Source organism: Nocardia sp. NPDC047654 (assembly GCF_043205035.1).
Taxonomy (GTDB): Bacteria; Actinomycetota; Actinomycetes; order Mycobacteriales; family Mycobacteriaceae; genus Nocardia.
The window spans coordinates 1-57,671 of sequence record NZ_JBIDDF010000005.1 but is presented as its reverse complement, the minus strand read 5'-3'; the positions used below and the strand labels follow the sequence as shown (position 1 = coordinate 57,671).

The 57,671-nt window shown below is 68.8% G+C and carries 47 protein-coding genes and 1 pseudogene (1 of these 48 running past the window's edge); 17 read left to right on the top strand and 31 right to left on the bottom strand.

Annotated elements, in window-relative coordinates; genetic code table 11:
* The 3 genes in view from nbtC to ACGF7Y_RS17395 are tightly spaced (at most 7 nt apart) and all read right to left on the bottom strand, a layout consistent with a single transcriptional unit that may run on beyond the window.
* Positions 1–2,440, bottom strand: the 5' portion of a protein-coding gene (nbtC, locus tag ACGF7Y_RS17405) for a nocobactin polyketide synthase NbtC (protein WP_393234768.1). It extends 605 nt beyond the left edge of the window; the window shows 2,440 of its 3,045 coding nt (coding positions 1–2,440); it begins with the start codon at positions 2,438–2,440; the stop codon falls past the left edge of the window.
* On the bottom strand, positions 2,433–3,761 hold the full coding sequence (locus ACGF7Y_RS17400) for a polyketide synthase (protein ID WP_393234765.1): 1,329 nt from the start codon (positions 3,759–3,761) through the stop codon (positions 2,433–2,435). The genes nbtC and ACGF7Y_RS17400 overlap by 8 nt, the downstream gene beginning before the upstream one ends.
* A 7-nt stretch (positions 3,762–3,768) precedes the next feature.
* Positions 3,769–4,542 carry a thioesterase II family protein gene (locus ACGF7Y_RS17395; protein WP_393234762.1) on the bottom strand — a complete coding sequence of 258 codons (774 nt, stop codon included), beginning with the start codon at positions 4,540–4,542 and terminating at the stop codon, positions 3,769–3,771.
* Between the two features lie 184 nt (positions 4,543–4,726).
* Here ACGF7Y_RS17395 and ACGF7Y_RS17390 point away from each other — a divergent pair, with 184 nt between their 5' ends.
* Entirely contained in the window at positions 4,727–5,389 is a 663-nt protein-coding gene (locus ACGF7Y_RS17390; RefSeq protein WP_393234760.1) for a GNAT family N-acetyltransferase, read from the top strand.
* A gap of 32 nt (positions 5,390–5,421) precedes the next feature.
* Here ACGF7Y_RS17390 and ACGF7Y_RS17385 read toward each other — a convergent pair whose 3' ends face one another.
* A complete protein-coding gene (locus ACGF7Y_RS17385; protein ID WP_393234757.1) occupies positions 5,422–6,708 on the bottom strand; it encodes a SidA/IucD/PvdA family monooxygenase in 1,287 nt (428 codons plus the stop codon).
* Positions 6,709–6,880: 172 nt separating this feature from the next.
* Here ACGF7Y_RS17385 and ACGF7Y_RS17380 point away from each other — a divergent pair, with 172 nt between their 5' ends.
* Positions 6,881–7,351, top strand: coding sequence for a hypothetical protein (locus ACGF7Y_RS17380; RefSeq protein ID WP_393234754.1), 471 nt, complete (start codon positions 6,881–6,883; stop codon positions 7,349–7,351).
* A 105-nt stretch (positions 7,352–7,456) separates the two neighbouring features.
* Positions 7,457–8,164: a siderophore-interacting protein gene (locus tag ACGF7Y_RS17375; RefSeq protein ID WP_393234752.1), complete on the top strand. Its 708-nt coding sequence runs from the start codon at positions 7,457–7,459 to the stop codon at positions 8,162–8,164.
* A gap of 216 nt (positions 8,165–8,380) precedes the next feature.
* Here the strand turns inward: ACGF7Y_RS17375 and ACGF7Y_RS17370 are convergent, their stop codons facing one another.
* Complete coding sequence (locus ACGF7Y_RS17370; RefSeq protein WP_393234749.1) at positions 8,381–10,117, bottom strand: ABC transporter ATP-binding protein; 1,737 nt, start codon at positions 10,115–10,117, stop codon at positions 8,381–8,383.
* Positions 10,114–11,967, bottom strand: a complete 1,854-nt coding sequence (locus ACGF7Y_RS17365; RefSeq protein WP_393234747.1) for an ABC transporter ATP-binding protein — start codon at positions 11,965–11,967, stop codon at positions 10,114–10,116. Before ACGF7Y_RS17365 ends, ACGF7Y_RS17370 begins: the two co-directional genes overlap by 4 nt.
* Before the next feature lie 447 nt (positions 11,968–12,414).
* On the opposite strand from ACGF7Y_RS17365, the gene ACGF7Y_RS17360 reads away from it, so the two are divergent.
* From ACGF7Y_RS17360 to ACGF7Y_RS17330, 7 genes are all read left to right on the top strand, one after another.
* On the top strand, positions 12,415–12,609 hold the full coding sequence (locus tag ACGF7Y_RS17360) for a hypothetical protein (protein ID WP_393234745.1): 195 nt from the start codon (positions 12,415–12,417) through the stop codon (positions 12,607–12,609).
* Between the two features lie 131 nt (positions 12,610–12,740).
* Positions 12,741–13,193, top strand: a complete 453-nt coding sequence (locus tag ACGF7Y_RS17355) for a TIGR03667 family PPOX class F420-dependent oxidoreductase (protein WP_393234743.1) — start codon at positions 12,741–12,743, stop codon at positions 13,191–13,193.
* A gap of 5 nt (positions 13,194–13,198) precedes the next feature.
* Positions 13,199–13,780 carry a putative glycolipid-binding domain-containing protein gene (locus tag ACGF7Y_RS17350; protein WP_393234741.1) on the top strand — a complete coding sequence of 194 codons (582 nt, stop codon included), beginning with the start codon at positions 13,199–13,201 and terminating at the stop codon, positions 13,778–13,780.
* Positions 13,781–13,841: 61 nt separating this feature from the next.
* Positions 13,842–14,771 carry an RluA family pseudouridine synthase gene (locus tag ACGF7Y_RS17345; RefSeq protein ID WP_393234739.1) on the top strand — a complete coding sequence of 310 codons (930 nt, stop codon included), beginning with the start codon at positions 13,842–13,844 and terminating at the stop codon, positions 14,769–14,771.
* Positions 14,772–14,824: 53 nt separating this feature from the next.
* Positions 14,825–15,568 (top strand): CPBP family intramembrane glutamic endopeptidase, encoded by a 744-nt coding sequence (locus ACGF7Y_RS17340; protein WP_393234737.1) that lies wholly within the window; start codon positions 14,825–14,827, stop codon positions 15,566–15,568.
* A gap of 350 nt (positions 15,569–15,918) precedes the next feature.
* A complete protein-coding gene (locus ACGF7Y_RS17335) occupies positions 15,919–18,399 on the top strand; it encodes a hypothetical protein (RefSeq protein ID WP_393234735.1) in 2,481 nt (826 codons plus the stop codon).
* 285 nt (positions 18,400–18,684) lie between these two features.
* On the top strand, positions 18,685–19,134 hold the full coding sequence (locus ACGF7Y_RS17330) for a Zn-ribbon domain-containing OB-fold protein (protein WP_393234734.1): 450 nt from the start codon (positions 18,685–18,687) through the stop codon (positions 19,132–19,134).
* A gap of 191 nt (positions 19,135–19,325) precedes the next feature.
* Here ACGF7Y_RS17330 and ACGF7Y_RS17325 read toward each other — a convergent pair whose 3' ends face one another.
* From ACGF7Y_RS17325 to ACGF7Y_RS17315, 3 genes are all read right to left on the bottom strand, one after another.
* Positions 19,326–21,479, bottom strand: a complete 2,154-nt coding sequence (locus tag ACGF7Y_RS17325; RefSeq protein WP_393234731.1) for an MMPL family transporter — start codon at positions 21,477–21,479, stop codon at positions 19,326–19,328.
* Positions 21,480–21,522: 43 nt separating this feature from the next.
* Complete coding sequence (locus ACGF7Y_RS17320; protein WP_393234728.1) at positions 21,523–22,002, bottom strand: EXLDI protein; 480 nt, start codon at positions 22,000–22,002, stop codon at positions 21,523–21,525.
* A 673-nt stretch (positions 22,003–22,675) separates the two neighbouring features.
* A complete protein-coding gene (locus tag ACGF7Y_RS17315; protein WP_393234725.1) occupies positions 22,676–22,999 on the bottom strand; it encodes a hypothetical protein in 324 nt (107 codons plus the stop codon).
* Between the two features lie 753 nt (positions 23,000–23,752).
* On the opposite strand from ACGF7Y_RS17315, the gene ACGF7Y_RS17310 reads away from it, so the two are divergent.
* Entirely contained in the window at positions 23,753–23,983 is a 231-nt protein-coding gene (locus ACGF7Y_RS17310; RefSeq protein WP_393234722.1) for a hypothetical protein, read from the top strand.
* A 300-nt stretch (positions 23,984–24,283) separates the two neighbouring features.
* Positions 24,284–25,213: an NAD-dependent epimerase/dehydratase family protein gene (locus ACGF7Y_RS17305; RefSeq protein ID WP_393234719.1), complete on the top strand. Its 930-nt coding sequence runs from the start codon at positions 24,284–24,286 to the stop codon at positions 25,211–25,213.
* 2 nt (positions 25,214–25,215) lie between these two features.
* Here ACGF7Y_RS17305 and ACGF7Y_RS17300 read toward each other — a convergent pair whose 3' ends face one another.
* The 12 genes and pseudogenes from ACGF7Y_RS17300 to rpsJ all read right to left on the bottom strand — a co-directional run bounded on the left by ACGF7Y_RS17300 (position 25,216) and on the right by rpsJ (position 31,537).
* Positions 25,216–26,037 carry a phosphatase gene (locus ACGF7Y_RS17300; protein ID WP_393234716.1) on the bottom strand — a complete coding sequence of 274 codons (822 nt, stop codon included), beginning with the start codon at positions 26,035–26,037 and terminating at the stop codon, positions 25,216–25,218.
* A 214-nt stretch (positions 26,038–26,251) separates the two neighbouring features.
* Positions 26,252–26,500, bottom strand: a pseudogene (gene rpsQ / locus ACGF7Y_RS17295) (30S ribosomal protein S17); the annotation flags it as partial.
* A gap of 20 nt (positions 26,501–26,520) precedes the next feature.
* Positions 26,521–26,760, bottom strand: a complete 240-nt coding sequence (gene rpmC, locus ACGF7Y_RS17290; protein ID WP_040864843.1) for a 50S ribosomal protein L29 — start codon at positions 26,758–26,760, stop codon at positions 26,521–26,523.
* On the bottom strand, positions 26,760–27,176 hold the full coding sequence (gene rplP / locus ACGF7Y_RS17285; protein WP_040864842.1) for a 50S ribosomal protein L16: 417 nt from the start codon (positions 27,174–27,176) through the stop codon (positions 26,760–26,762). Before rplP ends, rpmC begins: the two co-directional genes overlap by 1 nt.
* A gap of 3 nt (positions 27,177–27,179) precedes the next feature.
* Positions 27,180–27,974: a 30S ribosomal protein S3 gene (gene rpsC / locus ACGF7Y_RS17280; RefSeq protein ID WP_040774085.1), complete on the bottom strand. Its 795-nt coding sequence runs from the start codon at positions 27,972–27,974 to the stop codon at positions 27,180–27,182.
* Positions 27,975–28,379: a 50S ribosomal protein L22 gene (rplV, locus tag ACGF7Y_RS17275; RefSeq protein WP_040864841.1), complete on the bottom strand. Its 405-nt coding sequence runs from the start codon at positions 28,377–28,379 to the stop codon at positions 27,975–27,977. It abuts the gene before it with no gap.
* Positions 28,376–28,657 carry a 30S ribosomal protein S19 gene (rpsS, locus tag ACGF7Y_RS17270; protein ID WP_039795442.1) on the bottom strand — a complete coding sequence of 94 codons (282 nt, stop codon included), beginning with the start codon at positions 28,655–28,657 and terminating at the stop codon, positions 28,376–28,378. The genes rplV and rpsS overlap by 4 nt, the downstream gene beginning before the upstream one ends.
* A 15-nt stretch (positions 28,658–28,672) precedes the next feature.
* A complete protein-coding gene (gene rplB, locus ACGF7Y_RS17265; protein ID WP_040864840.1) occupies positions 28,673–29,509 on the bottom strand; it encodes a 50S ribosomal protein L2 in 837 nt (278 codons plus the stop codon).
* A gap of 33 nt (positions 29,510–29,542) precedes the next feature.
* Entirely contained in the window at positions 29,543–29,848 is a 306-nt protein-coding gene (rplW, locus tag ACGF7Y_RS17260) for a 50S ribosomal protein L23 (RefSeq protein ID WP_029923608.1), read from the bottom strand.
* Positions 29,845–30,555 (bottom strand): 50S ribosomal protein L4, encoded by a 711-nt coding sequence (gene rplD / locus ACGF7Y_RS17255; protein WP_357044534.1) that lies wholly within the window; start codon positions 30,553–30,555, stop codon positions 29,845–29,847. The genes rplW and rplD overlap by 4 nt, the downstream gene beginning before the upstream one ends.
* Positions 30,552–31,217 (bottom strand): 50S ribosomal protein L3, encoded by a 666-nt coding sequence (gene rplC / locus ACGF7Y_RS17250; RefSeq protein ID WP_393234713.1) that lies wholly within the window; start codon positions 31,215–31,217, stop codon positions 30,552–30,554. Before rplC ends, rplD begins: the two co-directional genes overlap by 4 nt.
* A 14-nt stretch (positions 31,218–31,231) precedes the next feature.
* Positions 31,232–31,537: a 30S ribosomal protein S10 gene (rpsJ, locus tag ACGF7Y_RS17245; protein WP_003938093.1), complete on the bottom strand. Its 306-nt coding sequence runs from the start codon at positions 31,535–31,537 to the stop codon at positions 31,232–31,234.
* 505 nt (positions 31,538–32,042) lie between these two features.
* Here rpsJ and ACGF7Y_RS17240 point away from each other — a divergent pair.
* Positions 32,043–32,519: a hotdog fold domain-containing protein gene (locus tag ACGF7Y_RS17240; protein ID WP_357131276.1), complete on the top strand. Its 477-nt coding sequence runs from the start codon at positions 32,043–32,045 to the stop codon at positions 32,517–32,519.
* 53 nt (positions 32,520–32,572) lie between these two features.
* Here ACGF7Y_RS17240 and ACGF7Y_RS17235 read toward each other — a convergent pair whose 3' ends face one another.
* From ACGF7Y_RS17235 to ACGF7Y_RS17225, 3 genes are read right to left on the bottom strand one after another with little or no spacing between them, the layout of a single operon-like run.
* On the bottom strand, positions 32,573–33,226 hold the full coding sequence (locus ACGF7Y_RS17235) for an ATP-binding cassette domain-containing protein (RefSeq protein WP_393234711.1): 654 nt from the start codon (positions 33,224–33,226) through the stop codon (positions 32,573–32,575).
* 49 nt (positions 33,227–33,275) lie between these two features.
* A complete protein-coding gene (locus ACGF7Y_RS17230; protein ID WP_393234709.1) occupies positions 33,276–34,211 on the bottom strand; it encodes an esterase/lipase family protein in 936 nt (311 codons plus the stop codon).
* 17 nt (positions 34,212–34,228) lie between these two features.
* Positions 34,229–35,233: an alpha/beta hydrolase gene (locus ACGF7Y_RS17225; RefSeq protein WP_393234707.1), complete on the bottom strand. Its 1,005-nt coding sequence runs from the start codon at positions 35,231–35,233 to the stop codon at positions 34,229–34,231.
* A gap of 228 nt (positions 35,234–35,461) precedes the next feature.
* Here ACGF7Y_RS17225 and ACGF7Y_RS17220 point away from each other — a divergent pair, with 228 nt between their 5' ends.
* Positions 35,462–36,658, top strand: coding sequence for a lycopene cyclase family protein (locus ACGF7Y_RS17220; protein ID WP_393234705.1), 1,197 nt, complete (start codon positions 35,462–35,464; stop codon positions 36,656–36,658).
* Positions 36,659–36,685: 27 nt separating this feature from the next.
* Here the strand turns inward: ACGF7Y_RS17220 and ACGF7Y_RS17215 are convergent, their stop codons facing one another.
* Genes ACGF7Y_RS17215 through ACGF7Y_RS17205 form a run of 3 tightly spaced genes read right to left on the bottom strand, consistent with a single transcriptional unit; the run spans position 36,686 to position 39,365 of the window.
* Complete coding sequence (locus ACGF7Y_RS17215) at positions 36,686–37,564, bottom strand: ABC transporter permease (RefSeq protein ID WP_393234702.1); 879 nt, start codon at positions 37,562–37,564, stop codon at positions 36,686–36,688.
* The gene (locus ACGF7Y_RS17210; protein WP_393234699.1) at positions 37,561–38,385 is read right to left on the bottom strand and encodes an ABC transporter permease; all 825 of its coding nucleotides are present in this window, start codon (positions 38,383–38,385) and stop codon (positions 37,561–37,563) included. The genes ACGF7Y_RS17215 and ACGF7Y_RS17210 overlap by 4 nt, the downstream gene beginning before the upstream one ends.
* The gene (locus ACGF7Y_RS17205; RefSeq protein WP_357131259.1) at positions 38,382–39,365 is read right to left on the bottom strand and encodes an ATP-binding cassette domain-containing protein; all 984 of its coding nucleotides are present in this window, start codon (positions 39,363–39,365) and stop codon (positions 38,382–38,384) included. Before ACGF7Y_RS17205 ends, ACGF7Y_RS17210 begins: the two co-directional genes overlap by 4 nt.
* Before the next feature lie 364 nt (positions 39,366–39,729).
* Here ACGF7Y_RS17205 and ACGF7Y_RS17200 point away from each other — a divergent pair, with 364 nt between their 5' ends.
* Positions 39,730–41,256 carry an aldehyde dehydrogenase family protein gene (locus tag ACGF7Y_RS17200; RefSeq protein ID WP_393235151.1) on the top strand — a complete coding sequence of 509 codons (1,527 nt, stop codon included), beginning with the start codon at positions 39,730–39,732 and terminating at the stop codon, positions 41,254–41,256.
* A gap of 9 nt (positions 41,257–41,265) precedes the next feature.
* On the opposite strand, the gene ACGF7Y_RS17195 is transcribed toward ACGF7Y_RS17200, so the two are convergent.
* On the bottom strand, positions 41,266–42,504 hold the full coding sequence (locus ACGF7Y_RS17195) for a TetR/AcrR family transcriptional regulator (protein ID WP_393234697.1): 1,239 nt from the start codon (positions 42,502–42,504) through the stop codon (positions 41,266–41,268).
* Between the two features lie 127 nt (positions 42,505–42,631).
* Here ACGF7Y_RS17195 and ACGF7Y_RS17190 point away from each other — a divergent pair, with 127 nt between their 5' ends.
* On the top strand, positions 42,632–43,438 hold the full coding sequence (locus ACGF7Y_RS17190) for an enoyl-CoA hydratase-related protein (protein WP_393234695.1): 807 nt from the start codon (positions 42,632–42,634) through the stop codon (positions 43,436–43,438).
* Positions 43,439–43,487: 49 nt separating this feature from the next.
* Positions 43,488–44,513, top strand: a complete 1,026-nt coding sequence (locus ACGF7Y_RS17185) for an SDR family oxidoreductase (RefSeq protein WP_393234693.1) — start codon at positions 43,488–43,490, stop codon at positions 44,511–44,513.
* 22 nt (positions 44,514–44,535) lie between these two features.
* Here ACGF7Y_RS17185 and ACGF7Y_RS17180 read toward each other — a convergent pair whose 3' ends face one another.
* The 3 genes from ACGF7Y_RS17180 to ACGF7Y_RS17170 all read right to left on the bottom strand — a co-directional run.
* Positions 44,536–45,789, bottom strand: a complete 1,254-nt coding sequence (locus ACGF7Y_RS17180; protein WP_393235148.1) for an Nramp family divalent metal transporter — start codon at positions 45,787–45,789, stop codon at positions 44,536–44,538.
* 134 nt (positions 45,790–45,923) lie between these two features.
* Entirely contained in the window at positions 45,924–46,913 is a 990-nt protein-coding gene (locus ACGF7Y_RS17175) for an alpha/beta hydrolase (RefSeq protein ID WP_393235145.1), read from the bottom strand.
* Positions 46,914–47,151: 238 nt separating this feature from the next.
* On the bottom strand, positions 47,152–57,671 hold a 10,520-nt coding region (locus ACGF7Y_RS17170), incomplete at its 5' end, for an amino acid adenylation domain-containing protein (protein WP_393234690.1).

The window sequence follows — 57,671 nt, the reverse complement described above, 5'->3', positions numbered from 1 at the left end:
ACGCCTGTTCGCGCCCACCGAGCGTGGCCACGAACGAGGAGCACAACAGGACGGTGCAGTCGGCGGCCGATGGCACCGTGCGCAGCACCCCGGCGAGTCCGAGCACCTTCGCCGCGGCTGCCTCGGCGACCGCGGCCGATTCGAACCGTGACCACGCGTACTGGACCGCTGCGTGCACGACCACGCTCACAGGACGATCGGCGAAACGCCGCGCCAGGTCGGCCACCGCTGCCGCTTTGGTGATATCGCAGGCCACCACGTCGATCTCGGTCCGCCCGAGTTCGCGTATCGCCCGCACCCGCTCGGTGAGCGCGCTCGTCTCCCCGGTGCGGTTCACCAGGGTGATCCGGCGCGCGCCGTCGCGGACGAACTGCGCGCAGAACTCGAGGCCGACGTGTCCGGTCCCACCGAGAATCAAGACCTCGCGCAGATCCGGAGGCGTCGACGCACCGCCCGGCTCGGCGCGGACGAGACGCTTCGCGTGCAATTTTCCGTTCCGCAGCGCGAGTTCGGGCTCGCCCAGCACATGAATGGCTTCGAAGATCTTGTCGGCCACCGTGGTCTGGTTCAGCGACGCGGCGTCCGGCGGCAGGTCGAGGTGCCGGAACGCGATGCCGAGATGGTCCAGGCCCAGGCTGCGATACGCGGCGCTCGCCGCCGAGTGGGCGAGGGACGGGTCGTCTTCCGGCGTCGCGGCCTCCGCACCGGTTGTCACCAGCCAGCATTCGGTGACGCCCGGAGCGATCGTGGTCAACTGTTCGGTGATGCGAGCGAACTCGGCGAGTTCCGCGACCGCGCCTTCTTCGTCCGCGGCCACAGTCGGCGCGAGCAGCAGCACCATGGTATCGGCGGAGGTCTCGGTGTCGCGGATGGCGACGCCGTGGCGCGGGGCCCGCGCGTGCATCGCCGCCGCGAGTTCGTCGGCGCGAGCGTCGTGCTCGGCGAGCAGCACGGTCCGGGGTGCGGCCAGCGCGAACCGGGACAACCTGGTCCACTCCTCGCGCAACCGCACGGGCGGCACGGCGACCGGGGCCGGCGCTTCCGCCCCCGATTGGTACGGCGCCCACAGCCTCTTCTGATTCATCACCGTGGCGGGGAAGTCACGCAACGGCAGCGTCGGGCGCTCCTCCGATCCGGTGCGCAGTGCCTGCCAGTCGTAGTGCAGGTCGTGCACCGCGACCTCGGCCAGATTCCGGGTGAACTCACCGAGCCCGTTCGCGGTGCGCAGGGACGTCCCGGCGATGCGGAACTCACGGGCGGCCCGCCCCGGCTCCGGCGCGACGTGGGCCAGATTCTCCCGCAACGCCGGCTGCAACGTCGGATGCTCGGCGATCTCGATGAAGGTGTCCACGTTCTCGGCCGCCGCCGCGATCGCGCGATCGAAGCGGACCCGGTTGCGCAGGTTCCAGTACCAGTAGTCGTGATGCGTCGACTCGGCGGTGATCGCCGCCCCGAGCGTGCCTCCGTAGCAAGCGATATCGCCGATCGCGAAGGTCTTGCTGCTCAGTTCCTCCAGTCCGGAACGGAATTCGCCGCGCAACCGCGTCATCGCGGAGGTGTGCGACGGGAAGGACATCTGAATCCGCTTGGCGAACAGCCCTTTGTCCGTCGCGGTCGCCACGAGTTCCGCGATGGCGGCCTCGTGGCCGGAGACGCCGATCAGACGAGGCGAGTTGACGATCGAGACCTCCGCCCACCCCGAATTCCGGGCCAGCAGCTCCTCACATTCCTCCCGGTCGGCGCCGAGCACGGCCACCGCGTACCCGTCCGACAGGTCCCGCTCCAGCAGTTCGGCCCGGTGCGTGACTATCGATACCGCATCGCGCAACGTCAGCGCCTCGGCGACCACGCAGGCGGCGAGTTCACCCTGACTGTGTCCGATGGTCGCGGCGGGACGCACGCCCGCCGCCCGCCACATGGCGGCCAAGCCGATCAGGTGGAACATCCTGGCGGGCTGCACTTCCCAGAGCGTTTCGCCGTATTCCTCGTCGGCCGCGAGCAGATAGTGCACCGGCCGCGCATGGCCGTATCGCTCCTCGTGCACCGCCGCGCACTCGTCCACGGCGGCCCGGTACGCGGGCGAGAAGTCGTAGTACGGCTTGCCCATGCCGGGGCGCTGGCTGCCCTGGCCGGGGAAGACGAATCCGACGCGGCGTGCCGCGACGGCGCCGTCGGAGGTCACCACCGCGGGATGCGCGGCATCCGCCGCGACCGACCGCAACGCGTCGAGCAACTCCTCGCGCGTCGTGACCATGGCCAACGCGCGAAACCTGCGGGCGATCCTGGTGCGGAACAGATGGCTCGCCAGTCGGTCGGGGTCCACCCGCGGGTGGGTTTCGGAGTAGGCCAGGATCGCGGCGGCCTCGGCACGCAGCCCTGCGGCGCTGTCCGAGGAGAACAGGACCGGGGTGGTGCCGTCCGGTAGCCGATACTCAGGCATCACTGTCCTCCTCCAGAACGGGCATCCCGACGATCGCGTGCGCGTTGGTCCCCGCCACTCCGAATGCCGACACCGCTCCGTAGCGGACGCCATCGATCGGCTCCCACGGTGCGTATTTCGTGGCCAGCCGCAGGCTCGTGGTCTCCCAGTCGACCGCGTCGGTCGGGTTCTCCGCCCACAGACTCGGCACGACGTGACCGTTCGCGCCGCACAGCAGCATCTTGATCAGGCCGAGCATGCCCGCCGCCGCCTGCGTGTGACCGATGTTCGACTTGACCGATCCCAGCAGCGCGCCCCGCGCGCGCTCGGGCGCGCCGTACATCCGCATGAGCGCGGTCAGTTCGATGGGGTCGCCCACCGACGTGCCGGTGCCGTGCCCCTCGACGAGTCCGATGTGTTCCGGGGCGACGCGGGCCGCGGTGAGCGCCGCGCTGATCAGCCGTTGCTGCGCGTCGGCGCTGGGCACGGCCAGCGGGGCGCCCTTGCCGTTGTGATTGACCCGGGAGCCGAGCAGCCGCGCGTAGATCCGATGACCGAGCCGCCGTGCCCGCGATTCCGTCTCCAGCACAACCACTCCCGCCCCCTCGCCCCACAGGGTCCCGGTGGTGCCCGCGGAGTACGCGCGGCAGTGGCCGTCGGTCGACAGCGCGTTGTTCTTCGCGAACTCGACGAACATGCCGGGTGAACCCATCACGCACACGCCACCGGCCAGGGCCCAGTCGCATTCGCCCGCCCGGATCGCCGCCGCCGCCTGATGCAGGGCGGTCAAACCGGCCGCGCAGGAGGTGTCCACACTGATCGAAGGCCCGATCAGCCCCAGGCTGTGCGAGATCCGGCCCGCCACCGCGCCGAGCGTGGTGCCGGTCATCCGATAGCCGCTGTGCTCGCTGACGCTCGCCATCCGCGGCCCGTACTCCAACGGCGTGACGCCCATCCAGCACCCCGCGTCGGCGCCGTCGACGGCGCCGGGATTCAGTCCGGCGTCCTCGACCGCCCGCCACGCGACGCGCAATCCCACGCGTTGCTGCGGATCCATCGCGACGGCTTCCCGCGGCGTTATTCCGAAGAACGCCGCATCGAATTCCGTTGCTTCGGAGAGAAAACCGCCCGCATCGCGAACATCGGTCCAGCCGTCGTTGCGACCGAGGGTGAGCAGCTGTTCGATCGGCCATTCCCGGTCGCGCGGCAGCGGCCCGATGAGTTCTTTCGAGTCGGTGAGCGCCGACCAGAATTCCTGTGGACTGTTGATTCCGCCGGGGGCCTCGACCCCGATTCCGACGATGACGATATGGTCTTCGTCCCCCGAAGCCGATCCTGACATGCTGAACCTAACTGGAAAGAGCGGACTGTCCGGCGTCGGCGGCCGCGGCGGAGAGCAATTCCGCGATGCCGTCGATGTGGTCGTACAAATAGAAGTGCCCGCCGTCGAAGAGCGTGACCGAGCCGCCCCGAGCGCTGTGCGCGAGCCATGGGCGCAGTTCGGCGACGGTGACGAAGTCGTCGTCGGCGCCGCCGATGACCTCGATCCGCGCGCCGACCCGCACCTCCGGCTCGCACACGTAGGCATCGAAGGCGCGATAGTCGGCCCGCAGCGCGGGCAGTGTCATCCGCATGATGTCGCGATCGGCCAAAACGTCCGCGCCGGTGCCGTTCAGGGCCGCGAGCCGGTCGAGCAGCGCCTCCTCCTCGGTCGGCAGCGGTTCGCTGTCGGCGACCAAGGCGGGCGCCACCGCGCTGGACGCGCCGAGCAGCGCCACCGGCACCCCGGCGGCCTCGGCCTGACGGACGAACTCGAAGGCCACCATCGCGCCGACGCTGTGCCCGAATACCGTGATCGGAATACCGCGGTGGTACGGGGATTCGAGGAATTCCGCGAGCGCGCCCGCCGCGAGTTCGGAAAGACTGGCGGGCATCGGTTCGGCGGCGCGGTCCTGACGTCCCGGATATTGCACGAGGACGACGTCGAAATCCGCACTGAGCCTTTTGGACATGGTGCGGTAGGTCGAGGCTCCACTGCCTGCGTGGGGGAACAGCACCAGGGGCGGCAGCGTTTCCGCGGCGGGCTTGTGGAACTTCCGAATCCACCCGGGTTTTCTCGACATCCAACAGCTCCTACACATAACGCGGCATCAGCGAAAAGACACCGCGGACAAATGGATTCGGCCGCGGCGCGCTGTCCCCCGCCGTCCTCCGGGAACGGCCGGGCCTCGCCGACCACGAGAGGTTAGCATAGGGTAACCTTACATTCATCCAGCAGGGCCACTACCGAACGGAGCTCGACGACCGATGAACCCCACTGAAACGCCCTATGTCATCGCGCGCGAGCTGACCGACATCTCCGACGAACTGCGGGCCGTGCCCGCTCCGCCACTGCCCGCCCTGCCCGCTCCGTTCGACATCCGGACGGTCGACGCGGACGGCGACGACGCCGAGCTGCTCACCGAGTGGATGAACCGGCCGCATCTGATCGAGTCGTGGGAGCAGCCGTGGCCCGTCGAACTGCGCAGGCAGAATCTGCGCGCACAGCTGGCCGGAAGCTATTCCCGCCCCTGCATCGTCGGCTACGACTTCGCCGCCGCGGGCAGGCCGGAACTGGGCCGTCGCGACATCGCCTACCTGGAGTTGTATCGCCCGGCCAAGGACGAGATCGCCAGGATCTACCACGCCGACCCCTATGACGTCGCTTTCCACCTGGCCACCGCCGATTCGGAGGCGATCGGGCGAGGCATCATGTTCGCCTTCGTCAGCGGCCTGCTGGCCGGGATCTTCGCCGAATCGAACTGCCGCCGCATCCTGATCGAACCCGATCACCGCAATGTCGCGGTGCGGCGCATGACCGAGCGGTTCGGCGTCCCCGACCTCGGCGAGTTCGACATCCGGCCGGACCGCCGCATCACGCTCTACTATCTGCCGCGCACCCCGGCCGACATCCCGACCGTGCGGGAGTGAGGCGCGGTGCGCGGCGTCGACAGCGTGGGCACTCATCCGAGCGCCCGCGCGGCGGCGCCCGTGAGGTGCGCACCGGACCGCCGGGTGACCGGTTGCAGCACCCGATCGGAAAGTTCGCCCAGGCAACTCAGATTCGGGAACCCGGGCCCCTGCGCGACCGCCGCCAGGTTGGGCAGGTAGAGCTTGGTCTCCATCCCCGACACGGCGAGGTCGTAGCCGATCGATACCTCGATCCGCTCTTGGGTGGGCCTGCCGCCGACCGCCAGCTCCAGCAGGTCCGCCGCGTCCTGATCGAAAAGGTTCAGGAACCACAGCGGCTGGCCGCCGGTGGCATCGATGACCAGGTCGAAAGTATGCGATTGATCCGGACGCCGCTCGTTGCGCAGCGTCAGCGCCACCCCGTCCCCCTGCTCGGCGACGCGAACCGCACGGCCCTGCAAGTGATGTACCCGGCTGTCGCCGAGCAGGCTCTCCTGCACCCGCACCGAGAAGACGCCGCGGTCGGTCCTGCGGATGACGTCGCGCCGTTCCTGGACGGTCAATGCCGCCCACTTGACCGGATCGCTGAACAGCGAGTTCTCGAAATAGCTTTCGCCACGGGTGTAGATCGTCGCCATCGGCGAGATCACCGAGATCGACAGCATGCCGTGGCGCACCAGCTCGTCCAACGCCGATCCCGCCGTCTCGCCGCCACCGATCACCGCGACCCGGGAGGCGACGGGCAGGCTGCGCCGCCCGGCCAGATCCCAGAATTGCGCGATGCTCAACACTCGCGGATGGTCGGCGAGTGCCTTGGTGCTGACACCAGGACCGGTGATCATCAGCCCGGTCGCGTCCAGCCGGATCGTGCCGCCGTCGGGATCCGTCGCGGTGACGAGCCAGCCGTCGGCGGCGGCGCCGATGGAACGCACCGTGCCGGAGACGAGTTCGAGATCGATCCGGCGCGCCACCCACTGGAGATACTTGGCCCAGACGTGATGGGCCGGATTCGGACGACCTCGATCGATCCATTCCGCGTAGGTGCCCTGCTCGATCAGGAACGACGTCCAGCTGTAAGCCATCATGGCCGCGTTGATCTCCTGGTTGCGCCCGCGCGCCCAGGTCGAGTGATACGGGAAGCCCACGTCCTTCTCCGGGCTCGTGCCCAGCCGATGCCTGCCGTCGGTCCAGCCGCCGCTCGGCAGCCAGTTCCCGCCCACCGCGTGCGCCTCGACGACGACGACCCGCGGCGCGGGCAAGCCGAGTTCACGCATCACGTGCGCTTTCGCGGCCACCGCAAGGGCTTTCGGGCCGGCTCCGATCACCAGAAGCGTTTCCACCGGTTCTCCACTCTCTCCGACGTCCCGCGGCTTCCCGCTGGGTGCGCGGGTTCACTCCCGCGCCGACAATCAGAATCCGTCCGGATTATGTTTGCATAGGCTTACCTTATATTGCACACTCGTACCCGACCAGAGCGGTGACACTCACACCCGCGAACGATTGGATGAACAAATGACCAGGACTTCGAACAAGGCCCTTACCCGGCTCGCCGCAACGACGTTCGCGCTCGCGGCCGCGCTCGCCGGCACGGTGGCTACCGTCGCGCCCGCGGTGGCGGCACCGATGGTCGCGCCCCTGCACGCCCAGGCCCCCGGCGCGGGCGAGCTGACCGCCAAACTGCGCGTGGCGATCAACACCGGGGCCTCGCGCAGCGCGCGGGCGGCGGAGCTGGAATCGGGCGACGCGGGCGTCGCGACGATGGACAAGATCGCGGGCCTGCTCGCGGCCGCTCCGCCGAGCCTGCGCTACAGCGTGGTCAACCCGTCCACCTCCGGCGACCGGATCGATGCGCAATTGCTGGTCACCACCGAGGGTTACCCGGACTTCACCTACGACGTCTCGTGGAAGCAGATCGACGGCCACTGGAAGCTGACCCGCCAGGCGGAGTGCAGCCTCGCCTCGGCGCTGGCGCTGTCCTGCTGATCTCGGACCCTCGCACCCCCGGGCACCGCCCGGGGGTGCGACCCTCCGCGGCGCTACGGAAAGCACCACGCGACATTCAACTTTCGTTAGGCTAACCTTAGTGCCATGGGCAAAGGCTTCAACGGTCTGTTGGTCAAGGCGTGGGGTGGGAACGACTACCGGCTCACCGTCACGTCGACCGAACACGTCACCGACAAGTACGTGCGACTCGGCTTCACCGCCGGCGGGCTACTCGCCGACCACCCGGTTCACCCCACCCAGTGGGTTCGGTGCTGGTTCCCCGACGGGGAGAGCGGCAAGCTGCAACAGCGTGGCTACACCCTGGTCGACCCGGACCCGGACGGTGACCGCTGCGCGATCGAGTTCGCGCTGCACGATGGGCTCGCCGCCCGCTGGGCGCAGAACGCCTCGGTCGGTGACGAACTCGACGTGTCGGTGCTCGGCTCGAATTTCCAACTGCCGGAGTCCACCCCCGGCGAATACCTCATCTTCGGCGACACCGCCTCGCTGCCCGCGATCAACTCGCTGCTGGACGCCATCGGCGACACCCCGGCGCGGGTCTGGCTGGAGTGGCAGCACGAATCCGACACCACGATCCCGCTGCGCAACAAACCGCACCACCAGGTGACGTGGTTGCAGCGCATCGATGACGGCCGATTGCTGCGCGAAGCGGCCCAGGAACTCACCTGCGCGGCAGACGCCTTCGCCTGGGTCGCCTGCGACGGGCACACCACCCGCTCGATCGTGAAGAGCTTCAAGACGACGCACAACCTGCCCAAGACCGCGATCAAATCCCAGGCCTACTGGAAGTAGGGTTTTCGCCCACGCCGCACCGCTCCCACGCGGTGCGGCGTTTCCGCTTGTCGACGAGCCGAACGCGACAGGCAGCCGATTCGTTCACGGCCGCAACGGACGACAACCTCTGCGGTGCTCCTGCACCGAGCACGAGGCGAGCCGGCCGCCACGACCACCGGATGTTCCGGCGCTCACGGCGGCCGGGTCCGCCCGGCCGGCTCGACGTGTGAGCCGCTAAGTGCCGGCAGGTTCCAGATGCCAGCCCGCCGCGCGAGATCGCTCGTTCCAGAACGCGGCGTAGCGGCCGTCGAGGGCGAGCAGTTCCGCGTGCGTACCGCGCTCCACGATCCGTCCACCGTCCACGAACAGGATCTGGTCGGCGTGGGCGATGGTGGCCAGGCGGTGCGCTACGACGATCACCGTCTTGTCCTTGGTGATCTCGTGCATCCCGCGTACCACGACCGCTTCGCTGTGCGGATCCAGCGCACTGGTCACCTCGTCCAACAGCACGATGGGCGCGTCCTTCAGCAGCGCCCTGGCGATCGAGACGCGCTGGCGCTCACCGCCGGACAGCGCCGCGCCGCCCTCGCCGACCCGGGTGTCGAAACCGTCGGGAAGGCGCTCGACGATCTCGTCGACCCTGGCCGCGGCCGCGGCGCGACGCACCTCGGCGTCATCGGCCTCCGGCTTGCCGATCCGGATGTTGTCGGCGACCGACCGATCGAACAGGTACACGTTCTGGAAGACCAGCGACAACTGATCGAGCAGCGTCGCCGACGGCTGATCACGCACGTCGTGCTCGCCCACCACCACCCGGCCCGCATCCACGTCGTAGAAGCGGGCGGCCAACCGCAACAAGGTCGTCTTGCCCGCGCCGCTCGGCCCGACGATGGCCGTGGTGGTGCCCGCGGGCACGCTGAAGGTCACCCCCGACAGCACCGGTTCACCGGGACGGTATCCGAAACTCACGTCGTCGAAGACCACCGACGGCGTTCCCGGCGTGACCGGCGCGTCCGCCTCCGGCAGCACCGGTTCGTCGAGCAGCTCGGTGACGCGGTCGGCGGCCGAACCGGCCGAACGCAGCGCGCCGCCCAGCTGCGCGGCTTGATTGAGCGGTTCGATGAACCGCGAACTCACCGCGATGAGCGCGATCGCGACGGCAGCGGAGATGGCGCCGTCGGTCACCCGCGCCACCGCGACGTACACCAGTACCAGGAAAACCGCCTGCACGAAGAGGGCGAACAGAATCAGCCCCGGCACGCTGGCGAACACCATGCGCGACCCCGCCGAGCGCTGCCCGGCCAGGGCGGCGTCGAGCGCCCGGTTTCCCGAGCCAACCGCGCCGAACGCGCGCAGTACCGGCTGGGCCTGAGCGAATTCGATGACGCGCGAATCGGCTTCGGCCGCCGCCGCGTGCATGCGCTGGTCCGCGCTGGTGTAGGCGCGGTTGGCCAGGCCGTTCACCAGGTAGAGCACCGGCGCGGCGAGCAGCATGGCCAGCGCGATGCGCCAGTCGACCATCAGCATGCCGACCGCGACCGCGAGCGGGACGATGACACCGGTGAGAATCCTGGCCAGCAGATAGGCGACCAAGCCCTGCAGCTCACGCACGTTGTCGACCATCAGCCGCCCCAGCGGTCCGGCGTCATGGGTCTCGAACCAGCCCAGGGGCAGTGCGTTCAGATGGTCGCCGAGCCGAGTCTGCAATCCGCGCTGCATGCCGATGCCGACGCGCAACCCGATCGCCGCCTGCAGGTAGCCGAACACCACCACGCCCGCGACGGCGGCGACCATGCCGAGCGCCCAGAGCCAGGCGCGGCCGAGATCGTCGTCGAAAAGCGCCGTCAGCACCGGGACCAGCAGCAGATACGCCACGGCCTGACTGAGGGCCTGCGCCACGATGACGGCGAACAGCTTCGGGGTGAGGTGGGCGAATTCATCCGGAACCAACCCCAGCACCTTGCGAATCATCGGACACCCTCCGCACTGTCGACGAGGGCGATCCGGCCCAGCGCCGCTTCATTGATCTCCCACAGCCGCTGATAGGCGCCGCCCGCGGTGACGAGACTCGCGTGATCACCCTGCTCGACCAGTCGTCCCCGTTCGAGCACCAGGATTCGATCCACCCCGGTGATGGTGTGCAACCGGTGCGCGATGACCAGCACCGTGCGGCCCGCGACCAGCACCGCCAGCGCGTCCTGCACCGCCGCTTCGGATTCCGGGTCCGCGAAGGCGGTCGCTTCGTCGAGTACGAGGACGGGGGTGTCCGCGAGCAGTGCCCGTGCGATGGAAAGCCGCTGCGCCTCGCCGCCGGACAGGGTCGCGTCGACGCCGAGCTCGGAGTCGTAGCCACGCGGCAGCGCCACGATGCGATCGTGGATCTGCGCGGCGCGAGCAGCCCGCTCCAACGCCGCGTCGTCGGCGTCGGGCCGGGCCAGGCGCAGGTTCTCCCTGATGCTGCCGCGAATCAACCGCACGTCCTGGAAGACGAATCCGACCGTGCGGTAGAGCTCTTCGCTCGGGAAGTCGCGGACGTCGCGGCCACCGATGGTGATCCGGCCCGATCCCACGTCGTAGAAGCGCGGAAGCAGTTTGGCCAGCGTCGACTTGCCCGATCCGCTCGGACCGACCAGCGCGGTGATGGTGCCGGGAGCGAGTTCGAGGTCGATGTCGCGCAGCACGTCGTGGCCGGAGCGATAGCCGAAGCCGACCCCTTCGAACCGGACCAGGCCGGCGGGCGCGGATGCCGGTTCGGCGGCCTCCGCAGCCCCGGTGCTCAGTTCGGGGGTTTGCTGTAGATCGTGCAGGCGCTGAGCGGCCACCGCGGCCGCCCGCAGCGCCTGCGCGCCGTAGCCGAGACTGAGCAACGAGCTGCCCAGCCCCAGGCCGACCAACAGGAACGGCAGCACATCCAGGGGCTCGACCCAGTCCAGGCCGACTGCCGCCAATCCGCCGAAGACCACGACCAGCATCACGAACACCGGGGTGACGACGATGTCGGAGGCCGCCTGCACCTTCAGGATCGGCATCTTCAGCCGGTGGACGCTGCGCGCCTGGTGCTCGACGGCGTCCTGGAACGCGCTGTGCGCCTTGCCCGCCTGGCCGAACGCGCGCACCACCTGGATGCCGTCGACGAATTCGATGGTCGCCTGCTTGGTGGCCTGCTCGGAGCGCGTGTAGACCACGAAACGGTCCCGCCCGTCCCGGTCCATCATCCGGCTGTAGAGCACGGCGTACGCCAGGACCGGCAGCAGCAGGACCACGGCGAGCCGCCATTCGACGGTGAACAGATACCCGAGGGTGATCAGCGGAACGGTGAGCGCGCCGACGAACTCCAGGCGCGCGTGCGCCACCAGGTAGTGCAAGGCCTCCACGTCGTCCTGCAGATACTTCCTCACCTCACCGGACGTGCGCTCGCCGAACCAGCCCAGCGGCACCCGGGTCAGCTTGGCCGCCAGCGCCCGGCGCACGGTGAGCTGATATCCGGCGTCGACCAGATGCGTCCAGGTCAGCGCGGCGGCTTGGAGCAGGGCGCGGGCCACGAGGACCAGCACCGCGATCGTCAGCAGACGCCACACCCGCTCGGTGTCCGCCTGGTCTCGGAGCAGTTCGCGGCAGGCCTCCACGATCAGCACGAAGGGCACGACCGCGCACGCCGACGCGACGGCCATGATGACGCTCGCGACGGTCAACGGGCCACGCACGGGCGCGAGAATCTCCTTGCGGGCCCGCGCCTCTTGCTGCTTGCGTTCTTTCAGCACCGTCTTCGGCGGCCGGTTTCCCGTCTGCGCCGCGGGCAGCGGCGCGACCTCTACCGTCATCTGGACCCTCGTCTCTCACCCTTGCGGCATCCGTCACTGGAATCGCCCCATCCTCACATGGGAACGCCCAGTAAGAAAGGTTAGCCTAAGTTACCTTGCCTCGTCCGGTCCGTCTTCATCGCTTCGCGCTCGATGCGCCGGCCCCTACAGATCCGGCCAGGCGCCCCGCATGCTCGTCCGGCTCGCCGTCTCGTGCGGCAAATTCCGCACCTCGTGTCGCGTCATGTCTCGCAACAGCATTGCGCCGGACACTCGGCGACATACCGGCTGTTGTCCTTGCCGACTTGTTTCGTCAATGTGCGAAAACTGTTCCGGACTCGCGGTTTTCGATCTCGCGACGCGCCGGGGAAACCTCCGTGAACGACGCCGCATCCTGGTCCGATAGCTCGTGCGCATCGCTGATTTCAATTCGAAAGCGAACCCATCCGACGCGCAGGAGCATCGAATATGTATGGCACGGCGAATTGTTCGGTTCTGACCGAATGCGCGAAAGATCCCGGCGAACTGACCGCGGGCCAAGCGCATACGGCCATGCAGGTGCGCCTGGATTGCGGCGTCGAATTGTGCCGGGTCCGGCGGCGCGCACGCAGGACGCTGGTCGAGGCTCGCCCGATGGTGCTCGACGAGCGGGCCACGCCGTAGTGGCGTTCGCGATGGACGCACGGCGCTCGTGCCTCGGCTCGCCGGTGCGGACGGCGATGAACTCGCACGCACCGGAGTGGCTTTTGTGCGTGGAGCGGAATCGTCCCGGCGGCCGAGGCGTTGACCCTGCCATGACCGCAACGGCATCCGATCGATCCGCCGACCCCGTCGTGGATACCGAGACCGAATTCGGCGCGAAAGTCGCCGGACGACTCGACCGCGAGTCCGTTCTCTGGCTGACCACTGTCGGCCCCACCGGCACACCGCAGCCGAACCCCGTCTGGTTCCAGTGGCGCGACGGCGAGTTCCTGATCTTCAGCAAGCCCGGCCAGCCGAAGGTGCGCAACATCCAGCGCAATCCCCGGGTCTCGTTGAACCTCAACAGCACCGAGCACGGCGGCGAGGTCGTCGTGCTCACCGGCACGGCGCGCGTGGTCGACCAACGCCCCGGCGCGGACGAGATCGATGCGTTCACGAAGAAGTACGCCGACGGCCTGCGTTCGATCGACCTGACCGACGAGCAGTTCTATGCCGAGTACTCGGTCGTGCTGCGCGTCACCCCGGACCGGCTGCGCGGATTCTGATCCCCATGATGTTCGAGCCGCCGCCGCCCACCGCCGCGTGGCGACACCGCACCGCCCGCGAGGGATTCGAGGTGGCGTATTTCCGGGTCACCGAACTGGGCGTGCTGATCGACGGCTGCACGACGGCCGTCGAGGACGGCGCGGCATGGGTGGTGGACTACCGGATCGCGCTGGACACCGAATGGCGGACGTGCCGGGCCCAGGTGGGGGTGCGCAAACCGGGCGGCTGGAACACGCTGGTGCTGGAGTCCGACGGTGCGGGGTCCTGGCTGCTGGACGGCATGCCCGCGCCACTGCTCGACGGCTGCCTGGACGTGGACTTGGAATCCTCCGCGCTGACCAACGCCCTCCCGGTGCACCGGTCGGCGTGGGAGATCGGCGACGGCGCGGACGCCCCCGCGGCCTACGTGTACGCCTCCGGCGCCGCGGTGGCCCGGTTGGAACAGCGCTATCTCCGCATCGCCGACGGCGCGCACGGACCGCGGTTCCACTACGAGGCCCCTGAGTTCGACTTCACCTGCGCCCTGGACTACGACAAGTCCGGCTTGGTGCTGGATTACCCGGGTATCGCGGTCCGCGCCCACTGAGCGCCCGACGCGGCACGGCCTCGGTTAGCCCGGATCCGGCCTGCGGTTAGGGTCGATACCGATGAGAAGGCGGCAACAACCGCCGTTGCCCAAGCGGCACGGCTTGGACCCGGCCCGGCTGCGGCTACCGGAGCAGGGTCACTGGGCGACCATCCGGGACCACTTGGTGGAGCGCCTGCCCCGGGTGCCCGCGGCGCGGATCGATGAACTGCTCCACGCGGGCGGCATAGTCGACCTCGACGGCCCGATCTCCCCCGACGCAGCGTACGTGCCCGGCGGCGCGGTCTGGTTCCACCGCGACCTGCCCGAGGAGACGGTGGTCCCGTTCGACATCCCCGTCGTGCATCGCGACGACGACCTGCTGGTGGTGGACAAGCCGCACTTCCTGGCCACGATTCCGCGTGGTCAGCACATCTTGCAGACCGCGCTGGTGCGGCTGCGCCGGGAGCTGGACCTCCCCGACCTGATCCCGGCGCATCGGCTCGACCGCGTGACGGCGGGCCTGCTGCTGTTCGTGATCAACCCGGCCCGCCGCGGCGCGTACCAGACCATGTTCCACAAGCGCACCGTGCGCAAGGAGTACGAAGCGATCGCCCCGTACGATCCCGGCCTCGAGCTGCCCCGCGTGGTGCGCAGCCGGATCATCAAGGAGAAACAGGTGCTCGCCGCCCAGGAGGTGCCGGGCGAACCGAACGCGGAAACCGAGATCGAACTGCTCGAGCACCGCGACGGCCTCGGCCGCTACCGGCTGCGCCCGCGCACCGGCCGGACCCATCAGCTGCGCCTGCACATGAACAGCCTCGGCATCCCCATCCTCGGCGACGACTTCTACCCGGCGCTCACCGACAAGCCCGTCGACGACTTCACCAGGCCGCTGCAATTGCTCGCCGCTTCGCTCGAGTTCACCGACCCGGTCACCCGGAAGCCACGCCGTTTCCAGACCACGCGCACCCTGCAGGCCTGGACCGATCCGCACGGGTGGGCCGGCTGACGGCGCCGGGCCGCGCGCAGTGAACCTGTTTCAGATCCGTACACTGGTCCGGGATGGCTCAACCCGACCTAGCAGCACCCATCCAGCAACGCCAGAGAGCGCGCGCTTACCTCGACGTCGCCGTCGTCGTGCTCGTTCTGGCGGGCACCAATCTGATCGCGCACTTCACCACCGCGTGGGCGAGCATCGTGACGGTGCCGGTCGCGGCGATCGCACTGCTCGCGCTGATGCGCAGGCGCGGCCTCGGCTGGTCGGAGCTGGGCCTTTCGCCCCGGTACTGGCGGCGCGGTTCGCTCTACGCGCTCGGCGCGGCGGCGCTGGTCATCGCGGTGGTGGCGATCGGGGCGGCACTCCCCTTGACCCGGCCGTTCTTCTTGGCCGATCGCTACGCCACCATCTCCGGCGCGATGATCGCCTCGATGATCGTCATCCCGCTGCAAACCGTGATTCCCGAGGAGCTGGCCTTCCGCGGTGTGCTGTACGGCACGCTGGATCGCGTCTACGGTGCGCGCGGCGTCTTCGCGGCAGGCTCGCTCCTCTTCGGTCTCTGGCACATCGCCTCCTCCCTAGGGCTTACCTCCAGCAACCGCGGCCTGAGCGGAGTCGTCGGCGGCGGCGTGGCCGGACAGGTCATCGGAATCCTGCTCGCCGTCTTCGCGACCGCCGCGGCGGGCGTGGTGTTCACCTGGCTGCGCCACCGCAGCGGCAGCCTGCTCGCCCCCATCGCCCTGCACTGGTCGGTCAACGGCGCGGGAGCCCTGGCCGCCGCCATCGTCTGGCACACCACACTGAGCTGACCTGGATTTCGGACGGACGATTGCCTCCGCGTTCTTCCGGGCCGTGGAAACGCCGGCGCGGGGAACCGCCTTGCGCAGTCGATCAACCGACGACCGCCCGGAGTGGCGAAAGTCGGCGCAGGGCGAAATCGAACTCACTTTCGACACGCGGGCACCTCGACAAAAGAGCCGCTCACCCGGATATTCGACGCGCACCACGAATTTCGGCAGCTCGGCGTGTCGCCGCCGGCCCAGTGTGCATCGCATTGACCACGGGCAGAGGTCGGTTTAGTCTCACTCCGATCACACATATGTTCGAGCACTCATGTCTCCACCACCCGACATGACACCTGCTCCCGGGAAGGCTCGCGATGCCCGACGAACCCTCGAACGGTAGTTCCGAGATTGCCGCGCTGGCACAGCAAGTCGAGACCGCGCGTGGCAAATTGCCCCTGCAATTGGATCCGGCCCTGCTGGACGTGCTGTCCGAACGCGAGATCACCGCTGAGCGCGAACTCGCGGAATGGATTCGCGCGCAGCGGCGCAAGCAGCGGCGCCGGGAAATCGAGGCGGAGCTGGCCGCCGAGCGACGCGACCGGAAGTCGGCGACGGCGTTGCGCCGCTCGGAGGAAGCCGACGCCCGCTGGCACCGGCGCGCCCTGGCGGCGCGGCGGCGGGCCTCCAGCGAAGACGCGCGCCTGGCACAGCTCTACCAGCGGGCGGAGTGGTCGTCGCGCGCCCTGATCACCGTCGTCGTCCTCGGCATGGTGTGGGCCGGGGTCAACGTGCAGCACAATCTGGTGCCCAGCGGCGACATGTCCGATCCGCTGTACTGGTTGAGTTACGGCATCGAGGCGATGATCTCGATCCCGATCATCACCATCATGGTCGCGGCGACGACCGCGTCGCGGTGGGGCCGTGAGCTGGCGCGCGGCAAGGTGATCTTCTTCGAAGCGGCGCTGCTCGGCACCACCGTCGCGCTCAACACCGGACCGCATCTGGCCGCGGGCGACCTCGGCCGCGCCGCCGAATACGCGATCGCGCCGGTGATGGTCGGTGTCGTGATCTGGCTGCACGCCTGGGTGTCCGCGCGGTACGCGGTGCTGATCGATGGCGCGCCGGTGATCGAGCGCGACCAGCGGATGATCCACATCGACGCACAACGGATTCCCGGCACGTCGGAAGCCGGTGGATACCACCCTCTCGGAGCAGCGGCGACCAGCGGCCGATTTCCCCGGGAAGGCGAGGCTTACGCCGCACGTGTGACCGATGACCGCGAGGCGAGTTCCGGAACGCGTAATCATCTGGACGACATCCATTGTTCCGGGTATGAAACCGCCGCCCACCGCACCGTCCCGGCCGCGACGACCGACACTCGTCCCGCAGCCCGGCTCGACGAGTGCAGCACGGCAGCAGCGACCGTGCCGGGCCCGGCACGGGTCGACCACGGGAAGTCGTCGCGCAACGGTCACGCGGTCGGATCGCCGATCAACGGTCACCCCATCACGGTCGACCGCACCCCATCCGCCACCGCGGACCCCAGGAACGGCGAAGTGCGCGAGCACTCCACCACCTCGGGTCCCGCCGCCGAGCGCAGCAACGGCCACGCCGCCGAACCCGCTGCCGCGCTCCCGCACACTTCGAACGGCTACCCCGTCGAAACCACTGTCAACGGATACACCCACGGCCTGACCGTGAACGGCCACACCCTCCTGCCTATCGACGGCAGAACCGATCGGACGGCTGCCAACGGAAGCGCACACCCGCACGTCAACGGAAACACGGCGCACCCGGCCATCAACGGCCACACTGTCGAAATCCCCGCCGACGGCGCAGTGCAGCCCTCGCGGGTCGATGAGAAGATCGTCCGCCCCAGCACCAACGGTCACGCCGCCGAGATGCCGACCATCCGAGCGCACGAACTCCCGGTCGACGGGCACACCGATCCCACCGAAGACCACCCGGATAACCTCGCTTCCACCGAAAGCCCGAATCAGCCGGTTGCCGGCTCCGAACTGGCGGCTTCCCCACCGCATGTGATTCCGCCCGCAGCCCGACATGTGCCGGAGACCCGCGCCGACGGACACCGGACTCGACCGGGCCGCCCCGAAGCGGCACAGCCTTCCCCCGCCGGCTTCGAGCAGGGGGCACCGAGCCGAGACGAAGCGCCCGGGCCGGAGATGCGGCAGCCGCGTCTCGAGTCCGCACCACTCGCGGCACAGCAAATTTCGCTCGCCGACCTGCACGAGGACCTCGACTTCGATTACCCCTCATCGACCTCGGCGAACAGTCCTGCTTCGCATGCTCCTACCACTCGAGGCGAACGCTCGGTCGATCGCGTGCATCGCGAAGATGACGCCGCCCGGCGTCCGGGTTCCACCGATCCCAAGCGCACACCGGCCCCCGCGACCGCCGACACTGCCGCACAGGTGCACCCGAACGCCACCGCCCCGCGCGCAGCGAAACGCGGGAAGTCGGTGTCCGCCGAGCAGAACGATCGCTCCGCCGACGCGGAGAGTGAACAACTGGCCCTCGAGGAGACTCCCGAGCCGTCGCACCCCCGCGTCGACGCGATGGCGATTGTCGAGGATAACGACGAGGACGACGAATTCCCCACCGAATCGGACGAAGCCGACACCGACGACGACGAGATCTCCGCGATCGCCCGGGCCATCACCGGCCGCCGCCTCTCCAATCTCCCGATCGAGGAGGTCAGAGAGATCCTGACGCTCGCCGATCAGGGCGGCTCGACCCCGGCCATCGCCAACGAACTCGGCCTCGCCCGCTCCGCGGTCACCCGCGTGCTGGACTCCGCGATCAAAGTCCACCGCCCCTACGCGACCATCGGCTGAGCACCGACCGCACCGAGCACAAGGTCGGGCCGCGCCTGTCGACGAGGTCGTCCGGGGTCCGCTCTCGCCGCAGTCGCGCAGGTAGCGTCACGGGCGTGTCCCGCTGGCTCGGTGTGCCAACCGGAACCGAAGCTCGAGTCCCCGGCGTCGGAGTTCGCCGTGGCAGGCGGCACAGCGCCGAAGAGCGGAAAAACAGGTATGCCCGGGGTCGTTCGGCCGACGCGCGCCGCGGCCTGCCGGGAGAGGCTGGAGCGGAGTTCGCCAGCACCATATCGGGAGCCTCGTATGCACACGAACATCGTGAAGAACACTTCGAATATCGGCGGAGACCGCAGCGCCCTGTGCGTGGATGGCAGGTTGATGATTCACCGTTGCGTGCGGTGCGACAAGCTGCTCGCGCCGATAACGGCCGCGTGCTCGTCCTGCGGATCCAACCAGCTCGAGAGCGTGCCGTCGTCGGGTGCGGGTTTTGTCGTGTCGTGGCGGGTGGTGGAGCGTGCCCCGGTCGACAGGCATGGTGAGCTGGTGCCGCTGACGATCGCCATCGTCGAACTCGACGAAGGCCCGTTGGTCTACACGTCCATCGAGGGGGGATTACCCGCATCGCCGGGCCGGCGGGTGCGCGTCCAATTCCAGCCCCACCCCTGGGAGGACAGATTTCCTGTGTTCTCGCTCAGTAGCGCTCCGCGAGACTCAGGGCATCGACCCCTGTCCCAGGTCTCTTCCGGCGCGTGATCGCTGTGCACTGCGCACAGGATCAATCGGTTTCCCGTGACCACGATCGAAGCACGATGAGCCGTGCCATTTCGTCCGAGCCTGCTGTATGTCACGGATCTCGCTCTCCGGCGAAAAAGCTGTGCACCCGGTAGATCCGGGTGCACAGCTCCGGGCTGATCAGCCGTGGCGATCGCCGATGCGCACAGCCCCTATTCCGATCGGCTCACGCCGACGGCGCTTTCCACGACGCCGCGAGCGTCCGGTCCGGCATCGGGCTTCTCGTCCCCGTGCCCCGGCCACCATGCCTTGTGCCCGATGATCGCCGTGAGCGCGGGCGTGAAGAACATGGCCATGACGAAGGCCGCGATCGCGATGCCCACCGAGATGGCGAAGCCCATCTGCGCGAGGACGTTGTTGCCCGCCAGCATCATCGACGCGAACGTTCCCGCCAGGATCACGCCGGCCGCCGCGATGGTCGGTCCGGTGTGCCGCAGGGCCAGTGCCGCGGCTTGTTTCGGTTCGTTGCCCTCTCGGGCCTCTTCCCGCAGCCGGGCGACCATGAGGATGTTGTAGTCGGTGCCCAGCGCGACCACGAACAGGTACATGATCACCGGCAGCGTGAAGATCAGGCCGGTCTCACCCCGGAAGTGCTGGAAGACCAGCACCGCGGCGCCGAGCGTGGCGGCGAAGCCGAGGAACACCGACGCCATCAGGTACCACGGCGCGACCAGACTGCGCAGCAACAACCCGAGCACGATCATGATCAGGATCGCCGCCACCGGGAAGACGATCGCGTAATCCCGCGCCATCGCGTCCTGGAAGTCGACGAATACCGAGGTCAGCCCGCCAACCGCGGCGGTCGTGCCCGCGGGCGCCGCCGAGTGCGCGGTGTCGCGCAGCGGCCCCTTGACGGTGTCCAGCGCGGCATCCGACTCCGGCGCGGCATTCAGCGTCACCGCGAAGTCGGCGATCGTCTTGTCCGCGGACAACTTCGGCTCGGCCACCTGTCCCACACCGGGCACACCGGCCAACTCGTTGCGGTAGGCGGTGAGCTGCTCGGCGGTCAACGCACCGTCGGATCGCAACAGGACATCCGAAGGCTGGGTGGTCCCGGCGGGCAATCCCTTGACCAGTTCCTTGCTGTACACGACGGATTCCGACGCCTCCGAAGTCGATCCGGAGCTGAGATCGAACGTCGGATGGAAGCCGAAGGCGAAGATCCCCAGCACCACCAGCACACCGCCGGAGGCCACGGCGAATACACCGGGCCGACGGCCGAGCGCGTTGCCCGCCGCGGTGAAGCGCGCGCCCTTCGGTTCGGTGCGCCATGCCTTGGACGGCCAGAACACTTTGGTGCCCAGCAGCGAGACCACCGCGGGAACCAGCGTCAGCCCCGACGCCAGCGCGACCGCCACCGCGATCGCCAGCGCCGGGCCCATGGCACGGAACATGCCGAGCGAGGACAGCACCAGCGCCATGAACGCGATGATCACCGCGCCCGCCGCGGATGTGATCGCCTCACCCACCCGGGTGACGGCGCTGACCATGGCGGTCTTCGGATCCTCGCCCGCACGCAGCCGTTCGCGGTAGCGGAACATCAGGAACAGGATGTAGTCGGTACCGACACCGAACAGCACGACCACCAGGATGGCGCTGATCGATGCGTCGATCTCCAAGTCGAACGCCTTGGCCACCACGGCGATCAATCCGTTGACCATGCTGGAGACCGCTCCGATCACGACGATCGGCAGCAACGCGATCACCGGGCTGCGGAAGATGATCAGCAACAGCACCACGATCAGCACGACGGTGGCGATGCCGATGATGGCCATGCCCTTGTCGCCCGATTCGCGTTGGTCGAGCACCTGCGCCGCCTGGCCGGTGATGCCCGCCTTCAGCTCGGTACCCGCGACGCGTTCCTTCAGCTCCTTGCGCAGCGCCTTGACCGCGTCGCCCTGCGTGGTGTCGTTCGGATTCGTCACCTTGGTCATCTGCACCGCGATGATCTGGATCAGGCGGTTCTCCGACGGCGGCGTCGGTTGCATGCCGATGACGTCCTTGATCTGCGCGTTGCGCAGGTCGTTGCCGATCGACACGACCGAAGCCGCGTCCGCGTCGGTCAACGCCGCACCGTCCTCGCGGGCGAACACGATGATCGCCGCGGGAGCGGAGCTGTCCGGGAAAGCCCTCTGCTGTAGCTCCAGTGCCTGAATCGACTCGTAATGCGAAGGCAGGAAGGCGGATTGGTCTGTCGTTGATTTGAGTTCCGGCGCCGAGGCCACCACCGCGATGGTGAGCAGCAGCCACAGGCCGATCACCTTCCACGGATTGTGGACGACCACGGCCCCCAGTCGTGCGAACATCTGCGAAGAAATCCTTTCCGGATTCGGTGAAAGCGGCGGTATCTCAGATCTGCAAGTCCTGCGAGGCCGGGTTCTCGGCCACATCGACGACCGTCCGGTAGATGTGCTCCGGGATTCGGCCTCGCAGCTCAGCGGGCGAGTCCACGATCTCCACCGTGTAATCACCCCACTCGCGCTCGCCGCTGCCGGGCCGCAGCAGCTCGCGCCAATTCTTCCATTCGGTCCAGTCGATCGCGACGGATATTTCGCGCCAGTCCGATTCCCGTCGGTGCACCACGAACTTGCCTTTGCGGCTCAGGTAGACCCGCACGACGGTTATCCCGACTTTGTTGTATTCGCGGGATTCACCGAGCAGCCTGCCGAAGAACCGCTGCTGACGCCCGCCGCCCGGACCCACGCGCAACACGATCCGGCGCAGATCGTCCGCGTCGACCGGCTCGGTGGATTCCTTCACGATGGTGACGCCGCAAGCCTGCTCCTCGACAGTGCCCGCACCGCCCAGGTTGTTCGGATCGGTGGTCATGATTTCCCCATTTCATAGATCAGTGCGCATGCGGACATGTGCCTATGCCGGTTCGACCCTCCGAATCCGCTTCTCCTGGTGCGCATTCGATGTTCTCAGATCGCTCGGGTCGCCGTCTCACTATAAGTAGATGTATACGTATAGCGCAAGACCTGAGACGCCGCCGATCCCGCGGTTCACCGGGGAGCCGCTCGACTAAACGCCCCGCCCCACCGGGTGTCCGTGTTCGAGATACCGTGAACGGCCGTCGAGGTACGCCAGGTGGGCTCGCCGCACCCGCCGGGCCAACCGCGGGATCACGTAGTCATCCCGGTCGGCGATCGAAATCCACTGCCAGGCATCGAGTTCCGACTCTTGCAATCGGATGGCACGCTCGTCGGCACCGAGGTCACCCGACCTCCACCACCCAGCCGACCACGGAAGATCTCGGTCATGGTTCGCCGCGAACCGGTGCACGGGAACCACCTCGCCGCGCCAGGCGGTAGACGGCTCGTCCAGGCCCTCGTTCGCGCGTCATCGCCGCCAGAAGGCGATCCCGGCGAAGGGAGTGTTCCGCCCGGCAGTAGGCGGCGTCCGAAATAGCCGGTAGCCAACCGGCACTGCCCGCCAAGCCATCGCCCTCAAACGGAGGCGGCCCGCCGGTACGGGACAGGCGGGCCGTCGTGTGTCGATCTCAGGAGCCGAAGCCGGTGTTCGATCCCAGTTCAGCGGTGGCGTCGAGGTCGGCGGCGACCCGGGCCGGCTTGTTCCTGATGCCCTGTATGGCATCGGGCCCCCGCGCCAGGCGCAGCGGTGCGCCGGGACGGCCGACGGTGGCAAGGACCGCGGCGGCGGGTTTGGCGAAACCGGTGCGGAACGCGCCGGGTTCGACGATGAGTACCTGGATGCCCAGCGGATTCACCTCTTGGGCAAGGGCTTCGCGGTCGGCAGCCGAACAAGGCCCATCACCTGTCCAGCGGCGCAACGACGTGGAAGGCACAAGGCTCGCACGAGTCATCGTGTAGCAGGGTTCGGCAACGGAAAGTTGTCGCGAGGCAACTGCAACGCGCCACACGTGTCCGGAGGGCGTCAGAATGAGCAGTCGGTCTGCCGACCCGCCCAGCCTCCTTTCAGGAACCGCACGATCGCGCAGAACACCTCCTCCTGAATAGAGGCCACGGGCGCTGCGTTGTGCACCTCGGATGGCGCCGGTACAGCGCCCGCGGGTCCGGCGACGGCGGCCGGGGACAGAAGCGCGCTCGTGAGCGCAGCGGCAAGGACAAAGTTCTTCACATCATCTCCCTGAGAACAGACTTCTTCATCAGCATTCCCACCCAAACCTCGGCCGGGAAGCAAACCGGTTGCAGAGTCGGCTGCAGGAAGCTGCACCGGCGTCTACTGACAAACGAAAATCATGCCGAAAGAGGTTCCGGTCGTGACACAGTGCAGGTTCCTGCACCAAGCGCTGCACGAAGCTGCACCAGCCCGGATCCGCCACACCCCGACAGCCGTTCGCAACGGAAACAGCTTGCGCCCCAGCGCGTGGTTTCCGCTGGTAGAAGCGCCGTAGAGAATTCCGGAAGCACGATATCCATGTGGCTCCGAGTGGTGCAGCAGCAGATCGCGTATGCCCTGAACCTATCGGCACGGCCGGGTGCATTCTGCTAATTGTTGCAGGGCGAACAAACACTCTCCGTGGCGCGAGAACTTTCGACGTCGTGATACCGCGCGCCGAGCCGCTCTCGCACCGCAATCAGCGAAGGATTCATCAATGTCATTCACCAAGCTGCTCGGCGCAGGCATCACCGCGCTGGCTTTCGGAGCAGTCCTCAGCGCAGGTCATGCCGTGGCCGAACCGTTGACGCCCGCACCGGTGGTCGCGCCCGGCGAGCCCGCACCCGGCGGGGTATCGACCGGCAGTTCGCTCATCGACCTGAGTTCGCTACTGCGCCAGCTGCAATGCGGCTCGGCCGCCCAATGCCCACTGCCGCCTGTGGCGTAGCAGGGATCCGCCCGGGCGGCCTGGTGCCGGCTCTGGCCACCTTGCCGCCCGGCGCTCTGCGACTTTATCAATTCAGCCGGTGGCGCTCTGATTCGCGACGATCTGGTCGTTGGCGGACGCAACGAAGCCGGGTACACAACATGGTTGCAGGAACTACGGGCTCGGGGTGTGCACTCCCTTCCACGCCTACGACAGACTCAGCGAGACATTCCGCCCCGCCGAACGCAGGTTCTAGCGCGTCGGGCGATCGGTGACCCAGCCCGGGCAACAGCGACTCCTGCTCGGTGACAAGATCGTGTGGTGCGCGTTCTCGTCACCGGAGCCAACGGCTATATCGGCCGGAAGGTCATCGATCTGCTGGGTAGGGCCGGGCACGAACCGATCGCGATGGTTCGCGGGAACACGTCATCTCCGCGGGTGACGACTCGCGTCGCCGACCTGTTGGACGAGGCCGGGCTGCGCGATGCGCTGGACGGCGTGGACGCGGTCTGCCACCTGGCCGGGCTGACTCGCGCTCGCGAGTCGACAGCCGATCCGCTCCGGTACTTCCGGGTCAATACCGGCGGGACCGTCGCCTTGCTGGAAGCGATGGCCGCTGCCGGAGTCTCGCGGATCGTCTTCGCCTCGACCGGCTCGATCTACGGGGCTCCACAGCGCCAGCCGATGACGGAGCGCCTGCCCGACGCGCCCCCGCACCCGTATGCCGCGAGCAAGCTGGCGGCCGAGTGGGCGATCCGAGCACAAGCGGGCGCCGGGCGCTTGTCCGCAACCGTACTGCGCTTGATGAACGTAGCCGGTGGCGCGGACCCCGATCCCACGCGCTTGATTCCCCGGACAGTCGCGGCCGCGATGAAGCACTCGGTACTGGAGATCAACGGCGACGGCAGCGCGGTTCGCGACTACCTGCATATCGACGACGCCGCAGCCGCTTTCGCCGCATGTCTCGAGAACACGCCGACGCCGGGCGGGGCCGAGCAATACATCATCGGTAGCGGCCACGGCAGCAGCATTCTCGACGTCGTAGCCGCCGTCGAGCGGCGGACCGGCAAGCGAATTCGCTTGATACACCGGCCATCGGCGCCAGAACCGGCCGCACTGATCAGCGATCCCGCCAAAGCGGCTTCCGAATTAGGTTGGTCGCCGCGATATTCCGACCTCGGGACCATCGTCCGTGACACGTGCGACGCGGCCCGCGACGACGAACGGGGCGACGCGCCCGAACCCGGCTGAGGTCACCGGCCCAGCTTCGCGCGGGCGAGCAGATAAGCGGTCAACGGCTGGTAATGGTCGGGGTGAACGCCGTCGTCGAGCGGAACCGTGACGGCGATCTTTCCCTCGGCCTGCCCGGCGAACAGCGCGGGATCGTTGCTATCGGCGAATCCGACGGTGTCGATGCCGGCATCGCCGGCCGCACCGGCCCAGCCGTGGTCCGCGATGACCAGGTCGGGCCAGGGGCCGGACGCGGTGTCGCGCAACTCCCGCAGCACCGCCCGCATCGGGTGCGGGTCGTGAGTGTGTTTCAGCAGGCCGTCGGTGCCGAGCGCCGCAACGGCCGAGGTGTAGACGATTTCGCGGTGCTGCGACCCGAAGGGCGTAGCGACTCGGTAGGACCATCCCGCGGCAGGCGCGAGTACCACGCACCCCGCGGCCCGCAGCGCGTCCTCGACCGCGCGGTAGACGCCCAGGAGCGTATCCGGGTGCCCGGTCGCCAGCAGCACGGTCTCCCGACGGCGCGCCGCGACCCCGATCCGCGCCCCCATCGCGTCGAGCGCGTCGAGCGTCAGATCGACGTCGATGGTGTCCGCACCCCGCACATGACGAGGATCGGGGCTGACCCCGCAGAGCCGAGCCATCATCTCCAGGGTTTCGGCGAACGTCCAATCCTTCAGCGTCAGCCCGAATTGGTACCCCGGGTCCTTCCGCACCATCTTGCGGTAATTCGCGAGATTCCCCTCCCGAGGCGTCGCGACATCCCCCGCGATCCGCGTCCTCAGCAGATGCTCCCGCAGCAGCGCTCGGTCATCGGGCCGGCCGGGTCGAGTCCCATATGCCACCGCTCACACCTCCACATCGGCCTTCGCTCGCCGTATCGGTCAGGCCACGAGCCTGCTTGCGGCGTGCTCGATCGGTGCACGCAACACATCCACGACAGTACCCATCGAGGGGTACTCCACCGCGATTCCGTGGAATTCGGACACGCCCGGACACGGCGAAGGCCCGCCTCCCGAAACGGGAGGCGGGCCTTCGAGTTTCACGCCGTGGAAAGGCTTACTTGGCCCTCTCCAGGACCTCGACCAGACGCCAGCGCTTGGTGGCCGACAGCGGACGGGTCTCCATCAGCTGAACGCGGTCGCCGATGCCGGCGATCTCGTTCTCGTCATGCGCCTTCACCTTCGAGGTGGTGCGAATGATCTTGCCGTAGAGCGGGTGCCGATGGCGGTCTTCCAGCTCGACGACGATCGTCTTGTTCATCTTGTCCGAGACAACGTAGCCGACACGCACCTTGCGGGTGCCGCGCTGCCCTTCTACTTTGTCGCTCATGCGGCATCTCCCTTGCCAGCGGGTCCGGTGGCCAGACCGAGCTCGCGCTCACGCATGACCGTGTAGATGCGCGCGATCTCGTGACGGACGACGCGCAGACGACGGTTGTTGTCCAGCTGACCCGTCGCCATCTGGAAGCGCAGGTTGAACAGCTCTTCCTTGGAGTCGCGCAGCTTGGCCACCAACTCCTCTTCGGTGAGCTCGCGGAGCTCTGCGGCCGGTGTTCCGGTAGCCATCAGAACTGCTCCTCCCTGGTCACGATCCTGCACTTCATCGGGAGCTTGTGCATCGCGCGGCGCAGGGCCTCACGAGCGGTCTCCTCGTTCGGGTAGCTCATCTCGAACATCACGCGACCGGGCTTGACGTTCGCGACCCACCACTCCGGCGAACCCTTACCGGAACCCATGCGGGTCTCGGCGGGCTTCTTGGTCAGCGGGCGATCCGGGTAGATGTTGATCCAGATCTTGCCGCCACGGCGGATGTGGCGAGTCATCGCGATACGCGCCGACTCGATCTGCCGGTTGGTGACGTACGCCGGCTCCAGCGCCTGGATGCCGAATTCGCCGAACGCCACCGAGGTGCCGCCCTTGGCCATGCCGGAACGACCCGGGTGATGCTGCTTGCGGTGCTTCACCTTGCGAGGCATCAGCATGCGTCAGCCCTCCTGTGTCTCTGCCGGCGCGTCGGCCACCGCGGTGGCGGCGCGCCCGGCCTCGGTGCTGGTCGCGGTGGTGCCTGCGGAACCGGACCGACGCGGACGGCTCGGCCGCTCCCGGCGCGGACGCTCGGGCGCGGCGGCAGCGGCGGCGAGCTCACGCTTGCCACCGACGATGTCGCCCTTGTAGATCCAGACCTTCACGCCGATGCGACCGAAGGTGGTCTTGGCCTCGTAGAGGCCGTAGTCGATGTCGGCGCGCAGCGTGTGCAGCGGCACCCGACCCTCGCGGTAGAACTCCGAGCGCGACATCTCGGCGCCACCGAGGCGGCCCGAGCACTGCACACGGATGCCCTTGACGTTCGGCGAACGCATGGCCGACTGGATGGCCTTGCGCATCGCGCGACGGAACGCCACACGGTTGGACAGCTGCTCCGCGACGGCCTGGGCGACCAGCTGCGCATCCGACTCGGGGTTCTTCACCTCGAGGATGTTCAGCTGCACCTGCTTGCCGGTGAGCTTCTCCAGCTCGGCGCGGATGCGGTCGGCCTCGGCGCCGCGGCGGCCGATCACGATGCCGGGACGCGCGGTGTGGATGTCCACCCGAACGCGGTCACGGGTGCGCTCGATCTCGACCTTGGAGATGCCTGCCCGCTCCATGCCGGTGGCCAGGAGCTTGCGGATCGCGACGTCTTCCTTCACGTAGTCCGCGTACTGCTTGTCCGCGTACCAGCGCGACTTCCAGTCGGTGGTGATACCGAGGCGGAAGCCGTGGGGATTGATCTTCTGTCCCATTTACTTTGCCCCTCCCTTCCGGCGGTTACGAGTGGATCCACCGGCGGTGGGGATGCTCTCGACCTCGATGGTGATGTGGCTGGTGCGCTTGCGGATGCGGAACGCACGGCCCTGGGCACGCGGCTGGAACCGCTTCAGGGTCGTACCCTCATCGACGTAGGCGGTCGAGATGACCAGCGTGGCCGGGTTCAGGCCGAGGTTGTTCTCGGCGTTGGCGGCGGCACTGGCGACGACCTTGGCGACCGGCTCGCTCGCGGCCTGGGGCGCGAACTTCAGCAGGGCGAGGGCGTCCTCGACGCGCTTGCCGCGGACCAGGTCCACGACACGGCGTGCCTTCATCGGGGTGACGCGAACGTGCTTGGCGGTCGCGCGCGCAGTCGGGTTCTGAGTCTCAGTCGTCGTCATCGCCGCTTGCTCTTCCGGTCTTCCTTGACGTGGCTCTTGAACGTCCTGGTCGGCGCGAACTCACCGAGCTTGTGCCCGACCATGTTGTCCGAGACGAACACCGGCACGTGCTTGCGGCCGTCGTGCACCGCGAACGTGTGCCCGATGAAATCGGGGATGATGGTCGAACGACGCGACCAGGTCTTGATGACCTGCTTGGTGCCCTTCTCGTTCTGCACGTCCACCTTCGCGAGGAGGTGGTCGTCGACAAACGGGCCTTTCTTGAGGCTGCGTGGCATTTCTTACCTCCTCCTTCAGCGCTTCTTGCCGGTCTTGCGACGGCGGACGATGAGCTTGTCGCTCGGACGGTTGGGCTTGCGGGTGCGGCCTTCCGGCTGACCCCACGGCGAGACCGGGTGGCGACCACCGGAGGTCTTGCCCTCACCACCACCATGCGGGTGGTCGACCGGGTTCATGACGACACCACGGACCGTGGGGCGGCGACCCTTCCAGCGCATACGGCCGGCCTTACCCCAGTTGATGTTCGACTGCTCGGCATTGCCGACCTCGCCGACGGTGGCGCGGCAGCGCACGTCGACGCGGCGGATCTCACCGGAGGGCATACGCAGCGTGGCGTAGGGGCCTTCCTTACCGAGCAGCTGGATGCTCATGCCGGCCGAGCGGGCCAGCTTGGCGCCGCCGCCCGGACGCAGCTCCACCGCGTGGATGGTGGTACCGGTCGGGATGTTGCGCAGCGGCAGGTTGTTGCCCGGCTTGATGTCGGCCGTCGGGCCGGACTCGATGCGGGTGCCCTGCGTCACGCCCTTGGGGGCGATGATGTAGCGCTTCTCGCCGTCCACGAAGTGCAGCAGCGCGATGTTCGCGGTGCGGTTCGGGTCGTACTCGATGTGCGCGACCTTGGCCGGGATGCCGTCTTTGTCCAAACGACGGAAGTCGATCAGACGGTAGGCGCGCTTGTGCCCGCCACCGCGGTGCCGGGTGGTGATCCGGCCGTGGGCGTTGCGGCCGCCGGACTTGGACAGCGGGCGCAGCAGCGACTTCTCCGGGGTCGACCGGGTGATCTCGGCGAAGTCCGAGACGCTGGCGCCACGACGGCCCGGCGTAGTCGGCTTGTACTTACGGATTGCCATGAGTTCTTCTCTACTTTCTGGATTCCCGAGCGCTTACGCGACCGGGCCTCCGAAGATCTCGATGGGCTTGCTGTCGGCCGAGATGGTCACGAGCGCGCGCTTGGTGCTCTTGCGCTTGCCGTAACCGAAGCGGGTCCGCTTGCGCTTGCCCTGACGGTTGGCGGTGTTGACGCTGGTCACCTTCACACCGAAGACCTTCTCCACGGCGATCTTGATCTGCGTCTTGTTCGAGTCCGGGTGCACCAGGAAGGTGTAGGTGCCTTCCTCGATCAGTCCATAGGACTTCTCGGAGATGACCGGCGCCAGCAGAATGTCGCGGGGGTCGGCGATGGTGGTCACTTGCTCTCCTCCTGTGCAATCGCCGCAGCGTCCTGCGGGGACTCCGCGGGGCCGTGCACGAACGCGTTGAGCGCCTCGACGCTGAACACCACGTCGTCACTGTTGAGGACGTCGTAGGTGTTGAGCTGGTCGGGGGCGATCGGGTGCACGTTCTGCAGGTTCGCCAGGCTCTTCCACGCGGCGACGTCCTCGCGGCCCACCACGACCAGGAACTTCTTGCGGTCCGACAACTCGGCCAGGAAGCTCTTGGCGGTCTTGGTGGACGGGGTCTGGCCGGCCACCAGTTCGGTGATCACGTGGATGCGCTCGTTGCGAGCCCGGTCGGACAGGGCGCCACGCAGGGCGGCGGCCTTCATCTTCTTGGGCAGGCGCTGGGTGTAGTCGCGCGGCTGCGGGCCGTGCACGGTGCCACCACCGGCGAACTGCGGCGCGCGGGTCGAACCCTGGCGGGCGCGGCCGGTGCCCTTCTGCCGGTACGGCTTCTTGCCGCCACCGGAGACCTGGCCACGCGTCTTGGTCGCGTGCGTGCCCTGGCGGGCCGCGGCCTGCTGGGCCACGACGACCTGGTGCATCAGCGCGATGTTGGCTGTCACGTCGAAGATCTCCGCGGGGAGATCGACGGTGCCGTTGGTCTTGCCGCCGATCTCCTTGACCGGCAGCGTCAGATTCGCGGACTTCTTCTCAGTGTTCACAGCTGAGCTGGTCATGCGTGCGCACCACCCTTCACGGCGCTCTTGACGATCACGACGCCGCCCTTGCGACCCGGGATCGCTCCCTTGATCAGCAGCAGGCCGTTCTCGGCGTCGACCTTGTGCACCGAGAGGTTCTGCGTGGTGACCCGGTCGTTACCCATCCGGCCCGACATGCGCATGCCCTTGAACACGCGGCCGGGGGTGGCGCAGCCACCGATCGAACCCGGACGACGGTGCACGGCCTGCGCACCGTGCGAGGCGCCCTGGCCACGGAAGCCGTGGCGCTTCATGGTGCCCGCGAAGCCCTTGCCCTTGCTGGTGCCGGTGACGTCGACGTAGCTGCCCTCTTCGAACACGTCGGCGCTGATCTCCTGGCCGACCTCGAAGGTGGAGGCGTCCGCGACGCGGATCTCGGCGACATGGCGGCGCGGGGTGACGCCGGCCTTGGCGAACTGTCCGGAGACCGGCTTGTTCACCTTGCGCGGGTCGATGGCGCCGAAAGCGATCTGGACGGCGCTGTAGCCGTCGCGCTCCTCGGTGCGGATCTGGGTGACGACGTTCGGCCCGGCCTTGATGACGGTCACGGGAACGACGCGGTTCTTGTCGTCGAAGACCTGGGTCATGCCGAGCTTGGTGCCCAGGATGCCGGCGGCCGGCCTGTTCTTGTTGTCAGTCATGTCTCGAGTCCCCGTCACTGAATGTTGACGTCGACGCTGGCCGGCAGGTCGATGCGCATGAGCGCGTCCACCGTCTTCGGCGTCGGGTCGAGGATGTCGATGAGGCGCTTGTGCGTACGCATCTCGAAGTGCTCGCGCGAGTCCTTGTACTTGTGCGGCGAACGGATGACGCAGTACACGTTCTTCTCGGTCGGCAACGGCACCGGGCCGACGACGCGTGCCCCGGTGCGGGTCACCGTCTCCACGATCTTGCGCGCCGATGCGTCGATCGCCTCGTGGTCATAGGCCTTGAGCCTGATGCGGATCTTTTGTCCCGCCACGCTAAGTGTCCTTTTCTCCGCTTTCCTTCGTGATCCGGAAGCCGGCTACGCCGGTCCACTGGACCACCCTCATTTGCACAGCCCGAACACACGAAGACGTCCCAGCCCGAGTGGATCAGGCCCATGGGGCAGCCTGCGTAATTACGCACGGCCCCGGTCGGGCCAGATCCGACACAGTGGAGACTCACGACCGGGCATGCCCGATCCTCGCCGCTGTTCATCTGTCATGGTTCTCCGGTCCACGCGGTCGGGCGTGTCGCCCGTCCGCTCATTCCTCGGCCTCGGATCGCACTGCGTCTCAGACCTGGAACACTGTCCCGGACGTACCCACGCCGGAAACCCGGCGAGGTACACGATGGGGTACTGCTCGCCCCGCCCGACCACCCGTTTCACAGGGAAACAGACATGGCCCGGTGCAGGGCAACCCGAACAGTATGCACGACCCCCGGGAGTCACTTCAAATCGGTGGGGTGTCGAGAAACTTACTTTTGAGTAAGATACGCGTATGGCGAAAGAAACCGCGACCTACCGCGGGTGGAAGAAGCTGCCCGACAACCGGCTGGGGCACGCCCTGTTCTCGCTCGGGATGGTGGCTCGGGTGCCCTACTTCGGCACCGTGTTGCCGAACGTGGTCCGGCTCGAACCGGGGCTGTGCGAGGTGACCTCGCCGAAGTGGTTCGGAATCCACAATCATCTGGGCACTTTCCACGCCATCGCGGCGTGCAATCTGGCCGAGGTCGCCATGGGCATGCTCAGCGAGGCGACGGTGCCTTCGACGCACCGATGGATTCCCAAGGCGATGAACGTGCGGTACCTGGCCAAAGCCGAGACCGCGCTGCGGGCCGTCGCGAAGCTGCCGGAACTCCCGGATTTCGCGACTGTCACCGAGGGCCGCGAGATCGTGGTGCCGGTCTCGATCTACGACAAGCACGGCCTGGAGGTCGTGCACGCCGATATCACCACCTGGGTCACGCCCAAGTAGTCACGAGGCCACGGTCGGCGCGCGAAAGCCGCGGATGCGCCGGAATCGAGCCTTCACGCGGTAGCGACGACTCGACCGTGATGGATGCGCAGAATCTCCTCCGCGCATCCGGCGAGGTCCTCTTCGGCACAAGCCGAAACGACGATCGTCATACCCTGCTGGGCGAGGGCTCGCAGCATTCCGGACAGATAGCGCCGACCTTCGTCGTCCAAATCGGCCATCGGGTTGTCCAGCACGAGCGCGGCGGTACCGGCGGCCAGCGCTCCGGCCAGCCCCAGCCACTTCTTCTCGCTCCGAGAGAGACGGAGAACGGGCGTCGGAGACGAACCCGTCAAACGTGCGAGATGCAATGCCCGATCGACGAGTTCGCCGGCCGCGGCTCCGGTGTGACCGGCGATTTTCGCCGAATACTCCACCACTTCCCTGATCGACCAGGTCTCGGCGCCTTCGTACACGTCGGGAACCCAGCCGACCCTGGATCGGACCACCCATGGTTCGACGCTCGGATCGGCGTCCTCCACGCGCAAATGTCCTCGGTGCGGCCGCAATCGACCGGCGAGCATCGACAACAGGGTCGTCTTTCCCGCGCCGTTCGGTCCGACCACGCCGGTGACTCGGCCCGCGGGAGCACGGAATGTCACGTCGTCGACCACGACGACTCCCGCGAATTCGCGGCGCAGGCCCTCACAGGTAATGCCGAGACCCACCGCGGTTCTCCATCTTCGTCTCGAATGATCGTGTCCGGCCCGGTCTGGATCAGCAGGGCAACGCTCGCTGGTCTCCGGCGAGCGCGGAGAGCACGGCGGCGGCGGCGCGCGGGTCTTCCAGCATGCCGCTGTGGTCGGCGGTGTTGCCGGGGCATCCGTCCTGTAGCCAGACGTTGCGATCGGCGGCGGAGGGCGCGGCGAGCACGGCGGTGTCCTGCGGCGTGATCACCCGGTCGGCGCGGGAGGCGATGGCCGCGTACCGGACACCGGGCACGGTCTCGCCTCCCGCGTTCAGCCGGTTCAGCAGCGGTGACCCGACCACCTGCTGTTGCCCCGGAGTTCCGAAGACCTGGGCCGCGATCTGCGCGTTGCCCAGGCCGAGTGCGGCCAGATCCGGGTAGCCCGCGCGCAAACCGTCCCAGGTCGTGCCCCGGTACGGGGTGCCGAGCGTCACCACTCGGGACACCGCCTCCGCGCCGCGAGCGCGCAGGTACTGCCGGATCACGGTGCCGCCGGTGGAGTGACCGACCAGCGCCACCCGGCTCGCCCCCGTCTTCTCCCGCACCGACCGCACGACTTCGGCGAGTTCGCCCGCCATCCGATCGATGTCGGCCACGCCGTAGACCGCGCGACCCAGCAATGCCGCACCGATCGGCCCGATGCCGGTGGAACTGGAGCCGGTCTGCCCGCTCACCGCGTCGACCACACCCGGAGCGGCACCGAGGTTCGCCGCGAAAACACAATGCCCCTCGGCCCGGATGGCGGGCGCGAGCAGGGGGAAACTGCGGCCGATATCGGTACCCGAGCCGTGCACGAGCACCACCGGCTCCGGCCGTGCCCCGGTGGGCCTGCACGACCAATCGTTGGCGCCGTCCAGCGCCGGTGTCTCTGGGGCGGCGCCCGCGCTCGGCGCGTGCGACAGTGCCGCGCAGGCCGCGACCAACAGCAGACCGGCGACGCGCGCGGCCCGGGAGCGAATAGGCATCTCTTTTTCCCGACGAATCAGATTCCCAATGGACCGGCGAGAGTCAGCCACGAGTCCTTCAGCGCGTCCTCCCAATAGCCCCAGGAATGAGTGCCTTCCGGGCGGAAGTTGTATCGCGCCGGAATGCCGAGGCTGTCCAGCCGGTCTTTCATGTTGTGCGAGCAATAATTGGTGGCCGCCTCGATGACGCCGCCGACCACTAGTTGATTGGCGAAACCCCACGGACCGTTCAGCGAGTATTTCCCGCCGTACTGGTCGTAGACACCGGGCATGCCATTCCCACTGGCGATGTAGATAGATTTGCCGCGCAGACCCTCGGCCTGCACGTACGGATCGTTGGCCACCCATTGCCGGTCGCCCGCGGGCCCCCACATGTTGTCCATTTCCGCGAGACCCCATTCCTCGACCGTCAGCCGGACGAACTCGCGGCCGACCGGATCGCTGGTCTGCGCGCAACCGCTGTAGGCGGCCACGCTGGTGAACAGATCACCCGTGGTCGCGGCGAGCGCGAGGGTCGTGGTCCCCGACATCGAGAATCCCGCGAGGGCGTTGCGCCCGCTGGTCCCGAGGTACGAGTCGATCAGCGGAGGCAGTTCGCTGCTCAGGAAGGTCTTCCACTTCTGGCGTCCCAGCCTGGCGTCGTCCTTCTGCCAGTCCGCGTAATAACTGAACATGCCGCCGATCGGCGTGACCGCGTGCACGTTCTTGTCCGCGAGGAATTGCATCGCATCGGTCTTCGTGGCCCAGGTGGAGCCGTCGACGCCACCGGCCGCACCGAGCAGCAGATACAACACCGGCCGGGGAACGCTCGTGTCCGCGGCGCGCTGCACTTCCACCGGGATATCGAGATCCATGGCGGCGGAATGCACCGTCAATGTCAGGCTCCGCGCATCGTGCTCCCGCACGGAAACGATGGAAGACTCCGCGGGCGTCGCTTGCGCCGACACCGAAACCATTGCCGATGCGACGACGCCGACGACGGCCGCCGACAACACCAGCCGGCGGAGGTGGCTTCCTCTCATGACTCCCCTTATCCCGAATCCCGGAACGCGTCGCGTTCCGAGCCCAGGCTATGGTGCGCGTCGAGCCGATTCACGACTGAAGTTGCTGGGCCACCGATTCTGGGGGCATGCGCGAAAACGCGATTCCCACCGGCTCGACTCGATCCGGAAAATGCGAGACCCGAATTACTTGGGCTCGCACGCCGCGAATAGTTGCGCTCGCATCGGCCGAGCGGATTGAATGCCGGTATGGGTGTCAGCGCGGGCCGGGAAGTCGATGTGTGCGTGGTCGGGCTCGGCCCCACCGGGCGGGCGCTCGCGCACCGCGCCATGCGCGCCGGGTTGTCGGTGACCGCGATCGACCCCCGCCCCGATCGGCTGTGGCCGCCCACGTTCTCCTGCTGGGTCGACGAGCTGCCGGAGTGGCTGCCGTCCACCGCCATCGCGACCACCATCCCCGCGCCCACGGTCTGGACGAAGACCGCGCATCGCATCGACCGACCCTATTGCGTGTTGTCCAAGCCGGGCCTGCACGCGGCGCTGCCGCTCGACGACGCCACGGTCGTCGCGGGCCGCGCCACCAGGGTGGACGCGCGCGAGGTCGAGCTCGCCGACGGCACGGTGCACCGGGCGAGCGCGGTGTTCGACACCCGCGGGCTGCCCACGCTCGGCCGCCGCCGGGCCGCGAGCGCGCACGGCATCTTCGTCGACGCCGAGACGGCCGCGCCGATGATCGGCGAGGGCGAGGGCTTGCTGCTGGACTGGCGGCCGGAGAACGGCGCGGGGCCGCAGGAGCCGCCGTCGTTCCTCTACGCGGTGCCGCTCGGCGACGGAACGGTGATCTTCGAGGAGACCAGCCTCGGCCTGCGGGGCGGCATGCCGCAGCACGAACTGCGCAAACGCACGCTCCACCGGCTCGCCGCGCACGGCATCCGGCTCACCGGCGCCGAACCCAGCGAGGCGGCGCACTATCCGCTCGACCAGCCGCCGCCACAGCGCGGCGCGGCGCGCGCGATCCCGTTCGGTTCACGCGGCGGCATGATGCACCCCTGCACGGGGTACAGCGTCGCCGACTCACTGGCGCTGGTCGACACGGCGGTCACCGCGCTGCGACAGGGCCGCGACCCGGTCGCCGCGCTGTGGCCGCCGCGCGCGCGACTGGTGTATTGGATGCGGATGCGCGGCCTCTACGGCCTCGGCCGGCTCACCACCGAACAGTCCATCGCCATGTTCGACGCGTTCTTCACCGCCTCGCCGCGCGGCCAGCGCGCCCTGCTGACCGCGCACGACGACTACGCCGCCCTTGGCGCGGTGCTGTTCGGCACGGTCGCGCACACCTGGCCGTTCCGCTGGCGCTACGACCTGGTCGGCTGGACCAATCGGGACCGCTGGCTGGACTACGACTTCGCCGAACCGCGGGAAGAGGCCGTGCGCCGGACCCGGTGACCGGGCCGGCACGTGGCACACAGGCGGCTAGGGCCCCGTCTCCGCGGCCCGCCGGTATCCCCGGACCGCGGGGTAGGCGAAGACCACGATCATCCCGATCGTCCAGGCGAGCGTCTTGGTCAGCGGCTCTGCCACCGCCCCGCCGTAGGACAACCCGCGCATCGCGTCGATGGCGCAACTCATCGGCTGATTCGCCACCACGTCCTGCAACCAGACCGGGTAGGCGAAGACCGGGACGAACCCCGAGTTGAAGAACATCAGCAGCGTGCTGATCATGCCGATGATGTTCACCAGCATCACGCCCTCGGACACGGTGGCCAGCGCGGTGACCAGGACGGCGAACGCGACTCCGAACAGCACCGGGATGCCGATCAGCGCCAGCGCCGCGACCGGCCCCTGACCGAACCGGAAACCGAGCAGCAGACCGACTGCCACGACGAAAACCGTGGTCACCAGGACGCGGATGGCCTCGGCGAGCAGGCGTCCGGTGAATCCGGCCGCACGGTGCACCGGCATCGTCCAGAACCGGCCGAGCAGCCCGGTCATCTTCTCGGTCTTGAAGCCGAGGGCGCTGACCACGGCACCGGACATCGCCGCGACCAAGGTCAACAGCGGGACCGTGCCGTACACGGCGGGCATGCCGGTGGCTCCGGAGACGGGCTTGTTCAGCACGATGTAGAACATCACCAAGGTCAGCGCGGGATACACCAGCGTCTGGATTGTCGTCGCCGGATCACGCGCCCAGACCAGCAGCAGTCGCTTGCACTGGATCAGGCTCTGCGCCACCCAGGTGACCAGCGACCCTTCCGGCCGCGCCCGGACGACGGGCAGCGGTTCGGTCGCGCGGGACTCGGGCTCCTCGGCCCGGTCGGCGGTGCGCTCCACGGTCGATTCCACCGAACTCATGACCGCCTCACACTCGCCCAGATCGCCAGCGGGACGAACGCCGCCGCCAGCCCGATCACCCACACCAGCGGAACCCACAGCACCTGCCAGGTCACCCCGTCGGCCGCCATGTCGCGCAAGGCGAAGGAGAACTGGGAGATCGGCTGATTGCGCACGAACGGGCGAATCCACTCCGGGAAGTTGCGTTCCGGCACGAACCCGCAGGAGAGCATGCCGAAGATCAGCGTCGGCAGGGTCAGCGCCTGGCTCAGCGATTCCGGACTCTTGGTCAGACTGCCGAGCCCGTCGGCGCCGATCGCGAGCACCGTGCCGACCGCGAGGGAGAACGCGCAGAACAGCACGGCCTGGCCGACACCTGCGACGAAGCGGAAGCCGATCAGATGCCCGAACAGCACCGCCGCGGTGAGCGAGGTGACCGACCGGACCAGACCGGCGCAGATACGTGAGGTGAAGGGCACCAGGATCCCGATCGGCATGGTTTGCAGGCGGGTGCTCAAGCCGGTCATCGCCTCGAAGGCGGCCAGTTGCGCGTTCGACATCATGGTGAAGGCCATGGTCTGCAACACGATGATCGGCATGACGTACTGGGCGTAGTCGACGCCCTGGATCTTCATCACGTAGCGCAGCGGCAGGTAGAAACCGAGGGTGAAGATCAGCGGCGTGACCATCGCGACGATCAGCTCGCCCTTGGTCGCCATGGTGCGGACGATGCGGCCGGTCAGCGCGCGCCACTGGGCGAACGACGACAGCCGCGCCGCGGGGAGTTCGGCGAACAACGTCACATCGGCCTGGACGTGCTCCGGGGCTGTCGCAGCGGTCACGCGTGGCCGCCCGAATGGCCGGTGATGGACAGGAACACGTCGTCGAGCGAGGGGCGGCGCAGCGCGATGTCGGCCAGGTCGACGCCGGCGCTGTCGAGCCTGCGCAGCGCCTCGGTCAACGTGGCGGCGCCCTCCGGAGCCGGGATGGACAGGCGGTCGCCGCCGTTCAGGTCGGCCAGCACCGCGGACGGCACCAGATCGCCCAGCGCGTACGCGGCGGTGCGCAGCTTCTTCGGATCCAGCGGAACGACCTCGCAGTAGCTGCCGCCGGTCTTCTCCTTGAGCTCGTCGGCGGTGCCCTCGGCGATGACCGTGCCCTTGTCGATCACGATGATGTTGTCGCTGAGGACGTCGGCCTCCTCCAGGTACTGCGTGGTCAGCAGCACCGTGATGCCCTGCGTCTTCAGCGCGGTCACCAGGTCCCAGACGCCCTGCCTGCTGCGCGGGTCGAGGCCGGTGGTCGGCTCGTCCAGGAACACCACCTCGGGGCGCACCACCAGTCCGCACGCGATGTCGACGCGGCGGCGCATGCCGCCAGAGTAGTGGCGCACGGCGCGGCGGCCCGCGCTCACCAAGTCGAATTCCTCCAGCAGGGTGTCGGCACGCTTGCGGGCCGCGGCCTTGCCCAAGCCCATCAGCCTGCCGAACAGCTCGAGGTTCTCCCGCCCGGAGAGGTTCTCGTCCAGCGCCGCGTACTGACCGGTCATCATGATCGAGCGGCGCACGCCGGCCGGGTCCTTCAGCACGTCGTACCCGGCGACGACGGCGGTGCCGGAGTCGGGGCGCAGCAGCGTGGAGAGCACCTTCACCATGGTCGTCTTGCCCGCGCCGTTGGGCCCCAGGATGCCGAGGACGGAGGCGCGTTCGGCGACGAAGCTGACGCCTTGCAGTGCATGCACATCGCCGAACGACTTGCGGACGTCCGTTGCCCGGACCGCTGGGTCACCCGCATGCGAATCTGCTTGGTTGGAACTCGGCATCAACTCTCCACTATCGGCCGGTGCGGCGACCAGGTCGCCCGAGCGCAGGCGCACGCTCGGATTGGTGATCCGTCGCGCTCGGCGTGATGTTACCGGCCCGATCGCGCGGGGCTTCGCGTCGCGCGCGGTACCCGCAGCAGCGTGCGCCCATTGTGTCCTTACTCACATTTCTCGCTGCCCGTCGGCCGCGCAAGGGATCCACGCTGGTGAGCGCGATCCGGTGCGGCCGTGAGCCGACGGCCGAGCCTTGTCGGCCCGCCGCGCCAGACCATAGTCTGCTTCGCGGGGGAAAACACTCACTCGTCCGCGGCTGTGGGCCCGTTCAGTGGTCCGCACGCCGGTTTCGACACTGCGAGAGGTGATCATGGCCGAGTCCGCGCAGCCACGATTGGCGGCGCGTCCGGGAGGAACGGGCCGAACGAACGTGCTGACGTCCTATGATCCGCGCACCGGCGAGGTCGTGGGCAACTACGCCGTAATGGGTGCGGCCGAGCTGAATCGCGCGGTGCGCGCGGCTCGCTCGGCCGAAAAATGGTGGACGGAGCTGGGTTTCAGCAACCGGAAGCGGTGGCTGCTGGATTGGAAACGCGAAATCGCCCGGCGCTCCGGTGAATTGGTCTCCCTACTGTGCGAGGAAACCGGGAAGCCGGAGGCGGACGCCGCGATCGAGGTGATGCTCGCGGTGGAGAACCTGGACTGGGCCGCGCGCAACGCAGGCCGCGCGCTGGACCGGCGGCGCATCGGTTCCAGCTGGCTCACCCGCAACCAGCGGGCCTCGGTCGGCTATCTGCCGCTCGGCGTCGTCGGTGTGCTCGGCCCGTGGAACAACCCCGTGTTCACCCCGATGGGCTCGATCGCCTACGCGATGGCGGCGGGCAACGCCGTGGTGTTCAAGCCGCACGAACTGACCACCGGCGTCGGCGTGTGGCTGGCCGACAGCTGGTCCCGGCTCGCGCCGAACCAACCGGTGCTGCAAGTGGTCACGGGAGACAAGGCCACCGGTACGGCGCTGTGCCGGGCGAAGGTCGACAAGATCGCCTACGCCGGTTCCGAGGCGGACGCGCGCGAGGTGATCTCGGTGTGCGCGCAGACCATGACGCCGGTCGTGGTGGAGCGCAGCGGCAAGGGCAGCATGGTCGTGCACGTCGACGCCAAACTGGACGACGCCGCCGAGGCCGCCGTGTTCGGGGCGATGGCCAACGCCGGGCAGAACGCCACCGGCATCCAGCGGGCCTACGTCGCCCAGTCGGTGTACGACCGCTTCCTCGACCTGGTCGCGGAGCAGGCCCGCAGGCTGCGGCCGGGCGCGGACCGGAAGGCGTCCTACGGCCCGATGATCATGGAGTCGCAGGTCGACGTGGTGCGCAGACAGGTGCGCGACGCGGTGGCCCGCGGCGGCCGCGCGGTGGTCGGCGGGCTGGACTCGATCCGCGACCCCTACATCGAACCGATCGTGCTGGCCGAAGTGCCGGAGGAGAGCATCGCGATCACGGGCGAGGGCATCGGCCCGGTGCTCATCGTGAACAAGGTGGCGAGCATGGACGAAGCCGCCGACCGGATCAACGCGGTCGGCACCGATGTCGCGGTGTCGGTGTTCACCAGAGACGTGCACGAGATCGAGGCGTTCGCCGAGCAACTGCGCGCCGGGGTGGTGACCATCAACTCCTCGACCGCCTACGCGGGCATTCCCGCCCTGCCCTTCGGCGGAGTGGGCGAATACGGCCAGGGCCACAGCCACGGCGACCAGGGATTGCGGGAGTTCAGCCGGACCCTGGCCATCACCCGCAAGCGGTACCAGGCGCCGGTGAACCTGTCCACGTTCGATCGGCATCCGCGCCATCTCCGCGTGGCCAGGGCGATCTTCCGGATCCGGCACGGCCGCCGTCCCTGACGCGGACGGCTAGTCGAGCAGCACCGCGTCCATGAGCGCGGTGACCCTGGCCAATTGCGCGGGGCGGGAATCGAATCGGATCAGCCTGCCCACATCGATCACCTGACTGATGGCGGCGTGCACGCGGAAGCGCGCCTCCACCGAGTCGCCGTCCAGCAGGTTGGCCCACTCCAGCACGTTCTGCCGCTGAATGGCGCGCAGCTTGTGCTGCTCGGACTGCGGCAGATTGCCGAACTCGGCGTAGTAGACCGCCATGATCTCCGGCATGGCGAAACTCAATCTGGCGTAGCGGTCGGCCACGCGCCGCGCGGCGTCGGGCCGGCTCGTCGCCTCGGCCAGCGCCTCGGTGATCGCGATGGCCAGCCGATCGCCGGTGCGATGGAACGCCGCGGCGAGCAGGTCGGCCTTGCTCGCGAAGTACCGATACACGCTGGAGGCGTTGATGCCGACGGCGGCGCCGATCTCCTCGATGCTCGCCTCGTGGTAGCCCTGCCTGCCGAAGATCCGGATGGCCTCGGTGAGCAGCTGTTCACGCTTGGAGGTGACCGGGATGCCGCGCACGGGCGGTGCGGGATCCGGTTCGACCGGGGCGGGAGGCAGTTCGGTGCGCAGGATGGCCCAGGACATCCGGTGCAGCAGCGGAAGCAGCCGAGCGCTGGACAGCGCGGTGCGGTGCGCGGCGATGCTGGCGATGGCGCTGAGCACGCCCGCGGCCAGCATCGCCACGTCCGCGGGCGGGGCCTCGGGTCGCAGCAGCGCGATCGGCGCCGCGAGGGTGTTGTTCAGATCGTCGTAGATCTTCCTGATCCGGATTCGGTCATCGCGCTCGAGATAGCGCCGTTCCCAGCGGTAGAGGCCGGCCTCGCGGCGGATCTCGACGGTGTGCTCGCTGATCGCGCGGATCAGCGCGTCCGCGCGCCGCACCGGGTCCAGCCGGATGTCGTCGGCCGACTCGGCGACGGTCAGCAGGTGCCGCGCGCCCTCTTCGGCGGCCGCGACCAGCAGCGCGTACTTGTTCGTGAAGTGCCGGTAGAGGGCCGGACCGGAGATGCCGACCTCCGCGGCGATCTCGTCCACGCCCACCGGGTAGTACCCGCGTTCGCTGAAGGCGCGCGCGGCCGCCCGGATGATCTGGACCTTGCGGTCCTTCGGACGCCGACGTACCGACGGCGCGCCCTCGGCGCCCGTCCTGCTGCCCGGTTCGGGGCGCGCGGGAGCGAGGTCGACCTCGCTGCGATCCGCGACCATGCACCTCTCCGTTCTCCGGCGGCGCTGGTTGACAGCGCCCGATACTGGAACCTAAGTTAACCACAATTCGCAAAGTTAACCACTATTCACGGCCTGGCGTCCGCCGAATTGCAGCGTAGGAGCGAACATGAGCAACAACGATTCCGCGGTCCCTGCCGCCGCCAAGTTCACGGCGGTCCAGGACGGCAAGGTGCTCCGGGTCACGATCACCAACCCGAAGCGGAAGAACGCCATCGACTACGACACCATGGTCGCGCTCGGCGATGCCTTCCGCGCGGCGGCCGAGGACCGCGCGGTGCGGGCGATCGTACTCACCGGCGAGGGCGGCGATTTCTGCACCGGCGCCGATCTGTCGGCGAGCGCGGACGAGGCGCAACGGGGCATCACCTCGGACATGGTCATGGACGCGGCGAACCGGCTGGTGCGCGCCATCGTGGACGCGCCGGTGCCGGTGATCACGCGCATCCGGGGCGCCGCGGCGGGCGTCGGCGTCGGCATCGCGCTGGCCGCCGACCTGGTCTACGCGAGCGAGGACTCCTATCTGCTGCTGGCCTTCATCAACATCGGCTTGATGCCCGACGGCGGCGCGGCCGCGCTGGTCGCAGCGGCGGCGGGCCGCCCGCTGGCGGCGCGGATGGCACTGCTCGGCGAGCGGCTGCCCGCCCGGGATGCCGCGACCGCCGGGCTGTTCACCGCGGTCGTGCCCGACGCCGAACTCGATGCCGCGGTCGAGGCCGGGGTCGAGAAGATCGCGACCGGTCCGCGCCGCGCGCTGGAGCTCACCAAGCAGGCGCTGAACCAGGCCACGCTGGCCGCGCTGGACACGGCCCTGGCCGCGGAGAAGGCGGGCCAGACCGAGTTGCTGCGCTCCCCCGATTTCCTGGAGGGCGCCACCGCGATGCTCACCAAGCGCAGGCCCGTCTTCGCCGACTGATCCGGCCCGCCGGAACGTAGCACCCGGCAGGCGACTATGTTCATCGGCTATGACTTACCTGGTTACCGGGGCAACTGGGTTCATCGGTCGGTTCCTCATCCCCGAGCTGCTGAAACGCGAGGGTGACATCCATGTGCTGGTCCGGCCGGGCGACGCCTCGGCCGACCGGTTCGCCTGCTGCGCGCAGGAATGGGCGGGCGGCGACCGCGTCCGTCCGGTGCGCGGCGATCTGGGCGCCCCGGGGCTGGGCATCGACCCGACCTGGCTGGCCCGGCATCGCGGCGCCATCGAGCACGTCTTCCATCTCGCCGCCGGCTACGACCTGACCGAGCGCGGCGGCGGCACCAGGCACCTGGTCGACGTCGCCGAGGAGCTGCGGGCCGAACTGCTGCACCACGTCTCGACCGTGGAGGTGGCCGGGTCCAGCGAGGGCCTGTTCACCGAGGACATGTTCGATCACGGCCAAGTGCTCACCACACCAGCGCAACAAGCGAGGTTCGAGGCCGAGCGAATCGTGCGCGACTCGGCGCTGCGCTGGCGTATCTACCGGCCCTCGATCGTGATCGGGCATTCCAGGACCGGCGAGATCGACCGCATCGACGGCCCGTACTACTTCTTCCGGCTGCTGCGCATGGCCGCGCAGCTGCCCCGGCTGCTGCCGGTGCTGGTGCCCGAGCTGGGCGAGACCAACATGGTTCCGGTGGATTTCGTCGCCCGCGCCCTCGACCACATCGCGCATCGCTCCGGCTCGGACAAGACCACCTACCACCTGGTGGATCCGCGCAGGCAGAGCGCGGTGGACGCGCTGAACCTGTTCGCCGACGAGGCGGGCGCGCCACACCTGGTGGAGGTCGTGCCCAAGCGCACGCTGAACATGATCTTGCGCGTTCCCGGCGCGAACTGGCTGCTGCCCCGGGTGGGCGTGCCGCTGGACGTTCTGGAGCACAGCGAATTCACCTGCTGGTTCGACTGCAGGCACACCAGCGCGGCGCTGGCGGGCACCGACATCCGGGTGCCGCCGTTGGACGCCTACGCACCGCGGATCTGGAAGTACTGGATCGAGAACTGGGTCTGATCGGCGCGCCGCACCGGGCGGGCTACCGCCCGGTGACGGTGAGATAGATCAGGGCGACGTTGAGAACGGAGATGATCGCGGCGACCGCCCAGGCCAGCCCGGTGGTCAGGCGGCGGTTGACATCCTCGCCCATCAGCTCGGGGTCGCTCGTGAAGCGCACCAGCGGGATCAGCGCGAAGGGTATGCCGAACGACAGCACCACCTGGGAGATGATCAGCGCGCGCGTCGGGTCGATCCCCGTGGCCAGGACCGCGATGGCCGGGATCAACGTGATCAGCCTGCGCGTCAGCAGCGGGATCCGCTTGCGCAACAGCCCCTGCATGATCATCGCGCCCGCGTAGGCGCCGACCGACGTGGAGGCCAGGCCGGAGGCGAGCAGGCCGATCGCGATCAGCAGCGCGGCGGCCGGGCCGAGGACGTCGCCGACGGCGGCGTGCGCGTCCTCGATGGTCTCGACGTCCCGGCCACGCAGGGTGCCCGCCGCCATCAGCAGCATGGCCAGGTTCACCGTGCCCGCCAGGACCATGGCCAGGCCGACGTCGATCTTGGTGACCCGCAGCAGCCTGGCGCGCAGCGGCCCCGCCGCCGGATGCCCGTGCCGGTCGCGGGCCAGGCCGGAATGGAGGTAGACCGCGTGCGGCATGACCGTCGCACCGATCATGGCGGCGGCGAGCAGGACGCTCTCGGTGCCCTGGAAGCGCGGCAGCAGGCCACCGACCGTGCCCGTGACCGACGGCGGGGAGATCACCACGCTCGCCAGGAAGCCGATCGCGATGATCGCGAGCATCCCGGTGATCACCCGCTCGAACGGTTGCTGGCCGCGCCGGTCCTGCACCAGCAACAGGCCCATCGACACGGCGCCGGTGATCACGCCACCGACCAGCATGGGCAGGCCGAACAGCAGGTGCAGCGCGATCGCGCCGCCCACCACCTCGGCCAGGTCGGTGGCCATCGCGACCGTCTCGGCCTGGCCCCAGTACGCCAGCCGGACCGGGCCGCTCGCCTTCTCGCGTACCGCCTCCGGCAGCGACCAGCCGGTCACCAGCCCGAGCTTGGCCGACAGGAACTGGACCAGCCCCGCCATCACGTTGGCCAGGACGATGACCCAGACCAGCAGGTAGCCGAATTGCGCGCCCGCACTGATATTCGACGCGACGTTGCCGGGATCGACGTAGGCGATGGCCGCGACGAACGCGGGCCCCAGCAGGACCGTCACGGCACGTGCTCGCCCGGTGACGGACCTGGTCGACTCGACCAACGTTATACCCACGAACAGAATTTTACGGGTACCCGAACTTTTCGTTGCCGTTCGGCCTATAAAACCGACCGCCTGGTTGCCGCAGCGCGGCGACCAGGCGGTCGGGGGTGTTCAGCCGGGCGTCCCGGCTTCGCGCATCAGCGCGGTGGCGATCAGATGCCGAGACCCTTCGCGAGCACGGGCCACGACATGAGGAATTCGTCGCGCCAGTAGCCCCAGGAGTGGGTGCCGGAGTTACGGAAGTTGTAGGTGGCCGGGATGCCCAGCTCGTTCAGCCGGTTCTGCAGGTTGTGCGTGCAGTAGTTGGTGCCCGCCTCGATCACGCCGCCGATGACGATCTGGTTGGCCAGACCGTACGCGCCGGGAAGGGCGTACTGGCCGTTGAGCGTGTCGTACTGGCCGGGCAGGCCGTTGCCGGTGGAGATGTACAGGTCGAGCCCGCGCAGCCCCTCGGCGTTCACGTACGGGTCGTTGGCCACCCAGTCGGGCGAGCCTTCCGGACCCCACATGTTGTCGGTGTTGCCGCCGCCCCAGGTCTCGACGGTCAGCTTGACGAACTCCGAGCCGACCGGGTCACTGGTCTGCGCGCAGCCGCTGTAGGCGGCGGCGGCCTTGTACAGGCCCGGCTTGGAGATCGGCAGCGCCAGCACGGTGGTGCCCGAGGTGGACAGGCCCGCGATGGCGTTCACGCCGTTGGTGCCCAGCGCGCCGTCCACCAGCGGGGGCAGCTCCTCGGTGAAGAAGGTCTTCCACTTGTTGCGGCCGAGTACCGGGTCGTCCTTGATCCAGTCGGTGTAGTAGCTCCACTTGCCGCCGATCGGCTGGATCACGTTGACGTTCTTGTCCGACAGGAACTGCAGCGCGTCGGTCTTCGCCTGCCACGAGGCCTCGTCCTCGCCGCCGCCCGCGCCGTTGAGCAGGTACAGCGTGGGACGCGGCACGGAGGCGTCGGCCGGGCGCTGGACGTCGATGATGATCTTCTCGTCCATCGCCGCCGAGTACACGTACAAGCGGATGCTGCGCTCGTCCTTGTACTCGGCTTTGGTGATACGCGAACCGTCCGGGGCGACCGGGTTGCCCAGCAGGCTCTTGGAATCGATGATCGGATCAGCTGTCGCGCCGGACGCGCCGAGACCGGTCATCACTCCCGCGAGCACCGCGGTTGCCGCGATCGCGGCCGCGACCCGCAGGCCACCGCGCCGGCTCTGTCGACGTATCAATTTCGCACCTTCGCTTCGTCTCGAGATTCGCTCTGCATGCCCCACGCGCCGGGGTGGATGCCCACGCACCACGCCCGACCATACGGCCTATGTAGTCGTCACGACAGGGGACTTCGTTACCGCACCGTTGCCCCATCATGCCCGAACGGTGTCGGTTCGATCATGACCGCCCCACGTTCCGTGTCGCTTCCCACCGCGGGGGATCCAGCAATTCGGACAATCGGGGACCGATCTGCGCCAGCGCTTCCGGTGCCGTCATCTGATCGTGCGGGACGCCGACGGGATGATCGTCGACCCGGCCGTCGACATAAGGTTGCCAGCCGTCCGCCGCGGTCTCGTGACCGGCCGCGCTGAAGTAGTCCAGCCTGCCGCGGAAGACGGCCGGCCGATGCTCGGCGATCAGCTCGGCCGAGCGCACCGCGCTGCGGTAGATCCGGCGCACCCGGTCCGGGGTGAGCACCGCCATGTCCGGCGGGATGGTGGCGTGCAGCGCGGCCAGCGCCTCTTCGCTCAGGTCGTGGATGTCGCCGTCGCCGGGCAGCAGCGCGTCCGCGCCGATGCCCAGTTCGGCCAGCGCCTCCCGGATCGCCGCACGGAAGTCGGTGACGTCGATGTCGGGATGGCTGTCGAGCATGGTCAGCAGGCCGATCTCCTCCCCCGCGGACTGCAACTGAGTCGCCACCGCGTGCGCCAGCACACCGCCGAGCGACCAGCCGAGCAGCCGGTAGGGCCCGTGCGGCTGCACCGCGCGGATCTCGGCCACATAGCGGTGCGCCATCTCGGCCAGCGACTCGGGCAGGTAGCCCTCTTCGGTCAGCGCGGGCGACTGGAGGCCGAAGATCGGCGTGCTCGCGGGCACGTAGCGGGCGAGACCCGCATAGCACCAGGACAATCCGTACATCGGATGCAGGCAGAACAGCGGCTGGGCGGCGGCCACGTCGTGCGGCACCATCGTCCGGATCGGCAGCAGCACACCGAGCGCCGCGTTCGAATCCTGGTCGTAGTCGTGGTCGTCGGCCAGCGCGGCCTGGATCCGGGCCGCCAGCGCCGCCGGAGTGGGATCGGTGAACAACCACTGCACCCGCACCTCGGCGCCGGTGAGCGCGCGCAGCCTGCTGACCGCGCGGGTGGCGACCAGCGAGGTGCCGCCCAGATCGAAGAAGTCGTCGTCCATGCCGACCCGCTGTCCGGCGCCGGACGCGAGCACCTCGTCGAACACCTCGAGCACGGTCCGCTCCAGCGGCGTGCCGGGTGCCCGGTACGGACGGGTCACCAGCCGCGGCTCGGGCAGCGCCTTGCGGTCGAGTTTGCCGCTGGCGTTGAGCGGAAGCCCGGCGAGCGCGACGACAGCCGAGGGCACCATGTACGACGGCAGCGCGGCGCGGGCGTGTGTCAGCACCGCGGCCTCGGCGACGGTCTCCCCCGGCGCGGCGACCACATGGGCGACCAGCCGGTCACCGGTCGCGCCACGCACCACCGAGACCGCGGCCTGCCGCACCTGGGGATGGCCGGTCAGCACGGCCTCGATCTCACCGAGTTCCACGCGCTGGCCGCGCAGCTTGACCTGGAAGTCGCCGCGGCCCAGATATTCCAGCGCGCCGTCGCGCCAGCGCACGATGTCGCCGGTGCGATAGAGCCTGTCGCCGCCCGTATGGGCGACGAAACGCTCGGCGGTGAGGGCCGGGGCGCCGAGATAGCCGCGCGCCAACTGCACACCCGCGACGTACAACTCGCCCGCGGCGCCCGGCGGCACCGGCCGCAAGTGCCGGTCGAGTACGTGCACGCGAGTGTTGGCCACCGGAACGCCGATCGGAATCGCCGCCGCGGCGCCGTCGCGCACAGGATGGCCGGTGACCACGGTGGCCTCGGCCGGGCCGTACCAGTTGACCAGCGCGGCGCCGGGCACGGCCGCGGCGAAGGCCGCCGCGGTCTCCCCGGACAATGCCTCGCCCGCGGCGAACACCCGCCGCAGCGACGGATACTCCGCGGCCGGATTCGCGGCCGGGTCCAGGAACGCGTCCAGCATCGACGGCACGAAATGCACCGTGGTGACGGCGTTCTCGATGATGAGGCGAGCCAGGTAGGCCGGGTCGCGATGGCCATCGGGCGCGGCGATCACGATCGACGCGCCGGTCTGCAACGGCCAGAACAACTCCCAGGCGGAGATGTCGAAGGTGATCGGCGTCTTGTGCAGCACCACGTCGCCGCCGTCGTGCGGATAGGCCTTCTGCGCCCAGCGGAACTGGTTGACCATCTGCCGGTGCGTGATCATCACGCCCTTGGGCCGACCGGTCGAGCCGGAGGTGTAGACGACATAGGCGACGGTGTCCGGATACCCGTGCTCCTGCGGCCACGGGCCTTCGTACGGAGCCAGATACAGCGTGTCCACCGCGACCACCGGCACATCGGTCGCGGTGTCGAACGCGTCGGCGGTGGTGGTCAGCACACAGATCGGAGCGGCGCTGCCGAGGACGTACTCGCTGCGCTCGGCCGGGTGGTCCGGATCGATCGGGACATAACCGCCGCCGGCCCGCAACACCGCGTAGATCGCGACGACCAGATCGATGCCGCGCCGCATCGCCACGGCGACCAGCGTCTCCGGGCCGACCCCCCAGCGCATCAACTCCACCGCCAAGGACCGGACGCGCGAGTCGAGTTCGGCATAGCTGAGCACGGTCTCGCCGAAGCGCACCGCCGGCGCGTCCGGCGTGCGCGCCACCTGTGCGTCGAACAGCGTCAGCAATGTCGCGTCGTCGAGGAACTCCGGCACACCGGTGGCGTTGCGCGCGGCCAGTTCGGCCCGCTCGTCGTCCAGCAGCGCATCGATCTCGCCGACGCGCGCCTGCGGGGTGGTCACGAAACGGTCGATCAGCGCCGCGAGCCGCTGCGCGAGAGCACGCGCCGCCGGTTCGCCGGTCACGTCGCGCAGGTACTTCACCGAGACGCGCAACCGGCTGTCCAGCACCACCATCACCGTGAACGGATAGTGGGTGCCGTTGACCGCGCCGACACCGGTGACGTTCATGCCGTCGATGGCGCCGGCCTGGTCCAGACCCTCCCGGTCCACCGGGAACGACTCGAACACGACAAGAGAGTCGAACAATCCCTCCACGCCGACGGCTTCCTGGATGTCGCTCAGGCCCAGGTAGTGGTAGTCCAGCAACGCGGCTTGCTCGGCCTGCAACCGGCGCAGCAGCCCGCTCAGCGTGCTGGTCGCGTCCAGGCGCACCCGCACCGGGATCGCGTTGAGGAACAGCCCGACCATCGCCTCGACGCCGTCGAGCTCGGGCGGCCTGCCCGACACGGTGGCGCCGAAGACGACGTCGTCGCGGTCGACCGTGCGTCCGATCAGCAGACCCCAGGCCGCCTGCACCACGGTGTTCACCGTGACGCCGAGCCCCGAGGCGAGCCGGGTCAGCGCGGTGGTGTCGGCCTGCGAGAGCTCGAACCCGACTTCGCCGACACCCGCGGAGATCTCGCGGCCCGGGTCGACCGGCGCCAACGGCGTCGGCTCGGTGATACCGGCCAGCGCGCCGCGCCACGCGGTGCGGGCCGCTTCGGTGTCCTGCGCGACCAGCCACGCCAGGTAGTCGCGGTAGGGCGGGACCGCAGGCAGATGCCGGGAGTTACCACCGAATGCGTACAGCGTGAGCAGATCCTTCATCAGCAGCGGCATGGACCAGCCGTCGATGAGAATGTGGTGACTGGTCACCAGCAGGTGGTAGCGGGCGGCGGCGGACCGGATCAGCGCGAAACGCAGCAGCGGGGCGGTCCGCATGTCGAAGTGGTCGGCCAGATCCGCCGCCTCGATCCGCTCCAGCTCGGCGGCGGCCGCGGCCGGTTCCAGGTGGCACAGGTCGATCAGCCGCCACGGCACCTCCAGCGCATCCTGCACGATCTGCACGGGCTTGCCCTCGCTGTCGTCAGCGAAAGCGACCCGCAGGTTGTCGTGCCGGTCCAGCACCGCCTGCGCGGCCGCCCGCATCCGGTGGGCGTCCACCGCGCCGCCGAGATCGAGCACGAACTGAGTGGTGTAGACGTCCACCGAGTGCTCCGCGAGCAGGGCGTGGAACAGCATGCCCGATTGCAGCGGCGTGAGCGGCCAGGCGTCGGACAGGTCCGGGTAGGCGCGCGCGAAGCGATCGATATCGGGCTGCTTGAGCCGCACCAGCGGGAAGTCCGACGGGGTGAAGCCGCCCGCGTCCGGGCGCAGGCCGTGCTCGGCCAGGCCGCCGAGCGCGCGAATCCAGTGCTCGGCGAAGGTTTTCGCGTCCTCGCCGCGGAATGCCGCTGCGGCGAAGTCGAACCGGGCGAGCAAGCCGTCGTCCGTGGCGTCGACGGTGAGCACGAGCAGCAGATCGTCGGACGGGATGTCGGTGTGCACCCGCGCCGGGCGAAGATCCCGATAGCGCAGCGCGAACCGGCCGCGTCCGAGACCGCGCAGTTCGGCGGCGGTCTCGGCGTTGAGGTGGCGCAACAGGCCGTAGCCGACACCGTGCGAGGGCACCGATCGCCGCAGCTCCTTGATCTGCGCGATCGCCGTGCCCGCCGCCGGACCGCCGATCAGGGCGTCATCGATGTCGATCCTGGTCAGCCGCAATGGCAGCGGGAATTCGGTGACGAAGCCGCCCACCGTGCTCTCCGCGGCGGCCCCGGTGGCCGCGCGACTGTCGGCGGGCAGCCGGACGACCGAACCGATGGCGCGGGTGACGGCCTCTCCCGCGGAGGTCCGCAGGGCCAGCGCCAGCGCGGTGAGCAGGATGTCGTCCACCCCGGCGTGGTACGCCTCGGCGGCCGCGGCGACGGCCTCCGCGCCCTCCGCGGTGATCGTGAGCGACACCCGGCTGCGTGCGCGCAGATCTCGGCCGTCGGTGCCTGCGCCCTCCGGGACCGTGCCCAGTGCCCGTCGCCACCAATCCATCTCGGCTACGGTGCCCGGATCGTGCGCCGCGGCCGACATGGTTCGGATGAGCGTGCCGAGACCGGATTCTGGGCCCGCGGGCGCGGCGTGGCGTGGCCGGTTCCAGCGGGCGGTGAGCTGGTCGACGATGGCCCGCCAGGAGACGTCGTCCACCACGAGGCTGCTGGCAACGACGATGAGCGTGGAGCGCCCCTCCGGACCGCCGGTGAGCACGAAGTAGATGTTGCGGCCCTGCTCGGGATCGAGGGCGGCCGCGACCGCCTGCACCACGTCGTCGATGGGCAGCGACGTCTCGCCACGCTGCGGGTCCAGCCTGCGGAACGCCTCGCCGGTACGTTCGGCGGCCGGGGGAATGCGCAGCGACGCAGCGCCTTCGTCGTCGTAGCGCACCTGCACCCACAGCATGGGGTGCTGGTCGAGCACGGCGGTCACCGCGCCGTGCACCGTCTCCACGGGGCAGGTCTCGGGGACGTCGAGTGCGACGGCTCGCACTTCGATGCCCTCGTCCAGCATGCGCGCCGCGTGCGGCGTGAGCGGTAGTTCGCCCGCCTCGTCGCCGGGGCCGCCCGCGACGGCGGCGCGAGCCAGGGCGGCGACGGTCCGATGTTCGAAGACGTCACGCGGTGAGAAACTCACCCCGCGTGCGCGGGCCCGGGAGACCACCTGAATGGACACGATGCTGTCGCCGCCGAGGGCGAAGAAGTCGTCGTCCAGGCCGACCCGCTCGACGCCGAGCACCTCGCCGATCACCTCGGCGATCACGAGTTCGGCCGGCGTCCGCGGGGCACGATAGTCGCGCGCGTCCAGCTCAGGCTCCGGCAGGGCCTTGCGATCCAGCTTGCCCACCGGCGTCAGCGGGATCGCGTCGAGCACGACGATCGCCGTCGGAACCATGTACTCCGGCAGCGTGCGCCCGACCCGCTCGGTCAGTAGAGCCGGGTCCACCGTGGCATCCCCGGCCGGCAGCACGTAGGAGACGAGCATCGTCGCGCCGGATGGGGTTGCACGGCCGAGGGTCACCGCGAAGCCGACCTCGGGCTGCGCCGCCAGCGCGGCATCGATCTCACCGAGTTCGATGCGGAAGCCGCGCACCTTCACCTGGAAGTCGTTGCGGCCCACGTATTCCACGACCGGCGCGGTCCCGGCGCGACGCCAGCGCACCAAGTCGCCGGTGCGGTAGAGGCGCTCACCGGGTGCGCCGTACGGGTCGGCCACGAACCGGGCGGCGGTGAGCGCGGGACGTGCCTGGTAGCCGCGCGCGAGCTGGATGCCGCCCAGGTACAACTCGCCCGTGACGCCTTCGGGCACCGGACGCAGCCTGCTGTCGAGCACCAGCGACCGCGTGCCGCGGATCGGACCGCCGATCGTGACCGGTTCGCCGGGCCGCAGCGGATCGCTGATGTTGGTCATGATGGTGGTCTCGGTCGGCCCGTAGCCGTTGTGGAAATCACGCTCCGGCACGGTGGTCCACCTGGCCGCCAGATCGGCGGGCACCGCTTCACCGCCCGCCACGACGGTCCGCATCCCCGGCAGCGCGTCCGGGTCGAGCGAGGCGAGCACGGAGGGCGTGAGGAAGGCGTGCGTGACGCGCTCGGCGCGGATCAGTTCGGCCAGCTCCTCGCCACCGAAGGTCAGCGGCGGCGCTACCACGAGCCCTCCCGCGGCGCCGAGCGCGAGCAGTAGTTCCAGCATCGACGCGTCGAACGAGGGCGATGCGAACGCCAGAGCGCGGGCGGACGGATCGAGCCGGTAGCGCTCCACCTGCTCGGCGCTGAAATTCGCCAGGCCGGCGTGGGTGATCACGACGCCCTTCGGCAGACCGGTCGAGCCGGAGGTGTAGATCACGTACGCGGCGTTGCCCGCGCGCAGCGCTCCGCGCAGTTCGGCGGGCTGCAACGGCTGGTCGGAGCGCACGGCGACGTCGTGGGTGAAGTCGGGATCGTCCAGGGCGACCCACGTGCCGCCTGCGAGGACGGGCAGATTCTCCAGCTCGGCGGTGAGCGTCACGCCGAGCGCCACGCCGGAATCGGCGACCATGTGCGCGATGCGGTCGGCCGGATGGGCCGGGTCGATCGGGACGAACGCCGCCCCGGTCTTGGCCACCGCCCACAGGGCCAGCACGGCTTCCACCGAACGACGGAGCGCGATGGCGACCGGTACCTCCGGCCCCGCGCCGCGGTCGATCAGCGCGCGCGCCAATTGCGCGGACGCCGCGTCGAGTTCGGTGTAGCTGAAAATGCGGCCGTCGGCGACGACGGCGACACCGGCCGGGTTCGCGGCGACGGCGGCGGCCATCAGGTCCGGCAGCGTGCGCGGCGGCACGGCGGGCGCGCCGGTACGGGCGATCAGGTCGGCGCGCTCCGCGTCGTCCAGGATCTCCAGATCGCCGACGGCGGTGCCGGGATGCCCGACGATCGCGGCCAGGACGCGACGGAACCTGCGGCCGAATTCGACGACGGTCCGCTCGTCGAACAGGTCGCGGGCGTAGGTGAATTCGGCGGCGATACCGGCTTCCGCGCCCGACTCGGTGCGCTGCTCGCGCATGGTCAGCAGCAGGTCGAACTTGGCGGTGTCGGCGGCCGGGTCGAGCGCCGTGAAGCTCAGACCGGGTAGTTCGAAGCTGGTCGCGGATAGGTTCTCGAACGACAGAGCCACCTGGAACAGCGGGTGGCGACCGGCCGAACGTTCCGGGTCGAGCACCTCGACCAACCGCTCGAACGGGATGTCCGCGTTGGCGAAGGCGCGCAGATCCGTTTCCCTGGTGCGGGCCAGCAGTTCGGTGAAGCCGAGATCGGGCGCGACCCGGGTGCGCAGCACCAAGGTGTTGACGAACATGCCGATCAAGTCGTCGATTTCGGGTTCGCCGCGGCCCGCGACGGGCGTGCCGATGGCGATGTCATCGGTGCCGGACAGGCGAGCCACGAAGACCGCGAACGCGGTGTGCACCACCATGAACAACGTGGCGTTGTGCTGCCGCGCGAGGTCGGCCAGCGCCGCGTGCACGTCGGCGTCGACGACGAAATCGGTACGGCCGCCCGCGAAGGACTGGACGGGCGGGCGCGGGCGGTCCGCGGGCAGGTTCAGCTCGTCGGGCAGGGCGGCGAGTTCGGTTGTCCAGTAGGCCAGTTGCGCGCCCGCAGGCGACTCGGGATCGTCGTCCGCGCCGAGCGCCTCGCGCTGCCACAGCGCGTAGTCGGCGTACTGGACCGGCAGCGGCGCCCAGGACGGCTCGCGGCCGCCGCTGCGCGCCACGTAGGCCAGCATCAGATCCCTGGTCAGCGGGCCCATCGACCAGCCGTCGGCGCTGATGTGATGCGCGACGAAGACCAGCACGTACTCGGTGCCCGCGAGCTGGAACAGCCGTGTGCGGAACGGCACCTCGGTGGTGACGTCGAAGCCGGCGGCGACGATCCGCTGCGCCTCGAGGGCGAGGTGCTCGTCATCGAGTCGCACGGGCGCCAGATCCACCGGCACCTCGTGCGGAGCGAGGATTCGCTGCACCGGGCCGTCCGGCGTCTGCGGGTAGATCGTGCGCAGGATCTCGTGACGCGCGACGATGTCGGCGACAGCGTCCCGCAACGCGGCCACGTCCAGGTCGCCGGACAAGCGGATCGCGGCCGGGATGTTGTAGACCGAGGCCGAGGTGTCGAACTGGTTGAGGAACCACATGCGCTGCTGGGCGAACGACAGCGGGAGGCGGTCGGGACGCGGTCCGGCGATCAGTGGGGTGCGCTTGCCCGCACCGAAGCCCCGTTCGACCTTCGTGGCGAGTCCGGCCACGGTGGAGGCCTCGAACAACACCCGCACCGGGACACGAGCGTCCAACGCCGCACCGATACGCGCCACGACCTGCGTCGCCAGCAACGAGTTACCACCGAGCGCGAAGAAATCGTCATCCGCACCGACCCGCTCGACACCCAGCACCTCGGCGTACACCGACGCCACGATCTCTTCGATCGGAGTCGACGGCGCACGGAAAGCCTGAACTTCGAACTCCGGTTCCGGCAACGCCTTGCGATCCAGCTTGCCGTTCACATTCAACGGCAAAGCATCCAGCACCACGAACGCCGACGGCACCATATACGACGGCAGAACCGCCACAAGCTCCGACTGCACCCGAGCCACATCCACACGACCAGCAGCACCCGCACCGCCAGCGACGCCGTCAGCGCCAGCGACACCCGCACCGGCACCGGGACCGGGACCGGCAGGAACGATGTAAGCCACCAACCGGTCGCCGGTCTTCGGATCGGACTTCGCGATCACCGCCGTCTGCGCGACCTCCGGCAACGCCAGCAGCGCGGCCTCGATCTCACCCAGCTCGATACGGAACCCACGGATCTTCACCTGGAAGTCCGTACGACCCCGATACTCCAGCTCACCGTCACTGTTCCAGGCGACCAAATCACCCGTGCGATACATCCGCGCACCAGATTCGAACGGATTGGCCACGAACCGATCCGCCGTCAAATCCGCACGACCGAAATAACCACGCGCCAACTGCGCACCAGCCAAATACAACTCACCGGAAACACCCACCGGCACCGGCCGCAAACGCCCATCCAGCACATACACCCGACTGTTCCACTCCGGCGCACCAATAGGCACCGACGTGTCGTCGGCGAGCGTCACACGGTGGCCGGTAACCGACACCGCCGCCTCGGTCGGACCATACAAATTGAACAACTCGGTGCGAGGATTCTCACGCAAGAACCGCCGCGCCATCGAACCCGGCAGAGCCTCACCGATAGCCAACACCCGTCGCGGCGACCAGTCCCCGGTGTCCGTGGTCGCCCGGTGCACGAGCAGCGCGTCGAGCATCGACGGCACCACATGCAACGTGGTGACCGACTCGCGCGCCATCAAATCGTTGAGATACGCGGGATCCCGATGGCCATCCGGCGCGGCGATCACCAGCCGGCCACCGCATACCGCGGCCGACCAGAACTCCCACACCGACAGGTCGAACGTCGCCGCCGTCTTCAGCAGCATCGAGTCGTCCTCGGCCAGATCGAATTCGGCCGCTTTCCAGAGCAACTGGTTCACGATCGCCGAGTGCGGCACCGCGACGCCCTTCGGACGCCCGGTCGAACCCGACGTGAAGATGACGTAAGCCGTGTTCTCCGGCCGAATAGGCGTGACGCGCTCGGAATCCGTGATCGGCACGCTGGCGACCGCGCTCAATTCCAGGTCTTCCAGCCGCACCACCGGCGCGACGTCGGTATCGAAATCCGACTCGATATTGCTCAACACACATACCGGGGCGGCGGCGGAGAGGATGTAGTCGGTTCGCTCGGTGGCTTGGTCGGGGTCGATCGGTACATACGCCCCACCGGCCTCCGCCACCGCGTACATCGCCACCACCAGATCCACCGATCGGCGGAACGCGAGCGCGACCCTGCTCTCGGCACCGACACCCACCGAGATCAGGTAGCGGGCTAGTCGATTCACCCGGGCCGACAGTTCCGCGTAGCTCAGCTCGACGCGTTCGCCGTCGGGCAGGTCCGCGACCAGCGCGACCGATCCCGGCGTCGCCGCGACGGTCCCGCGCAGCAACGATCCCAGTGTCGCGGCGGAATCCACCGGATGGGCGGTGTCGTTCCATGCGGTGAGCACGTCGGTGCGCTCGGCATCCGTGAGGATCTCGATGTCCCCGACCGCGATGTTCGCGTCGGCGACCACAGCCGCGAGGACCCGCGCGAACCGCGCCGCGAAACCCTCCACCGTCGCCCGCTCGAACAAATCGGTCGCATACGTCA

Excerpts from the sequence above, each read along its gene's own strand:
- ACGF7Y_RS17360 (WP_393234745.1), top strand. The coding sequence starts at position 12,415 with ATGTATGGCACGGCGAATTGTTCGGTTCTGACCGAATGCGCGAAAGAT.
- rplD (WP_357044534.1), bottom strand. The coding sequence starts at position 30,555 with ATGACCAGCTCAGCTGTGAACACTGAGAAGAAGTCCGCGAATCTGACG.
- rplV (WP_040864841.1), bottom strand. The coding sequence starts at position 28,379 with ATGACGACGACTGAGACTCAGAACCCGACTGCGCGCGCGACCGCCAAG.
- rplB (WP_040864840.1), bottom strand. The coding sequence starts at position 29,509 with ATGGCAATCCGTAAGTACAAGCCGACTACGCCGGGCCGTCGTGGCGCC.
- ACGF7Y_RS17375 (WP_393234752.1), top strand. The coding sequence starts at position 7,457 with ATGGGCAAAGGCTTCAACGGTCTGTTGGTCAAGGCGTGGGGTGGGAAC.
- ACGF7Y_RS17400 (WP_393234765.1), bottom strand. The coding sequence starts at position 3,761 with ATGTCAGGATCGGCTTCGGGGGACGAAGACCATATCGTCATCGTCGGA.
- ACGF7Y_RS17325 (WP_393234731.1), bottom strand. The coding sequence starts at position 21,479 with ATGTTCGCACGACTGGGGGCCGTGGTCGTCCACAATCCGTGGAAGGTG.
- ACGF7Y_RS17320 (WP_393234728.1), bottom strand. The coding sequence starts at position 22,002 with ATGACCACCGATCCGAACAACCTGGGCGGTGCGGGCACTGTCGAGGAG.
- rplP (WP_040864842.1), bottom strand. The coding sequence starts at position 27,176 with ATGCTGATGCCTCGCAAGGTGAAGCACCGCAAGCAGCATCACCCGGGT.
- ACGF7Y_RS17190 (WP_393234695.1), top strand. The coding sequence starts at position 42,632 with ATGAGCAACAACGATTCCGCGGTCCCTGCCGCCGCCAAGTTCACGGCG.
- ACGF7Y_RS17220 (WP_393234705.1), top strand. The coding sequence starts at position 35,462 with ATGGGTGTCAGCGCGGGCCGGGAAGTCGATGTGTGCGTGGTCGGGCTC.
- rpmC (WP_040864843.1), bottom strand. The coding sequence starts at position 26,760 with ATGGCTACCGGAACACCGGCCGCAGAGCTCCGCGAGCTCACCGAAGAG.
- ACGF7Y_RS17370 (WP_393234749.1), bottom strand. The coding sequence starts at position 10,117 with ATGATTCGCAAGGTGCTGGGGTTGGTTCCGGATGAATTCGCCCACCTC.
- rplC (WP_393234713.1), bottom strand. The coding sequence starts at position 31,217 with ATGACTGACAACAAGAACAGGCCGGCCGCCGGCATCCTGGGCACCAAG.
- ACGF7Y_RS17355 (WP_393234743.1), top strand. The coding sequence starts at position 12,741 with ATGACCGCAACGGCATCCGATCGATCCGCCGACCCCGTCGTGGATACC.
- ACGF7Y_RS17175 (WP_393235145.1), bottom strand. The coding sequence starts at position 46,913 with ATGACCGGTCTCGGCGCGTCCGGCGCGACAGCTGATCCGATCATCGAT.
- ACGF7Y_RS17345 (WP_393234739.1), top strand. The coding sequence starts at position 13,842 with ATGAGAAGGCGGCAACAACCGCCGTTGCCCAAGCGGCACGGCTTGGAC.
- ACGF7Y_RS17395 (WP_393234762.1), bottom strand. The coding sequence starts at position 4,542 with ATGTCGAGAAAACCCGGGTGGATTCGGAAGTTCCACAAGCCCGCCGCG.
- ACGF7Y_RS17330 (WP_393234734.1), top strand. The coding sequence starts at position 18,685 with ATGCACACGAACATCGTGAAGAACACTTCGAATATCGGCGGAGACCGC.
- ACGF7Y_RS17335 (WP_393234735.1), top strand. The coding sequence starts at position 15,919 with ATGCCCGACGAACCCTCGAACGGTAGTTCCGAGATTGCCGCGCTGGCA.
- ACGF7Y_RS17230 (WP_393234709.1), bottom strand. The coding sequence starts at position 34,211 with ATGCCTATTCGCTCCCGGGCCGCGCGCGTCGCCGGTCTGCTGTTGGTC.
- ACGF7Y_RS17185 (WP_393234693.1), top strand. The coding sequence starts at position 43,488 with ATGACTTACCTGGTTACCGGGGCAACTGGGTTCATCGGTCGGTTCCTC.
- ACGF7Y_RS17365 (WP_393234747.1), bottom strand. The coding sequence starts at position 11,967 with ATGACGGTAGAGGTCGCGCCGCTGCCCGCGGCGCAGACGGGAAACCGG.
- ACGF7Y_RS17225 (WP_393234707.1), bottom strand. The coding sequence starts at position 35,233 with ATGAGAGGAAGCCACCTCCGCCGGCTGGTGTTGTCGGCGGCCGTCGTC.
- ACGF7Y_RS17200 (WP_393235151.1), top strand. The coding sequence starts at position 39,730 with ATGGCCGAGTCCGCGCAGCCACGATTGGCGGCGCGTCCGGGAGGAACG.
- ACGF7Y_RS17215 (WP_393234702.1), bottom strand. The coding sequence starts at position 37,564 with ATGAGTTCGGTGGAATCGACCGTGGAGCGCACCGCCGACCGGGCCGAG.
- rpsS (WP_039795442.1), bottom strand. The coding sequence starts at position 28,657 with ATGCCACGCAGCCTCAAGAAAGGCCCGTTTGTCGACGACCACCTCCTC.
- ACGF7Y_RS17390 (WP_393234760.1), top strand. The coding sequence starts at position 4,727 with ATGAACCCCACTGAAACGCCCTATGTCATCGCGCGCGAGCTGACCGAC.
- ACGF7Y_RS17310 (WP_393234722.1), top strand. The coding sequence starts at position 23,753 with ATGTCATTCACCAAGCTGCTCGGCGCAGGCATCACCGCGCTGGCTTTC.
- ACGF7Y_RS17340 (WP_393234737.1), top strand. The coding sequence starts at position 14,825 with ATGGCTCAACCCGACCTAGCAGCACCCATCCAGCAACGCCAGAGAGCG.
- ACGF7Y_RS17380 (WP_393234754.1), top strand. The coding sequence starts at position 6,881 with ATGACCAGGACTTCGAACAAGGCCCTTACCCGGCTCGCCGCAACGACG.
- ACGF7Y_RS17350 (WP_393234741.1), top strand. The coding sequence starts at position 13,199 with ATGATGTTCGAGCCGCCGCCGCCCACCGCCGCGTGGCGACACCGCACC.
- ACGF7Y_RS17315 (WP_393234725.1), bottom strand. The coding sequence starts at position 22,999 with ATGACTCGTGCGAGCCTTGTGCCTTCCACGTCGTTGCGCCGCTGGACA.
- ACGF7Y_RS17205 (WP_357131259.1), bottom strand. The coding sequence starts at position 39,365 with ATGCCGAGTTCCAACCAAGCAGATTCGCATGCGGGTGACCCAGCGGTC.
- ACGF7Y_RS17195 (WP_393234697.1), bottom strand. The coding sequence starts at position 42,504 with ATGGTCGCGGATCGCAGCGAGGTCGACCTCGCTCCCGCGCGCCCCGAA.
- ACGF7Y_RS17240 (WP_357131276.1), top strand. The coding sequence starts at position 32,043 with ATGGCGAAAGAAACCGCGACCTACCGCGGGTGGAAGAAGCTGCCCGAC.
- rpsC (WP_040774085.1), bottom strand. The coding sequence starts at position 27,974 with ATGGGACAGAAGATCAATCCCCACGGCTTCCGCCTCGGTATCACCACC.